General features: G+C 71.8%; 53 protein-coding genes (1 of these 53 running past the window's edge). 24 read left to right on the forward strand and 29 right to left on the reverse strand.

Annotated elements, in window-relative coordinates; translation table 11 throughout:
- Positions 1-204: 204 nt before the first annotated feature.
- Positions 205-1413, forward strand: coding sequence for an acyltransferase (locus AB0959_RS23380; protein ID WP_366828415.1), 1209 nt, complete (start codon positions 205-207; stop codon positions 1411-1413).
- 14 nt (positions 1414-1427) lie between these two features.
- Here the strand turns inward: AB0959_RS23380 and AB0959_RS23385 are convergent, their stop codons facing one another.
- Entirely contained in the window at positions 1428-2384 is a 957-nt protein-coding gene (locus AB0959_RS23385; protein WP_366828416.1) for an MvdC/MvdD family ATP grasp protein, read from the reverse strand.
- 12 nt (positions 2385-2396) lie between these two features.
- A complete protein-coding gene (gene tgmA / locus AB0959_RS23390; protein ID WP_131566970.1) occupies positions 2397-2588 on the reverse strand; it encodes a putative ATP-grasp-modified RiPP in 192 nt (63 codons plus the stop codon).
- Positions 2589-2918: 330 nt separating this feature from the next.
- Between tgmA and AB0959_RS23395 the strand changes: the two genes are divergently transcribed.
- The 4 genes from AB0959_RS23395 to AB0959_RS23410 all read left to right on the forward strand — a co-directional run bounded on the left by AB0959_RS23395 (position 2919) and on the right by AB0959_RS23410 (position 7599).
- Positions 2919-5939 (forward strand): glycosyl hydrolase, encoded by a 3021-nt coding sequence (locus AB0959_RS23395; RefSeq protein ID WP_366828417.1) that lies wholly within the window; start codon positions 2919-2921, stop codon positions 5937-5939.
- 107 nt (positions 5940-6046) lie between these two features.
- The gene (locus AB0959_RS23400) at positions 6047-6937 is read left to right on the forward strand and encodes a Gfo/Idh/MocA family oxidoreductase (RefSeq protein WP_366828418.1); all 891 of its coding nucleotides are present in this window, start codon (positions 6047-6049) and stop codon (positions 6935-6937) included.
- A gap of 134 nt (positions 6938-7071) precedes the next feature.
- Positions 7072-7437, forward strand: a complete 366-nt coding sequence (locus tag AB0959_RS23405) for a hypothetical protein (protein WP_366828419.1) — start codon at positions 7072-7074, stop codon at positions 7435-7437.
- An 18-nt stretch (positions 7438-7455) separates the two neighbouring features.
- Positions 7456-7599 (forward strand): hypothetical protein, encoded by a 144-nt coding sequence (locus tag AB0959_RS23410; protein ID WP_366828420.1) that lies wholly within the window; start codon positions 7456-7458, stop codon positions 7597-7599.
- A 138-nt stretch (positions 7600-7737) separates the two neighbouring features.
- Here AB0959_RS23410 and AB0959_RS23415 read toward each other — a convergent pair whose 3' ends face one another.
- From AB0959_RS23415 to AB0959_RS23425, 3 genes are all read right to left on the reverse strand, one after another.
- Positions 7738-8295, reverse strand: coding sequence for an HAD domain-containing protein (locus tag AB0959_RS23415; protein ID WP_366828421.1), 558 nt, complete (start codon positions 8293-8295; stop codon positions 7738-7740).
- Between the two features lie 174 nt (positions 8296-8469).
- Positions 8470-8706, reverse strand: a complete 237-nt coding sequence (locus tag AB0959_RS23420; protein ID WP_366828422.1) for a hypothetical protein — start codon at positions 8704-8706, stop codon at positions 8470-8472.
- A 107-nt stretch (positions 8707-8813) separates the two neighbouring features.
- Positions 8814-10043, reverse strand: coding sequence for a cytochrome P450 (locus tag AB0959_RS23425; protein WP_366828423.1), 1230 nt, complete (start codon positions 10041-10043; stop codon positions 8814-8816).
- A 207-nt stretch (positions 10044-10250) separates the two neighbouring features.
- Between AB0959_RS23425 and AB0959_RS23430 the strand changes: the two genes are divergently transcribed.
- A complete protein-coding gene (locus AB0959_RS23430; protein WP_366828424.1) occupies positions 10251-10982 on the forward strand; it encodes a helix-turn-helix domain-containing protein in 732 nt (243 codons plus the stop codon).
- Between the two features lie 64 nt (positions 10983-11046).
- Here the strand turns inward: AB0959_RS23430 and AB0959_RS23435 are convergent, their stop codons facing one another.
- Positions 11047-12222, reverse strand: a complete 1176-nt coding sequence (locus tag AB0959_RS23435; protein WP_366828425.1) for an MFS transporter — start codon at positions 12220-12222, stop codon at positions 11047-11049.
- A 98-nt stretch (positions 12223-12320) separates the two neighbouring features.
- On the opposite strand from AB0959_RS23435, the gene AB0959_RS23440 reads away from it, so the two are divergent.
- Together AB0959_RS23440 and AB0959_RS23445 are read left to right on the forward strand one after the other, a co-directional pair.
- On the forward strand, positions 12321-12713 hold the full coding sequence (locus AB0959_RS23440; protein WP_366828426.1) for a MerR family transcriptional regulator: 393 nt from the start codon (positions 12321-12323) through the stop codon (positions 12711-12713).
- A gap of 99 nt (positions 12714-12812) precedes the next feature.
- Positions 12813-13940 carry a PP2C family protein-serine/threonine phosphatase gene (locus AB0959_RS23445; RefSeq protein ID WP_366828427.1) on the forward strand — a complete coding sequence of 376 codons (1128 nt, stop codon included), beginning with the start codon at positions 12813-12815 and terminating at the stop codon, positions 13938-13940.
- Positions 13941-13969: 29 nt separating this feature from the next.
- Here AB0959_RS23445 and AB0959_RS23450 read toward each other — a convergent pair whose 3' ends face one another.
- Positions 13970-16219, reverse strand: coding sequence for an MMPL family transporter (locus AB0959_RS23450; RefSeq protein ID WP_366828428.1), 2250 nt, complete (start codon positions 16217-16219; stop codon positions 13970-13972).
- Between the two features lie 259 nt (positions 16220-16478).
- Between AB0959_RS23450 and AB0959_RS23455 the strand changes: the two genes are divergently transcribed.
- Complete coding sequence (locus tag AB0959_RS23455; RefSeq protein ID WP_366828562.1) at positions 16479-17633, forward strand: glycoside hydrolase family 64 protein; 1155 nt, start codon at positions 16479-16481, stop codon at positions 17631-17633.
- Positions 17634-17699: 66 nt separating this feature from the next.
- Positions 17700-18155: an RpiB/LacA/LacB family sugar-phosphate isomerase gene (locus AB0959_RS23460; protein ID WP_366828429.1), complete on the forward strand. Its 456-nt coding sequence runs from the start codon at positions 17700-17702 to the stop codon at positions 18153-18155.
- A 33-nt stretch (positions 18156-18188) separates the two neighbouring features.
- Here the strand turns inward: AB0959_RS23460 and AB0959_RS23465 are convergent, their stop codons facing one another.
- The 5 genes from AB0959_RS23465 to AB0959_RS23485 form a co-directional block, all read right to left on the reverse strand.
- Positions 18189-18875, reverse strand: a complete 687-nt coding sequence (locus AB0959_RS23465; RefSeq protein ID WP_366828430.1) for a Clp protease N-terminal domain-containing protein — start codon at positions 18873-18875, stop codon at positions 18189-18191.
- Between the two features lie 73 nt (positions 18876-18948).
- Entirely contained in the window at positions 18949-19758 is an 810-nt protein-coding gene (locus tag AB0959_RS23470; RefSeq protein WP_366828431.1) for an SAM-dependent methyltransferase, read from the reverse strand.
- 26 nt (positions 19759-19784) lie between these two features.
- Positions 19785-20336: a hypothetical protein gene (locus tag AB0959_RS23475; protein WP_366828432.1), complete on the reverse strand. Its 552-nt coding sequence runs from the start codon at positions 20334-20336 to the stop codon at positions 19785-19787.
- A 310-nt stretch (positions 20337-20646) separates the two neighbouring features.
- A complete protein-coding gene (locus tag AB0959_RS23480; protein WP_366828433.1) occupies positions 20647-20892 on the reverse strand; it encodes a DUF397 domain-containing protein in 246 nt (81 codons plus the stop codon).
- 1 nt (position 20893) lies between these two features.
- A complete protein-coding gene (locus tag AB0959_RS23485) occupies positions 20894-21715 on the reverse strand; it encodes a helix-turn-helix transcriptional regulator (RefSeq protein ID WP_366828564.1) in 822 nt (273 codons plus the stop codon).
- A gap of 304 nt (positions 21716-22019) precedes the next feature.
- On the opposite strand from AB0959_RS23485, the gene AB0959_RS23490 reads away from it, so the two are divergent.
- Complete coding sequence (locus tag AB0959_RS23490; RefSeq protein WP_366828434.1) at positions 22020-23447, forward strand: hypothetical protein; 1428 nt, start codon at positions 22020-22022, stop codon at positions 23445-23447.
- A 20-nt stretch (positions 23448-23467) separates the two neighbouring features.
- On the opposite strand, the gene AB0959_RS23495 is transcribed toward AB0959_RS23490, so the two are convergent.
- Positions 23468-24301, reverse strand: a complete 834-nt coding sequence (locus tag AB0959_RS23495; protein WP_366828435.1) for an SDR family oxidoreductase — start codon at positions 24299-24301, stop codon at positions 23468-23470.
- 291 nt (positions 24302-24592) lie between these two features.
- Here AB0959_RS23495 and AB0959_RS23500 point away from each other — a divergent pair, with 291 nt between their 5' ends.
- The 3 genes from AB0959_RS23500 to AB0959_RS23510 all read left to right on the forward strand — a co-directional run bounded on the left by AB0959_RS23500 (position 24593) and on the right by AB0959_RS23510 (position 26348).
- The gene (locus tag AB0959_RS23500) at positions 24593-25015 is read left to right on the forward strand and encodes an ATP-binding protein (protein WP_366828436.1); all 423 of its coding nucleotides are present in this window, start codon (positions 24593-24595) and stop codon (positions 25013-25015) included.
- A 14-nt stretch (positions 25016-25029) separates the two neighbouring features.
- Positions 25030-25566: a DUF6624 domain-containing protein gene (locus AB0959_RS23505; protein ID WP_366828437.1), complete on the forward strand. Its 537-nt coding sequence runs from the start codon at positions 25030-25032 to the stop codon at positions 25564-25566.
- Positions 25567-25634: 68 nt separating this feature from the next.
- Positions 25635-26348 carry a hypothetical protein gene (locus AB0959_RS23510; protein WP_366828438.1) on the forward strand — a complete coding sequence of 238 codons (714 nt, stop codon included), beginning with the start codon at positions 25635-25637 and terminating at the stop codon, positions 26346-26348.
- 45 nt (positions 26349-26393) lie between these two features.
- Here AB0959_RS23510 and AB0959_RS23515 read toward each other — a convergent pair whose 3' ends face one another.
- The 3 genes from AB0959_RS23515 to AB0959_RS23525 all read right to left on the reverse strand — a co-directional run bounded on the left by AB0959_RS23515 (position 26394) and on the right by AB0959_RS23525 (position 29559).
- Entirely contained in the window at positions 26394-27356 is a 963-nt protein-coding gene (locus AB0959_RS23515) for an aldo/keto reductase (RefSeq protein ID WP_366828565.1), read from the reverse strand.
- 126 nt (positions 27357-27482) lie between these two features.
- The gene (locus AB0959_RS23520) at positions 27483-28805 is read right to left on the reverse strand and encodes an MFS transporter (RefSeq protein WP_366828439.1); all 1323 of its coding nucleotides are present in this window, start codon (positions 28803-28805) and stop codon (positions 27483-27485) included.
- 148 nt (positions 28806-28953) lie between these two features.
- Complete coding sequence (locus tag AB0959_RS23525; RefSeq protein WP_366828440.1) at positions 28954-29559, reverse strand: helix-turn-helix domain-containing protein; 606 nt, start codon at positions 29557-29559, stop codon at positions 28954-28956.
- Positions 29560-29628: 69 nt separating this feature from the next.
- Between AB0959_RS23525 and AB0959_RS23530 the strand changes: the two genes are divergently transcribed.
- On the forward strand, positions 29629-30651 hold the full coding sequence (locus AB0959_RS23530) for a DMT family transporter (RefSeq protein ID WP_366828442.1): 1023 nt from the start codon (positions 29629-29631) through the stop codon (positions 30649-30651).
- Here AB0959_RS23530 and AB0959_RS23535 read toward each other — a convergent pair.
- A complete protein-coding gene (locus AB0959_RS23535) occupies positions 30551-31162 on the reverse strand; it encodes a LysE/ArgO family amino acid transporter (RefSeq protein WP_366828443.1) in 612 nt (203 codons plus the stop codon). The genes AB0959_RS23530 and AB0959_RS23535 overlap by 101 nt on opposite strands.
- A gap of 67 nt (positions 31163-31229) precedes the next feature.
- Here AB0959_RS23535 and AB0959_RS23540 point away from each other — a divergent pair, with 67 nt between their 5' ends.
- Positions 31230-32138: a LysR family transcriptional regulator ArgP gene (locus AB0959_RS23540; RefSeq protein WP_366828444.1), complete on the forward strand. Its 909-nt coding sequence runs from the start codon at positions 31230-31232 to the stop codon at positions 32136-32138.
- A 41-nt stretch (positions 32139-32179) separates the two neighbouring features.
- Here the strand turns inward: AB0959_RS23540 and AB0959_RS23545 are convergent, their stop codons facing one another.
- Both AB0959_RS23545 and AB0959_RS23550 read right to left on the reverse strand, forming a co-directional pair.
- Positions 32180-32848: an NUDIX domain-containing protein gene (locus AB0959_RS23545; RefSeq protein ID WP_366828567.1), complete on the reverse strand. Its 669-nt coding sequence runs from the start codon at positions 32846-32848 to the stop codon at positions 32180-32182.
- Between the two features lie 133 nt (positions 32849-32981).
- Positions 32982-34460: an FGGY-family carbohydrate kinase gene (locus tag AB0959_RS23550; protein WP_366828445.1), complete on the reverse strand. Its 1479-nt coding sequence runs from the start codon at positions 34458-34460 to the stop codon at positions 32982-32984.
- 149 nt (positions 34461-34609) lie between these two features.
- Here AB0959_RS23550 and AB0959_RS23555 point away from each other — a divergent pair, with 149 nt between their 5' ends.
- Together AB0959_RS23555 and AB0959_RS23560 are read left to right on the forward strand one after the other, a co-directional pair.
- Complete coding sequence (locus tag AB0959_RS23555) at positions 34610-35287, forward strand: AIM24 family protein (protein ID WP_366828446.1); 678 nt, start codon at positions 34610-34612, stop codon at positions 35285-35287.
- A gap of 94 nt (positions 35288-35381) precedes the next feature.
- Entirely contained in the window at positions 35382-36023 is a 642-nt protein-coding gene (locus AB0959_RS23560) for an alpha-ketoglutarate-dependent dioxygenase AlkB (protein ID WP_366828447.1), read from the forward strand.
- Positions 36024-36069: 46 nt separating this feature from the next.
- On the opposite strand, the gene AB0959_RS23565 is transcribed toward AB0959_RS23560, so the two are convergent.
- From AB0959_RS23565 to AB0959_RS23575, 3 genes are all read right to left on the reverse strand, one after another.
- Positions 36070-37281, reverse strand: coding sequence for an FAD-dependent monooxygenase (locus AB0959_RS23565; protein ID WP_366828448.1), 1212 nt, complete (start codon positions 37279-37281; stop codon positions 36070-36072).
- A 141-nt stretch (positions 37282-37422) separates the two neighbouring features.
- Positions 37423-38136 (reverse strand): ribonuclease H, encoded by a 714-nt coding sequence (locus AB0959_RS23570; protein ID WP_366828449.1) that lies wholly within the window; start codon positions 38134-38136, stop codon positions 37423-37425.
- 63 nt (positions 38137-38199) lie between these two features.
- Complete coding sequence (locus tag AB0959_RS23575; protein ID WP_366828450.1) at positions 38200-38997, reverse strand: VOC family protein; 798 nt, start codon at positions 38995-38997, stop codon at positions 38200-38202.
- Positions 38998-39151: 154 nt separating this feature from the next.
- On the opposite strand from AB0959_RS23575, the gene AB0959_RS23580 reads away from it, so the two are divergent.
- From AB0959_RS23580 to AB0959_RS23590, 3 genes are all read left to right on the forward strand, one after another.
- Complete coding sequence (locus tag AB0959_RS23580) at positions 39152-40168, forward strand: zinc-binding alcohol dehydrogenase family protein (protein ID WP_366828568.1); 1017 nt, start codon at positions 39152-39154, stop codon at positions 40166-40168.
- Positions 40169-40400: 232 nt separating this feature from the next.
- Positions 40401-41078 (forward strand): response regulator transcription factor, encoded by a 678-nt coding sequence (locus AB0959_RS23585; RefSeq protein WP_366828451.1) that lies wholly within the window; start codon positions 40401-40403, stop codon positions 41076-41078.
- A 17-nt stretch (positions 41079-41095) separates the two neighbouring features.
- Positions 41096-42769 carry an ATP-binding protein gene (locus AB0959_RS23590; RefSeq protein WP_366828452.1) on the forward strand — a complete coding sequence of 558 codons (1674 nt, stop codon included), beginning with the start codon at positions 41096-41098 and terminating at the stop codon, positions 42767-42769.
- A 40-nt stretch (positions 42770-42809) separates the two neighbouring features.
- On the opposite strand, the gene AB0959_RS23595 is transcribed toward AB0959_RS23590, so the two are convergent.
- Positions 42810-45731 (reverse strand): SpoIIE family protein phosphatase, encoded by a 2922-nt coding sequence (locus tag AB0959_RS23595; RefSeq protein WP_366828453.1) that lies wholly within the window; start codon positions 45729-45731, stop codon positions 42810-42812.
- 280 nt (positions 45732-46011) lie between these two features.
- Here AB0959_RS23595 and AB0959_RS23600 point away from each other — a divergent pair, with 280 nt between their 5' ends.
- From AB0959_RS23600 to AB0959_RS23610, 3 genes are all read left to right on the forward strand, one after another.
- Positions 46012-46449, forward strand: a complete 438-nt coding sequence (locus tag AB0959_RS23600; RefSeq protein WP_366828455.1) for a hypothetical protein — start codon at positions 46012-46014, stop codon at positions 46447-46449.
- 91 nt (positions 46450-46540) lie between these two features.
- Positions 46541-47176 carry a DUF3105 domain-containing protein gene (locus AB0959_RS23605; protein WP_366828456.1) on the forward strand — a complete coding sequence of 212 codons (636 nt, stop codon included), beginning with the start codon at positions 46541-46543 and terminating at the stop codon, positions 47174-47176.
- 119 nt (positions 47177-47295) lie between these two features.
- On the forward strand, positions 47296-48201 hold the full coding sequence (locus AB0959_RS23610) for an SGNH/GDSL hydrolase family protein (protein WP_366828457.1): 906 nt from the start codon (positions 47296-47298) through the stop codon (positions 48199-48201).
- Between the two features lie 12 nt (positions 48202-48213).
- Here AB0959_RS23610 and AB0959_RS23615 read toward each other — a convergent pair whose 3' ends face one another.
- The 6 genes in view from AB0959_RS23615 to AB0959_RS23640 are tightly spaced (at most 2 nt apart) and all read right to left on the reverse strand, a layout consistent with a single transcriptional unit that may run on beyond the window.
- The gene (locus AB0959_RS23615; RefSeq protein ID WP_366828458.1) at positions 48214-48888 is read right to left on the reverse strand and encodes a TetR/AcrR family transcriptional regulator; all 675 of its coding nucleotides are present in this window, start codon (positions 48886-48888) and stop codon (positions 48214-48216) included.
- Positions 48885-50915: a CocE/NonD family hydrolase gene (locus AB0959_RS23620; RefSeq protein ID WP_366828459.1), complete on the reverse strand. Its 2031-nt coding sequence runs from the start codon at positions 50913-50915 to the stop codon at positions 48885-48887. Before AB0959_RS23620 ends, AB0959_RS23615 begins: the two co-directional genes overlap by 4 nt.
- A complete protein-coding gene (locus tag AB0959_RS23625; protein WP_366828461.1) occupies positions 50912-52660 on the reverse strand; it encodes an ABC transporter ATP-binding protein in 1749 nt (582 codons plus the stop codon). The genes AB0959_RS23620 and AB0959_RS23625 overlap by 4 nt, the downstream gene beginning before the upstream one ends.
- Positions 52660-53556: an ABC transporter permease gene (locus AB0959_RS23630; protein ID WP_366828462.1), complete on the reverse strand. Its 897-nt coding sequence runs from the start codon at positions 53554-53556 to the stop codon at positions 52660-52662. Before AB0959_RS23630 ends, AB0959_RS23625 begins: the two co-directional genes overlap by 1 nt.
- Complete coding sequence (locus AB0959_RS23635) at positions 53556-54509, reverse strand: ABC transporter permease (RefSeq protein WP_366828463.1); 954 nt, start codon at positions 54507-54509, stop codon at positions 53556-53558. The genes AB0959_RS23630 and AB0959_RS23635 overlap by 1 nt, the downstream gene beginning before the upstream one ends.
- Before the next feature lie 2 nt (positions 54510-54511).
- On the reverse strand, positions 54512-55580 hold the 3' portion of the coding sequence (locus AB0959_RS23640; protein ID WP_366828464.1) for an ABC transporter substrate-binding protein. 515 nt of this gene lie beyond the right edge of the window; only the last 1069 of its 1584 coding nucleotides appear in the window; the start codon falls outside the window, past its right edge; the stop codon is at positions 54512-54514.

Consider the following 55580-nt stretch of genomic DNA (forward strand, 5'->3'; position numbering starts at 1 on the left):
GACCGCAAACCACCAGCCCCGTCACCGCCCAAGCCGCGATCCGAAACAGAACACGACTCAAGTGGTGGCGGGAGAACTCAAAACCGGCTCACTAGCACCCCTGGGGCAGCACTGTTTTGGGCCCGGTTCGCGGGCCCTCGCGGGAACCCTGTCCTCCGCGCCGCACCTCCCCCACACTGTTCCTGGATCCGGGGGGGGAGCCGTATGACCATCGAGCCCGCACAGCGGCAGGCGCCCGCTCCCCGGCGGCGTGAACTGGACGTGCTGCGGACCCTCGTGGTGCTCGGCCTGGTCTTCTTCCATGCCGCCCTGGTGTTCGCACCCGATGACGACTTCTACGTCAAGAACGCGGACACGGCCGACGTCGTCACCGTGATCGCGGGCCTGGCGGTGGTGTGGGCGATGCCCATGTTGTTCCTCGTCGCGGGTCTGGGCGCCCGGCACTCCGTCCGCCGCCGTGGTGCGGGGAGCTTCGCCCGTGAACGGCTGCTGCGTCTGGGCGTCCCGCTGGTGTTCGTCACGGTCGTCCTCAATCCCCTCCCCCAGTGGCTGCGGGCGCGGGCGGCCGACCCCGGCTATCACGAGTCGTACTGGAGCTTCTGGCCCCGCTTCCTCACCGTCCACCTGGACCTCGGCGACTTCCCGTTCGTGCTCGACGGGGAGCACTTCGAGACGGGTCACCTGTGGTTCGTCGTCCTGCTGCTCACGTTCTGTCTCCTTCTCGCTCCGCTCGCCGCCTTCCTCCCGTCCGGCGCCGACGGCACGGCGGGAGCGGTGGCGCGCCACCCGTGGCTGCTCCTGCTGCCCGCGCTGCCCCTCGCCGCCGTCAACTCCCTGCTCGGGATGGAAGAGGGGTTCGCGGGCTGGAACCGCTGGGCCTACCTGGTCTTCTTCCTCTGCGGCTACGCCCTGGCCGACGACGACCGGGTCCGTGCCGTCGTGCGCCGTCTCGCACTGCCGGTGGGCGTACTCGGGCTCGTCCTGTTCGCCGCGACCGCACCGGGCTTCCTCTCGGGCGACGACCCGTTCACCGCGCGGACCGGGACGGCGATGGCCACACGGGCCCTGTTCGGCGCGGCCGGCTGGTGCTGGGTGACCGCCATCCTCGGGTTCCTCGACCGGCCCCGCGAACCGGGATCGTCCGCCCTCGACCGGCCCGGACTCCGACGGGACCTGCTCGCGTACTTCGCCGTGGCCGCGCTGCCGCTGTACGTGCTGCACCAGCCCGTCGTGGTCGTCTTCGCGTACGGGGTGGTGGGGTGGCCTGCACCGATCATCGTCAAGTACGCGGCCATCGTGGCCGGTTCCCTGGTCGTGCTCCTCCCCGTCTACGAGTTCGCGGTGCGCAGGACCCGGGTGACACGCTTCCTGTTCGGCATGCGCCCCGAGCCCGCGCGGCCCCGGACCACCTGACCCACCCACGCCCCTCACCAGCGAGGGCTCGGCACCCGCGTGTCCGGGCGGCGCCACGACAGCCACAGGGCCACCGCTTCCGCGATGGGCTGCTCGGTCTCCAGTTCGATGAACCCGAACTGGCCGCCCTGGTTGCACTCCAGGAACCACCACACCCCCTCCTCGTCCTCGGCGAAGTCGAAGGCCGCGTACGCGAGGCCGGCGACGGAGAGGTACTCCAGTGCCGACTTGGCGACGCGGTCGGGCACGGGGACGGCCTCCCAGCCGTACCCGGTCTCGCCGTAGCGGCCGTCGATCTGCCCGGGGGCGGCCCGTTTGCGGGCGGCGAACAGGCGGTCGCCGACGCAGGTCATGCGGATGTCGGCCCGCTTGGGTACGTACCGCTGCAGCAGCGCCGGGCCGGCGGCCACGGCGGAGAAGTCGGCGTCGGACCCGATCAGCGTCGTCGGCAGGGCGACGGCGGGGTCGTCGGGCGGCGGACCCGAGGCCGACTTCACGACCACGTCCCGGTGCAGCTCGACGAACTGCTGGGCCACCTTCGGTGCCGTGGTGAAGACGGTCGGCGGTACGGCGAAGCCGCTGAAGTGGGCGACCCTCAGCTGCCAGGGTTTGTGCCGCGCCTGGTCGGCGTTGCTCGGGTGGTTCATCCAGGCGGTCGAGGCCGAGTAGAGCATGCCGTAGAGCGCCTGCCGCGTCTCGGCGGTCAGCCACGCGGACGGCTGCGGCGCGTGGGCGGCGGGGTCGCCCGGCCTGCGCACCCAGACGGAGCGCAGGCCACCCATGCTCAGCACGTGCCCGTTGACCGACAGATGCCCGTCGAAGTCGCCGTGTGCGTAGTCGGCCGACAGCACCGCCTTTCCGGGGATGTCGGCCGGATCGAGGCGCATCACCGGCGCGCCGAGCCTGCCCAGCTCCGCCACCACCATGTCGGCGGTGACGTCCTGCTCCGAGGTCAGAATCAGTACGGTCACGTGCGGCTGCTGTCAGTCGTCGAAGTGCGTCTGTGAACCCGCCGTGGACGTCGTGGTGCCGACCGCGAGCAGGAGGTCCCGGTCGGCCACGGCGGGACGGCCGTCACCGAGCACGTTCAGCTGCAACGAGGCGTCGAAGCTGTAGGGCTCCACCACGATCGGCAGTGCTCTGGGCCGGACGTAGTTCAGGGTGAACGGTCGCAAGGCGAACCTCCCAGGTCGAACGCTGTCTATACGCGTTCCTGTACGTCCGTCTCGCGTAAGGAATTCATCACTTTCCGCCACATCAGGGTGAAGGTCATCACATCAACCTCGGGCCTCGTTTTTACGTCCGCCCCCTGCCGGCACGGCTCCTGAGGAGTCGTCACGGCTGCCGTAAAGGGTTGCCGTTCACGCCCTCCACGCTTCCCTGCCTCATCAAGGTGACGTGAGTCACATGAAGACCGCGCCCCTCGACCCCGATCACCTCCGCGCCTTAATGTTCCGGCGTTTCGGAGTGGTTGAATCGATTCAAAACGATGGGAGCCGAGATCGATGCCCGATTCCCTGCCTCGACGTGGCGGCACAAGCGGTACAACACGTCGCACCGTCCTTGCGGCCGGTCTGACGGCCGCTACCGTCGCCTCGCTCGGCCCGGCTCTCCCGGCGGTCGCCGCCCCGGGTTCGGCGGCCAACGGCCGGGGGCTCGACGGCGAATGGTTCGCCTCACCCCCGCGCTCCGTGCGTCCCAGGTTCCGGTGGTGGTGGCCAGACGGGCTGGTCGCCCCGGACGAAGTCGCCCGCGAGGTCGACCAGATGGCCGACGCGGGATTCGGCGGGGCCGAGATCGCCGCCGTCCACCACAGCATCCGTGACAAGTCGGTCCTGGACACCGCGCGCCATGGGTGGGGCAGCAGACCGTGGCGCGACGGCGTGGAAGCGGCACTCCGGCGGGCCGCGAGACGCGGGCTCACGATCGACCTCACCCTCGGCCCGAGCTGGCCCGCCGCCGTCCCCGGAGTCGCACCGGACGACGAGGCGGCGGTCAAGGAACTCGTCCACGGCCGGGTCCCGCTGGCCGGTGGAGCCACCTTCAGCGGCCCCGTGCCACCTCCCGTGCACGAGCCCGGGTCCGGTGTGACCGGGCAGCGGCTCCTCGCCGTACAGGCGGCCCGGATCGACGCGGCCCACTCCACGCGCAAGGAGACCGGGCTGGACCTCGCCACCGTCCAGGACCTCACGGACCGCGTCTTCGACGGCCTGCTCACGTGGGCGGCGCCGCCCGGCGGGGAGTGGGTGCTGATCTCGTACTGGCAGCGCGGCTCGGGGCAGCAGCCCGAGTCGGGACCCCACTCCTCTCCCGCCGCCGGCGTCGTCGACCACTTCAGCGCGGCCGGCACCGCCGCGATCACGGAGTACTGGGAGTCGCGGGTGCTCACTGACTCCCTGCGACGGCTGTTGCGCGTGGCGGGCGGGGCGTTCTTCGAGGACTCCATCGAGCTGGAGACCGACGGCCTGCAGTGGACGCCTCTGCTGCCGGAGGCCTTCGCGAAGCACACCGGCCGGCCGCTCCTTCCGTACCTGCCCGCACTCGTGCTCGACAACGGCAACCAGGTCTTCACCTTCGAGGCCCAACTGACCCGGCAGATCCGGCACGACTTCTGGGAAACCGTCTCCGGGCTGTTCAACCGCCACCACGTGCGGGCCCTCCGTGACTGGGCGCACTCGCTGGGCATGGCGCTGAGGGCCCAGCCGTACGGGCTCCCGACCGACGCCATCGCCTCGGCCGCCGTCCTCGACATCGCCGAGGGCGAGTCGCTCGGCTTCAAGAACCTGGACGACTACCGCTGTCTGGCCGGCGGACGGGACGTGGCCGGGCACACCGTGCTGTCCTGTGAGGCAGGTGCCTACAACGGTTCCGCGTACGGCACGACCTGGGACCGGTTCCTGCGGACCATGGGTGGAGCGTACGCGGCGGGCGTCAACCAGACGGTCCTGCACGGCTTCTCCTATGCCACGGCACCGGGCGCGGGCTGGCCCGGGTTCGCCGCGTTCAGCCCGTACGGCGGGGCGCCCGGCTACGGGGAGTCCTGGGGCCCGCGCCAGCCCACCTGGCGGCACGTCGACGACATCGCCGGTTACCTCGGCCGCGTGCACCGCGTCCTCCAGGCCGGGACCGCCCGGGCCGACGTCGCCGTGTTCCGTCAGACCGGCTACACCGCCACCGGGATCGGTGCCTCCTGGTTCACGTCGACCGCTGTTCCGCTCGGCTGGACCCACCAGTTCCTCAGCGGCCCGCTGCTCGGTCTGCCGGGAGCGACCGTCTCCGGCGGGCGGCTGGCGCCCGAGGGACCGGCGTACAAGGCGCTGTTCGTGGAGGGGGACTTCTTTTACGGTTCCGCGCCGACGCTCGCCGAGACCGACGCCCGCAGGCTGCTGGAGTTCGCCAGGGCCGGACTGCCGATCGTCCTGCTCGGCGCGTTCGACCAGGCGCTGACGCCGGGGGTGCCCGCGGACGGCGAGACCGAGCGGCTGCGGGAGGTGCTCGCGCGTCTGCTCGCCCTGCCCACCGTGCGCCGCGTGACGGACAAGGCGGCCGTCGGCGACGCCCTCGCCGACCTCGGGGTGACTCCCGACGCGCGATACACCACCTCCTCCACCCTCCTCAACGCCCACCGGTCCACCGAGGACGCCGACTTCTACTACCTGTGCAACGGCAAGCACGCCGAGAACGTCAAGCCACCGGTCGCCGCCATCGACCACGAGGTGACGCTGCGGCACACGCGGCGCGGGTCGGCGGTGCCGTACGTGCTGGACCCGTGGACCGGCAGGGCCCTGCGCGTCGCCCGGTACACCGAGGACGGCGACGGCTTCACCCTGCGCGTGGCCCTTCAGCCGGGGCAGGCCACGATCGTCGCGCTGGGTCGGCCCGGCCTGTTCGGGGACCGCCTCGGCAGACGGCCGCACGTCGTGGCCACCGACGCCGACGAGGTGCTGTTCACGCGGAAGGGGACGGTCGTGCGCGCGAGCAGGGCGGGCACGTACGCGACCCGGTTCTCCCCGGGCCGTACGGTCACCACGACGATCTCCGAGATACCCGTACCCGTCGTACCGGATCGCTGGCGGCTGGACGTCGAGGACTGGCGGCCCGGCGCCGGGGCGACGGACACCGAGGTCGTCCGGCACACGCTGACGCTCGACGCGCTGCTTCCCTGGTCACAGATTCCCGAGCTCGCCGACGTCTCCGGCATCGGCCGCTACCGGACCACACTCACCCTGCCGTCGGACTGGGGCGCGGACCACGGAGCGCTGCTGGAACTCGGAGAGGTCGGCGACACCTGCCGGGTCACCCTCAACGGCACCCGGCTCGGACCCGTCGACCGGCTCCGCCCCGTCCTGGATGTCGGCCCGTGGCTCCGGCGCGGGCACAACACCCTGGAGGTGGAGGTGGCCACACCCCTCATCAACCGTCTCCGGGTGGCCCGCCCGGACGTCTTCGGCACGGTGACACGGCAGGCGTACGGACTGACGGGCCCCGTCCGGCTGGTGCCGTACCGGCAGGCGAGCCTGACCTAGGCGCGACAGATGGTGGTGCAGGTCAGGGGCCGCGTGAAAGGCTCGCCCCACACGGTCACCGGCACGGGCCGGTGGGGTGACGGGATCAGCACGGGAGAGGCGGCGGCATGCGCATCGGACTGCTCGGGACAGGACCGTGGGCCGACATGGCCCACGCCCCGGCGTTGAGCGGGCACCCCGGACTGGACTTCGTGGGTGTGTGGGGCAGGCGCCCGGAGGCGGCCGAGGAGATCGCCGACCGGCACGGCACACGGGCGTACGAGAACGTCGACGCGCTGCTCACCGACGTGGACGCGGTCGCCGTCGCGCTGCCGCCCTCCGTACAGGCCCCGCTCGCCGTACGCGCCGCGCGGGCGGGGTGCCATCTGCTGCTCGACAAGCCCGTCGCGACGAGTGTCGAGGACGGGCGGAGCGTCGTCGAGGCGGCCCGCGAGGCGGGGGTGTCCTCAGTCGTCTTCTTCACCTCGCGTTTCCAGACCACGACAGAGGCCTGGATCAGCGAACAAGCCGCCCTGGACGGCTGGTTCACGGCGCGGGCGGAGTGGCTCGGCTCGGTGTTCACCGGCGACAGCCCGTTCGCGACGCCGTGGCGCCGTGACAAGGGGGGCCTGTGGGACGTCGGCCCGCACGCCCTGTCACTGCTGCTGCCGGTGCTCGGCGACGTCAGGCGGGTGGCGGCCTCCGCGCGCGGCCCCGAGGACACCGTCCACCTCGTCCTCGAACACGTCGGCGGGGCGTCGAGCACGCTGACGCTCAGCCTCACGGCCCCTCCGGCGGCCGCCGGAACCACGGTCGAGTTGCGTGGCAAGGCGGGTGTCACTGTGCTGCCCGCGTCCTCCGAGGGAGCGGTGGAGCCTCTCACGCGGGCCGCCGACGCCCTCCTCGCCGCCGTCGAGACCGGACGTCCGCACGCCTGCGACGTCGCGTTCGGGCTGCGGGTGACGGAGATCCTCGCCGAGGCCGAGGAGCGGTTGGGCGGTGGGGACGGGCAGAGCTGACCGCACGGAGGTCGCGCACCGGCCCTCCTCCCCTCCCTCGCTCCCCGACTTGGCTGCTATGAGGGCTGGTCGACACGTGCTGTGATGACGGATGCAGTGCGCCTTTGCACCGGTTCATGGGGGAATCCGGTCCGATGAGCGACGCCGAGGACACCGCGCGGAAAGTGGACAGGGGACGGGCCCGGCCGGGTTGTCCCGTCGGCAGGGCGGCCGACGGGACGTGGCAGGTCCACGGTTTCTCGGCAGCGCGGTCCGTGCTGCGTGGTTCCGGGACCGTACAGGCCGGGCTGCGCCGACGGGCCACGGCCGAACTGCGGGTGCCCACGGCCGGCGGGCCCGTCGTGGTGTGCCCCGGGGAATTGGTCGAGATCTTCGTCGACGACGCCAACACCGACGCGAGTGGGGTGGGTTGCCTGCCCTTGCGGATCCGGCCGGGCCGCGACCTGGAGGAGGGGCCCGGCCCGGCCGGTCTGGCCTTCGGCGACGGCGCGCACCGGTGACCCGGTGCGGTCGTCGCGATGCAGGAGGCCGACATCTTCCTCAGCCGTCTCTTGGCGCTCGACGGCATCCGGATGACCGCGCCGCCCCGTGTCTCGTTCAAGGGCGACATCGGGGGCTACGAGATCCGGGGCCTGACGGTGGCCGTGCGCGGCGGGGCCTGACCGCGTCAGCGCACCTTGGCGAAGAACGCGCGTACGTCGCCGACCAGGAGGTCCGGTGCCTCCATGGCGCGTAACCCTGTGTGTCCAGGGCGCGCGCTGTCTCGACGCGATACTGGCCGAGTAGCCGTTTCGGCCCGGTCAGGCGGGGCGGCCTTCGGTGCCCAGGGTTCGCACGAAGGCCGCGACGGCCGCGAAGTCGGTGTCGCGCAGGCCGTGTCGTGCGTCGACGTGACGCAGCAGGGCCGCTGCCGGGTGGTGTGTCCGTACGAAGGTGCGGTCCCTTTCGCCGAGTTCGTCGTCGACCCAGGCGAAGGGCCGGCCGGAGGCGTGTGCGACGAGGTGGCGGGTCTTCCAGAACGTCCCGTCCGGTGCCATGTCGTGCATCGTCGGCCACTCCACGACGGGGAGGGCCGGCAGTCCGAGGACCGGCGAGATGAAGTCGTTGGCGTCCCGGCCCCAAGTGGTCGCCCACACCAGGTCGTACCGGTCGCTCAGGTCCAGGAGCCGGCGCCCGTGATCGGGGTTGAGCCAGACCCTCAGCGGCTTCACGTACGCCCTCGGCACACCCGGGTGCTGGGCGATCCAGCCGGGGGGCTTCATCCGGTGGGTTCCGTAGCCGTGCGGGCGGCGCTCCGGCTTCGCCGCGTACGGGTTGAGCGGGCCGTCGACGTCGAGATAGAGGAGAGGACGGCTCACCGCCACGGTGTTCCCCCCTCAGTGCCGGACCGCTCGTCGCCGTCGTCGCACGACGAGCGTAGCTCCGTTCCGGGCCGCGCTCCGCGTGGTTTTCGGAGCCTTCCGTACAGGAGCGGAACGGGTACGAGCCGATGCGGCCCGTACCCGCTGTGCCCGCCGCGGTGACGGGCTCCGTCAGCTCTCCTGCAGGCGCCTGCGCAGGAGTTGCTTGCCCAGGTCGGCTCCCTTGCGGCTGTCGGCCTGCGCCTTGCGGAACAACTCCACGACCTCGGTGTCCTTGTCCCGTTCCGCGTCCTGGATGTAGTTCTCGAGACGCAGCGCGTTGTCCAGGCACGCCTCGACGTACCAGATGAGGTTGTAGTCCTTGTCCGGCGTACCGGTGATGGCGCCGGTCTCCGCAGTGCTGGTCACGCTGGACCCTCCTCCATGTGGTGAGCTGCGATTACTCGGTTCCGGAACGCCGTCCGGGTGCCCGGGGTGTCGCCGCGTACACGGCGTGGGCGCACTCTTCCGCTTCGTCAGCCGAATCGGACGGGCAGCGAGGTCAGGCCGCGGAGCAGCGTGCTGGTTCGCCAGGTGAGTGCGGTCGGGTCGGCGGCGAGCGTGAGCGTGGGGCGGTGGGCGAGGAGCAGGCGCAGGGCCACGGTGGCTTCGACGCGGGCCAGGGGTGCGCCGAGGCAGTGGTGCAGGCCGTGCCCGAATCCGAGGTGCGCGGGCCCCTCGCGCCGTATGTCGAAGCGGTCGGGCTCGGGGTAGTGGAGGGGGTCGCGGGAGGCCGCGGCGAGCGAGATCAGCACCGGGTCACCGGCGGGTACGCGGGTGCCCGCGAGGTCCAGTGCCTCGGCCGCGAAGCGGAACGCGGTCGCGTGGACGGGCGAGTTGTAGCGCAGCGACTCCTCGATCGTGGCTGCCGTGAGGCCCGGGTCGGCGCGGAGCAGGGCGAACTGGTCGGGGTGGGTGAGCAGGGCGTGGACGGTCGCGGAGATCAGGTTGACCGTCGTCTCGTGTCCGGCGACGAGGATGAGGAAGGCCATGCTGAGCAGTTCGTCGGCGGTCAGGTGAGCGTGAGCGCTGCCGCTCGCGGTGTCCTCCCCGGCCGCCGCGACGAGTCCGGCGAGCAGGTCGGTGTCCGGTGCGTCGGGGGCAAGGACGAGTGCGCGGCGTTTGGTCTCGATGAGGTCGGTCAGGTAGGCCGTCAGGGCCGCCGCGGCCGAGGTCGCCGCCTCGGGCGAGGTGGGCATGACCAGTTCGTTCGACCAGGTGTGGAAGAGGGCGCGATCGGGGGCGGGGACCCCCAGCAGGTCGCAGATCACGGTGACCGGTAACGGCAGGGCGTACCGGCTGACCAGGTCCACCGGCCCGGCCACCGGGAGCGCGTCGAGCAGGTCACGGGCGACGGATTCGATCCTCGGGCGCAGTGCGGCGATCCGTCCGGCGGTGAAGTGTGCCGTGACGAGGCGCCGCAGCCGGGTGTGCTGCGGTGGGTCGGTCTGAAGCATGTTGCGCCCGATGGCATGGCCGCCGTCGCCGCTCCAGGAGGCGGAGTTCCGGATGTCGTTGCGCAGTCGCGGGTCGGTCAGTGCGGCGCGGGCCGCGTCCCGTGTGAGGACCAGCCAGCACTCACCGCTTCCGGGCACGAGGACGCGGTGTACGGGGCCTCTGGCCCGGAGGGCGGCGTAGACGGGATACGGGTCCGCGGCCGGATCGTGGCCGTCGGGGGCCAGGTCCTGGAGGGTGGGCGCCGTCATGCTGCTTTCCTTCGCTTTTCCGGTTCGCCGGGCTCCCCGCTCAGAGCGGGGACTCACTGGGGGACTCACCGTGGGAGCTCGCGGGGGGACTCACAGTGCGACATGAACCGGGGAGCAGTCCCCACTTCATGTCCTGACGATAGCATCCCCACCGGGGAGCACTCCCCGGTGACGGGAAGAGCTTCCCGGCAGGACGGAGGGGCCAGGATGACGGTCGGCACCGGCGGGGCCGGCACCGCGAGGACGCCCGGGCGGCGGCGCGACGCGCTGCGCAACCGGGAGCTGCTGATCGAGGCGGCGCACGAGGTGTTCACCGAGCAGGGGCTCGAAGCGCCGCTGGACGTGATCGCCCGCCGGGCCGGCATCGGCAACGCCACGCTGTACCGGCACTTCCCCAGTCGCGCGGCCCTCGTCGACGCGGTGTTCCGCGACGTGCTGAAGGACACCATGACCGTCGGCGAGGAGGCGCGTACGGCCGACGACGCCTGGGCGGCCCTGACCGGGTACCTGGAGGCCGTCTTCGCGGTCCTGGCCGCCGACCGCGGCACGAACGACCTGATGACCACACACCTGGAGGGCGTCGACGCACTGCAGTCCGTGCACGCCCACAACCGGGAGACGGTCGAGCTGCTGCTGAGCCGTGGCCGCGACCAGGGGACCGTCCGCGCGGACGTCACCACGGAGGACGTCCTGTTCTCCCTGGCCGCCCTCGGCCGGGCCGTCCCGGCCCTGGCCTCGGCCGCCGCCCCGGACGCCTGGCGCCGCCCCCTCGCCCTGCTCCTCGACGGGCTGCGCGCCTCGCCGACCCCGTCCCCGCTCCCCTCCCCCGCGCTCACCGCGCTCCAACTCGGCGATGTCCTGCGGGGGTTGGGACCGCACCGCGCACCCCGCGGGCCCGAAACCCCGGCCCGGCCCGCGTCACTTCGAAGGGAGCGGTGAGCACGCGCCACAGCGGCAGCCCCTTCCCCCGGCAGGTGGCGCCGATCGTGTCGTAGGGGCGGACTCAGGCCCCGCCCACCCGCCGTGCGGGGAAGCCGTGCGCTCGGGCGGCCACCACGACGGCCAGGACCGGCGCCAGCAGCACGAGGACACTCCACGGGAAGGACGTGGGGCCGACGGCGCCGAGGAGGACACCGCCGACGGCCCCGCCCGCGGCCATGAACCCGTTCCACACGGTCACCAGCAGGGCCTGCGCCGAGTCGCCTCCCGCGTCGGTCACGGCGGTCTGGAGGAGGGTGGCGACACCTCCCCAGCCGAGCCCCCACAGCGTCACCGCGACGTAGACCACGGCCGCGCTGTCGGCCGTCAGGGCCAGAAGGACGGCCGCGGCGGCGAACAGGAGGGCGCCCGCGATCGTCAGGGCCCGCAGTCGGCGGTCGACATGGGCGCCGACGATCCAGATGCTCACCAGGGAGGCGATGCCGAAGACCAGCAGCACGACGTCGACGGAGTCCGCCATCCCGTACTCGCCGAGGAACCGCGCGATGTACGTGTAGAGGATGTTGTGGGCCAGCACGTAGGCGGCGACCACGAACAGGACCGCCGCCACGCCGGGGCGGGTCAGCGCACGCAGGACCGGCTCCCGGTTCTCCGGCCGCTGCCCCGGGTGGTCGGGGACCGACGCGAGGATCCATCCCATGAGGACGACGGCGAGCGCGGTCATGAGGCCGAACGTCAGCCGCCAGCCGAACAGCCCGCCGAGGAACGTGCCCGCGGGGATGCCCAGCGACAGCGCGAGCGGGATGCCGCTCATGGTGATCGCGATCGCCCTGCCCTGCAGCCGGGCCGGTGCCAGCCGGCGCGCGTACCCGACCAGCAGCGCCCACACCAGGCCCGCGGCCACCCCGGCGACGAACCGGGACACCATGGTCAGGAGGTAGTCGGACGAGAGGGCCGTGACCGTGTTGGCGACGGCGAAGCCCGCCACAGCGGTCAACAGCAGTGGCCTGCGCCGCCAGGTGGCCGTGGCCGCGGACAGGGGGATCGCCGTGACCGACGAGGCGATGGCGTACACCGTCAGCACCTGCCCCATGGCGGGCTGACCGACCGAGAGATCGGCACCCATGTCCGGGAGCACTCCCGCGGGGAGCGCCTCGGTCAGCACTCCCATGAAGGCGGCCGTCGCGAGTGCCAGCAGCGCCGCCAGAGGAAGCTTTCGATCGTCGGCGGCTTTGGGCATGGTGGGCGTTAGGTCAGTGCGCGAAGTTGTCATGCCCCGTATGCTCAAACCATCACATCAATGTGAAGGTCAACCGGCGACGACATGAGGTGGATCACATGCGCATCGGGCAGCTGTCGGAGCGCACGGGCACGTCCCGTCGACTGCTGCGCTACTACGAGGAGCAGGGGCTGATCGTCTCGAGCCGCGCCCCGAACGGGTACCGCGAGTACGACGAGGCCAGCGTGGACAGGGTCGTCCAGGTCCGGGGTCTGCTGGATGTCGGACTGCCCACGCGGGTCATCAAGCAGATCCTCCCGTGCCTCGACAAGCCCCGGGTCATCCAGATCTCCGACGCCACACCGGAGACGATCGCGACGCTGGAGCACGAGCGCGACCGTATGACCGCGCGGATCCGCTGCCTGGTCCGCAACAGGGACTCCATCGCCGGCTATCTCGACGCCGTACGCGAGGCACAGCGCCCGGTCGTCCCCGAGTCGGGCCGGGCCTGAGGAGATACCCCACGCCCGCACCTCCGGTGTGCGCGACCCCGGCGCGCGGAGAAGCGTGGCGGTGTGGGGCGGGTGCGTGCCGTGTGGCAGCGTGGTGGTGTGCGATGGGTGCCTGCCGTGTGGCTGCGCCGGGACCAGGGCCGGCGCAGCTGGTTGCGTGGCGCGCCGCCGCCGGTGTGGGTGCGGGTGCTGCCGGTCGCCCTGCTGGTGGTGGTGTGCGCTGCCACGCTGGCGACCAGGGATCCGCTCGACCTCGGTTTCCTGCTGGGTGCCATTCCGCCGCTCGCCGTGCTGTCGTACGGGCCCGTGGCCACGGCGGTCCTCGGTGGTCTGGTGATCGCCCTGTTCCACGTTCCGGCCCTGCAGCTCAACCGCCCTGGCAACACCGACCTGCTGACCATCGTCTTCGTCGCCGTGCTGAGCGTGTTCGTGTCGTTCGTCCGCAGTCACCGCGACGCCCAGCTGGTCACCGAGAGGGCGGTCGCCGAGGCCGCCCAGCGGGCCGTCGTGCCGCCGCTGCCGGAGCGGGTGGGGCCGGTGCGCTGCACGGGCCTGTACCGGGCGGCACAGCGCGGGACGCTGGTCGGCGGTGACTTCTTCGACGTGCGCGAGGGTCCGTACGGCGTCCGGGCGGTGATGGGTGACGTCCAGGGGCACGGTCTGTCGGCCGTCGCCACGGTCGCGTCACTGCTGGGGGCGTTCCGGGAGGCGGTGCTCGACGAGCGGGACCTGGAGTCGGTCGCGGCCCGCCTCGACCGCAGGCTGGTGGTGGACTCCGCGGCCGTACGGCACGCCGAGCTGTTCGCGACCGGCATGCTGCTCGAGTTCTCGGCCGACGCCCGCGCGGTGCGGATCGTGGCCTGCGGTCACCCGCCCCCGCTGCTGATGCGCGCCGGTGAGGCCACCGAGCTCGAGGTCAGGCCGGGGATGCCGTTCGGGCTCGGTCTGGGCGACGCCACCCCGCCGAAGGAGCTCCTGGTGGAACTGCGGCCCGGTGACCGGCTGTTCCTGGCCTCCGACGGCGTCTCCGAGGGCCGGGACGCGAGCGGTGCCTTCTACCCTCTGGCCGACCGCGTCGCCGCCCTGGCCGACGCCGATCCGGTGGCCCTGACCGAGCGCGTCTGGACCGATCTGGTCCGCCACTGCGGCGTCGTCCAGGACGACGCGACGATGCTCGTGCTCACGCCGGACCTCGCGGTCCCCCCTGTGGCCGACGACCTCCGCTGACCATGGCCACTGACCACGACACACCCTCTTCAGCGACGCTCCCCCTCCCCCTCGGCGTCGATGTGCGGCAGGACCTTGTCCAGCCAGTGCGGCGTCCACCAGGCGTGCGGCCCCATGAGGGTCATCACCGCGGGGACGAGGAGGAGGCGGACGACGGTGGCGTCGATCAGCACGCTCACCGCCAGTCCCAGACCCAGCATCTTGACCACGATGTTGTCGCTGACGATGAACGCCGCGAAGACGCTCACCATGATCAGTGCCGCGCAGGTGATGACCCGTGCCGTGATCTCCAGCGCGTGCGCGACCGCGTCCTGGGCGTTGCCGGTGCGCAGCCACGCCTCGCGGACGCGCGACAGGAGGAAGATCTCGTAGTCCATGCTGAGCCCGAAGATGATCGCGAACATCATCATCGGGACGTAGCTCTCGATCGGCACCTTCCCGTGGACGCCGAGCGCGGGCCCGCCCCAGCCCCACTGGAAGACAGCGACGACCACGCCGTACGAGGCGGCGATCGACAGCACGTTGAGGACGGCGGCCTTGACCGCGACCAGCAGTCCGCGGAAGACGATGAGGATGATCAGGAAGGCCAGCGCGACCACGACGGCGATGATGAGGGGCAGCCGGCTCGCGACGATGTTCCGGAAGTCGACCTGGGCCGCCGTGGCGCCCGTGACGTACCCCTTGGCACCGGTGCCGGAGACCGCGTCGGGCAGGGTCGTGTCCACCAGGCGGTTGACGAGGTCCGTGGTGTCGGCGTTCTGCGGGGACTTGGTCGAGTACACCGTGGCGATGAGGACGTCCCCGTCCTGGGTGGGGGTCAGCGGGGTGACGGCCTCGGCCCCGTCGACGGCACCGATCGTCTTCTGCGCCTGGCTCTGCAGGGACGAGCGCTGCGACGCCGGCACGGAGGTCTGGTCGATGACGACCGTGAGGGGGCCGTTGGAGCCGGGCCCGAAGGCGTCGGTCATCAGGTCGTAGGCACGCCGGTCCGTGAACGACGTGGGGTCGGCGCCGTCTCCGATGTGGCCGAGCTGGATCGAGAACACGGGGATCGCGAGGACGACGATCGTCGTGACGCCGCCCGCGAGGAACCACCACGGGCGGTGCTCCACGCGCTGCGCGTAGCGGTGCCAGGTGCCCTGCGGCCGGCCGCCGTCTCCCCCTCCGGTCTCGGCTACGGGGCGGCGGACGTGGTAGCGGTCGATGTGCCGGCCGATCAGCCCGAGCAGGGCCGGTACGAGTGTCAGGGCTCCGAGGACCGCAGAGACCACCGTGACGGCGGCGGCGATCCCGAGCTTGCCGATGAAGGACACGCCGGACACCCACAGGCCCAGCAGGGCGACGATCACCGTGCAGCCGGAGACGAGCACGGCACGGCCGCTGGTGGCCGCGGCGTGGCCGGCCGCCCGCTCCGGGTCCATGCCGTCCATGAGGTTCTGCCGGTGACGGGTGATCAGGAACAGGGCGTAGTCGATGCCGACGCCGAGTCCGATCATGGTGGCCAGGGTCGGCGACACGGTGGCGAAGACGAAGGCGGCGGCGAGCAGCCCGAGGCAGGCGAGACCCACGATGACGCTGATGAGGGCGGTGACGAGGGGGAGGACGGCGGCGATCACGCTGCCGAACCCGGTGAGGAGGACGACGATCGCCACGCCGAAGCCGATCAGTTCGCTCACCCGGTCGTCGGCGTTGGGACGCGCCAGTTCACCGAGCTGACCGCCGTACTCGACCTCGGCTCCCGCCGACCGCAGCGGCTGCACGGAGGTGTCCACGCCGTCGAGGTAGCCGTCGCCGAGCAAGGAGGGCTGCTCGTCGAAGCGGATGGTGATGTACGCCGTCTTCTTGTCGGTCGACAGGGGGCCGACGTTCGGCTGCTGGGAACCCCCCGACGCTTGCGAGCCGGAGGCGGTGAGCGGGTTCTGGACCGAGAGGACGTGCGGCAGTTTCTGCAGGTCGGAGACCGTCTGGGACATCTGGGAGCTCAACTCGGTGAGCTGCTTCTGCGGGTCGTGCACGACGATCTGGCTGCTGTAGCCGCCGGCCGCCGGGTCGTGCTCCTTGAGCACGTCGAGGCCCTTGGAGGACTGCACGTCCGACAGGGCGAAGTCGTCCGAGTAGTCCCCGCCGACGGCACGGTCCAGCACCTGCAGGGCCACGAGGGCCGCGAGCCAGACGACGATGACGACCACGAAATGGCGGGCGCACCACCGGCCCAGTCGGCGGAGCCTGCCCTCTGAGGCCTGCTCACCGCCCTCCGCACTGGATCGGGTTGAAGGCATGGGTGGCGCCCTCCAGCAGGAGACACGTCGGGCATCAGTCATTAAATGCCTCAACCGCCACTCCAGCATCTCGGACAACACCGCGATCCGAACGGGTGACAACGCTGAAACCGTTGACATGTACGCACCCCGGCGGGAGGCTGAGAGCGCTCTCACAAAGGTACGGACCAAACCCCCACTACGGCTCTCGTACAGGAGGCGGAGAGTGCTGACCGGACGACTCAAGCACCGAACCCTGGCCGTCACCGCGGCGCTCGGCATGGCCCTCGCACCCACGATCGTCGCGCCCGAGTGGGCGCCGCCCGCCCGCGCGGCGGTGCCCGACACCATTCCCCTGAAGATCACCAACAACTCGGGCCGGAGCGAACCGGTCTACGTCTACACCCTGGGCACCCAGCTCTCCTCGGGGAGGCAGGGCTGGGCCGACGCGAACGGCGCGTTCCACGCGTGGCCCGCCGGCGGCAACCCGCCCACCCCGGCACCGGACGCCTCCATCGCCGGTCCGGCCGCGGGACAGTCGAAGACGATCCAGATCCCCAAGTTCTCGGGGCGGATCTACTTCTCGTACGGGCGGAAACTCGACTTCAGACTGACCACCGGCGGACTCGTGCAGCCCGCCGTGCAGAACCCGAGCGACCCGAACCGCGACACCCTCTTCAACTGGTCGGAGTACACCCTCAACGACTCGGGCCTGTGGCTCAACAGCACCCAGGTCGACATGTTCTCCGCGCCGTACGCGGTCGGCGTGCAGCGTGCCGACGGCAGCACGGCGAGCACGGGCCACCTCAAGCCGGGCGGCTACAACGGCTTCCTGGGCGCCCTGCGGAGCCGGCCGGGCGGCTGGGCGAACCTGATCCAGACCCGCTCCGACGGCACCGTCCTGCGCGCGCTCTCGCCGCTCTACGGACTGGAGACCGGTGCCCTGCCGAGGACCGTGATGGACGACTACATCAACCGTGTCTGGCAGAAGTACGCCACGACGACGCTGACGGTCTCCCCCTTCGCCGACCAGCCCGGCACGAAGTACTACGGCAGGGTCTCGGGCGGCGTCATGAACTTCACCAACGCCGCAGGAGCCGTCGTCACCAGCTTCCAGAAGCCGGACGCCGACAGCGTCTTCGGCTGCCACAAACTGCTCGACGCCCCGAACGACGCGGTGCGCGGCCCGATCTCCCGCACCCTGTGCGCGGGCTTCAACCGGTCCACACTCCTCGTCAACCCCGACCAGCCCGACTCCTCCTCGGCCGACTTCTACAAGGACGGGGTGACCAACCACTACGCCGGCGCGATCCACGCGCAGATGGCCGACGGCAAGGCGTACGCCTTCGCCTTCGACGACGTCGGGAACCACGAGTCGCTCGTCCATGACGGCGGCCCGCGGCAGGCCTACCTCACGCTGGATCCGCTGAGCTGAGCCCGCCCGTCGACCGTCTCCCGCCGACCGTGCCCCGTCGCCCTGCCATTGAGTACGCTCCATGACATGCGGATCTCCGTTTCCTCCGACATGGACGAACCCGTGGCGCGCTTCCTGCTGGCAGAGCTGCGGGGCCGCGGCCACGAGGTGGTAACGCACGGGGCGCTGAGTCCGGGCGACGACCCCCAGTGGGCGGTCTGCTCCGAGGCGGCCGCCCGCGAGGTCGCCTCCGGGACATCGGACCAGGCCGTCGTGTGCTGCTGGACCGGTACGGGCGCGTCGATCGCCGCGAACAAGGTGCCGGGCGTCCGGGCGGCCCTGTGCGCGGACTCGTACACGGCGGACGGCGCGCGCCGCTGGAACGACGCCAACGTCCTGGCGCTCAGCCTGCGACTGACGTCCGAGCCGCTGCTGAAGGAGATCCTCGACGCCTGGTTCGCCGCCGAGGCCAGCGAGGACGCCGACGACCGGGCGAACGTGGACCGCGTCGGACGCCTGGACGGCGGCAGGACCGCTCCCTAGACCGCCCCCAGGCCGTACGCAGGGACGGCGGCCCTAGTCGGCGACGGCCGCCGGGTCGAAACCGGCGTCCGCGAGGACCGTGGCAGCGGCACCGCGACCGACCTGCGCGAGGCCGACGAGCAGGTCGTCGCAGTCGATGAGGTCGCCGCCGCCCTCTTCGGAGCGCGCCTCCGCGAGGGCGATGGCCTTGCGGGAGTAGGGCGTCCACGCGATCCGCTCGGCCGCCTGGGAGGCCCCCATGCTCAGCCGGGTCGCCACGGACTGGTGGACGGTCCCGGGCGCGACCCCGGCGTTCCGCAGCAGCCGAGTGGCGCTGTTGTCCTCCACGGTGAGGCCCCACAACAGGTGCTCGGTGCCTATGTAGTTGTTGCGGTTCTGCACGGCCGCCCGCTTGACGTGCGCCATCGCCGTGCGGAGACCTTCCGTCATCGTCTCGGGGCTGTAGCGCTTGTGCGGGGCGTGGAAGCGCTGCTGCACGGCCTGCCGGGTCACTCCGAGGGCCGCGCCGATGTCCGTCCAGGAGCAGCCGTGCATACGGCAGTGCTCGACGTAGTCCTCGACCAGGTCGTCCGCCAGCGCCTGGAGTTGGCCCGATATCTGTGCGGCCGCCGTCAACAGGGCGATCCAGTCGGGTTGTTCCTGTTCTCCGGGACGGTGAGCGGTGGCGCAGGTTCGGTCCACTTCGGCGATGAGGTCGTCAAGATCGGGCAGCGTCATCATGCAAGTACGCCTTGACAGTTCGACATTGTCAAGGCGTACTTGCCTGCGTCATGGACCCGCCGCGGGCGGGGGTTCACCGCTTGTACGCCACTCCCCCGTACACGTCGGTCGGCACCGGGCTCGTGCCGGGGTCCGTGCGCCACAGGGGGCAGGAGACGATGCCCGGTTCGAGGAGTTCCAGACCTTCGTAGTACGCGGCGAGTTGTGCGGGGCTGCGCAGGACGTACGGGACGGCGCCGGTGTCGTCGTATCCGTCCTGGGCGCGCTTCAGCTCCTCGTCGGTGTTCGTGCTGTCGTAGTGCACGAAGTAGCTGCCCGGGGGGAGTGCCGCCTGGAGACGGCTGACGATCGACTTGGCCTCCTCGTAGTCCTGGATGTGCCCGAGGATGCCCATGAGCATCAGCGCGACGGGCTTGTCGAAGTCCAGGATCTTGCCGGCCGATTCGAGGATGGTCTCCGGGTCGTGCAGGTCGGCGTCGACGTAGTCGGTGACGCCCTCGGCGGTGCTGGTGAGGAGGGCCTGGGCGTGGCGCAGGACGAGGGGGTCGTTGTCGACGTAGACGATGCGGGACTCGGGAGCGACCTTCTGGGCGACCTGGTGGGTGTTGTCGTACGTGGGCAGCCCGGTGCCGATGTCCAGGAACTGGCGGATGCCGCGTTCACGGGCCACGAAGGTGACCGTGCGGATCAGGTAGACCCGGGAGGCCTTCGCCATCGCCTCGATGTTCGGAGCGATCTCGCGGTAGGCGTCGCCCGCGACGCGGTCGACCTCGTAGTTGTCCTTTCCGCCCATCCAGTAGTTCCAGATACGGGCCGAGTGCGGCACCGTGGTGTCGATCTTCGACAGCGCTTCCTGGTCGGGGGTGGGGCGGCCGTCTGTCATGGGGGGTCTCCTGCCTCGCATCGTGGTCATCGCCAACCTACCGTCAACTTCCGTGTCTCTCCCCAGAGTTGGCACTCCTGCGCAGGGTGGGCACGGATGGGGTGCGCCGGCTCTCCGATGTCGAGCGTCACGACGGGCACGTGCTGGGCGAGGGTCAGGAACACGCGGGCGTACGCCGCCGTCACGTCCGCCTCCTCCACCTCCCCACCCGCCTCCGCATCCGGCTGCCGCTCGCAACCGGCCGGGAGCGACGCGGTGAGGTGGAGCATGACTCCGTCGCGCTCGGCAACGGCGTCGGCGAAGTCGAGGGCCTGGATCCAGGTCACCCGGGAGCGTCCGCGGCACAGCGGTCCGTGGACGAGTTCCCTGATGACGCTGCCGTCGACGGCGAGGCGGCCCGGGGCGGAGAGCAGTTCGCGGTAGGGCAGGGCGGGATCGAGGTGGTGCGGGGTCGCCGGCATGCGGCGGACCAGGAACCCGAGGTGGGCGAGCCCCACGACGAGGTCGTCCCTGCGGGCGCCTTCATGGCCCTCGACGATCACGGTCCGGTACCGGGTGAGCTCGGGCGGCAGGGTCATCCCCGCCCCTCGGGAGCGGCCCGGCCGGGGACGCCGGCGCGTCCACCGGGCGGCACCGCGCATCCCGGGTCGCGCGGCGGCATACGCATGCCGCTCCCTTCGAGTGATACGAGGCGGGTGACAACCCTCCCAGTGTGGGCGGCTGTTCGATGTCGCGGGAGTCCGCGTCCAGGTTGTCCGGTTGTGCGGGCGTAGTGGCGGAGCGACTGCTTCCGGCATGGCGGAGCCGCTCCGTGAACGCCCGCACCGGGCCGGGCTGCGGGGCAGGGAGCAGGGAGCAGGGAGCAGGGAGCAGGGAGCAGGGAGCAGGTCAGGCGATCAGGAAGTCCGCCTGGCCCGCCTTCGCACCCTCCAGGAACGAGATCATCTCGTCCCGCGAGTAGACCAGGGCGGGGCCCGCCGGGTCCGTGGACTGCCGGAAGGCGACGCTGCCGTCGGGCAGGCGCTTGGCCTCGACGCAGGAGCCGCCGTTGGTGCCGCTCCAGGGCTTGTGCCAGCCCTCGGTGCCGAGGTCGCGGGCGGGCATGCCGTTGTAGATGGGGCCGTCAGTTGCCATGTCACAGCTCCTTACGCAGTGCTGCCAGGATGTCCCTCGTACGGGAGACCGGTTCCGCCTGCACGGACATCCGGTCCAGTACTTCCAGGTAGGTGACGACGTCGGCGGGCTGGTCGACGTACTGGGAGCCCGCGAGGCTTTCGGTGTAGACGATGTCCGGGAGTTCGGAGAATCCGAACCGGAAGTAGTGGAAGGGACCGAAGGCCCCCGGGTGGGGTCCCGCGGCGAAGCGCATGATCTGGATCCTGACCCTCGGGCTCGCCAGTATCTCGATCATCCGGTCGATCTGGGCCCGCATCACCTCGGGGCCGCCGACGGGCCGGCGCAGCACCGTCTCGTCGAGGACGGCCCAGATGGCGGGTGCCTCCGGTTTGGCCAGCAGGTCCTGGCGCCTCAGGCGCAGCGAGACCCTGCGTGCGATGTCCTCCTCGGTCGCGTTGGGGAAGCCCACACGCATGAGCGCGGCGGCGTAGTCCTGGGTCTGCAACAGGCCGGGAACGTACTGCGGTTCGTAAAGCCGGATGACCGCGGCTTCACTCTCCAGGCTGACGTAGGCGCTGAACCACTCCGGCAGTACGTCGCGGTACTTGTACCACCAGCCGGGCTGATTCGCCTCGCGGGCGAGGGAGACGAAGTCCTCGATCTCCGTGGCGGAGACCCCGTAGGTGCGCAGCAACTCCTTCACGTAGGGGATCCGGAGGCCGACCTCGGCCTTCTCCATGCGCCGGACCGTCAGTGCGGTGACCTCGATGGCCCGTGCCGCCTCCTCGAAGGACACTCCGGCCTGTTCACGCAGCTGTCTGAGCCGCTTGCCGAGCACCATGCGCAGGACGGTCGGGGCCGCCGGGGCGCCGCCTCCTGAGCGGGTCTCACTCACGTGCTGCCTCCCGGGACGGGATTCACAGCGTGCAGTGTGCCACGCCGTCTGTTGACACCGACAGGTCCTTGCAGTTCATTCTGAAATTATCAGAACGCCGGTTGCGAGCTGAGTCTGTCGGCCACCATAGTGATCGAGTGACCTGGCGCACATTCGCGGCAGCGTCGATCGAACTCATCCGGCCCGCCCGGGAGTTGGCGCCTCAAGCGGGTACGGGTCAAGCCGCGCGCCGACATGGAGCGAGACCTGGATGGCCGCCGTGACGAACGGACAACCACGAAACCCGGGCAGGGGCGCCAAGGACTCCGGTGGCCCCAACAAGGCCTTGGCGGCTGCCCTCAAGGAAGCGGGGTGCTCGTACGCCTCGCTGGCCCTCCGGGTCAACGAACTGGGCCGCTGTCAAGGGGCGGACACCAACTACGACAAGGCGTCCGTCACGCGCTGGCTCCAGGGCCAGCAGCCCCGTGGCAACACCCCGGAGGTCATCGCGGCCGTCCTCGGCGAGCGGCTGGGGCGCCAACTGACGCCCGCGGACCTCGGTTTCCCGCTCGACGGTGGGCGGCCCGTCGTGGGGCGGGCGCTCGTGTACGGAGAGAACGTGGCGGAGACACTGCACACCCTGGTCGAACTCGGTTCCACCGACATCTCCCGGCGCACCCTGCTCGGTGCGGTCCCCTTCGTGCCGGGTGCCTTGATGGGTCCTCAGCGGGCCTGGCTGTTATGGCTGCTGGAGAGCCAGGACGGCGCCACGGACCGGCTCGCGCCCGTGGCCGACGCCGGGCCCACGGAGCAGGTCCACGCGATGATCGCCATGTTCGACGAGATGGACAACCACTACGGCGGCGGTGGGGTGCGCACGAGCATCGTGCAGTATCTGTCCGCCGAGGTCGTCCCCATGCTGCAGCAGCGCGGCACGACCGAGCGGCGGCGCCGGGAGCTGTTCGCCGCGGGGGCCCGGCTCGCGGCGATGGCGGGCTGGAGTTCGTACGACGCCGGGGAGTACGGGCTGGCCCAGCGCTACATGACGCAGGCGCTGCGGCTGTGCGCGGAGGGCCGCGACCGAGTACTGGGTGGGCAGATCCTCGCGGGTCTGTCCCACCTGGCGACCAACCTGGGCCGGCCCGACGAAGGGGTGGCGCTGGCCCGGGCCGGTGTCGCCACCGCGCGCGACGCCGGCAGTCCGCTCGGGCTGATGCGCCTGCACGCCATGTCGGCGCGCGCCCACGCGGCGCTCGGCCGGCCCCGGGAGACCTCCGAGGCCCTGCGCACCGCCGAGAAGCAGCTGGACGCGAGCCGCGGGGCTGCGCAGGAGTCTCCGTGGGTCCGCTTCCTCGACCAGCACTACCTGCAGGCCGAGTCCGCCGTGTGCTTCCGCGATCTGGGGCTCGCCGCGCAGGCCGAGCAGACCGCGAGCGAGTCCGTGCGCGTCCACGCCGACCGCCGTCGGCGCCAGGCCATCAGCCGGTCGGTACTGGCGACGGCCCAACTCCAGCAGAACCGGCTGGACGAGGCCGTCGCCACGGCCACGGAAGCACTCGACGCGCTGAGCGGCGTCCACAGCGAACGGTCGATCCAGGCGCTGCGCGACTTCAGAAGGCGCCTGGCCTCCCGCCGTGACGAGCCGCTCGTGAAGGAGTTCGAGCAGAGGTCGCGACTGGTACTGGGGGTGGCGGCTTGACCAGCACACCTGATCGACTGTCAGTAGCCGTACGGGGTGGGCGCGTTCTGCGCGCGGTCGACCGGGAGGTTGGCGCCGGAGATTCCGCTGGACCAGTCGGACAGCAGGAAGACGACCGCGCGGGCCACCTCCTGCGGCTCGACCGGCGCCCCACCCGGCAGTTCGGCGTCCGTGAAGGCCGCGTACGCCTTGGGGCTCTCGGTGCGCATACGGTCCCAGCGGCGGCCGGGGATGAGCATCGAGCCCGGCGAGACCGCGTTGACGCGGATGCCGTCGGGGCCCAGCTCCCTGGCCAGCGAGGCCGCCAGGTGGATCTGCGCGCTCTTGGCGGTGCCGTACTGGGCGTGCGGTCCCGGTTTCCAGCCGGAGATCGACGAGACGATCACGACGGAGCCGCCTCCGGCCGCGCGCAGGTGCGGAAGCGCGGCGCGGACCAGTCGTGCCGTGTGCCCGACGTTGGTCTCCCAGGTCGCCGCCCAGTCCGCCGCGTCCGCCCGCTCGAAGCCGCCGCCCTGCGAGCCGCCGACACAGGCCACCACGCCGTCGAGCCCGCCGAAGCGTGTCGCCCCGTGCCTGACGAAGCCCTCCAGCCGCCCGGGCTCGGTGACGTCGAGCGCGTCGGTGAACAGACGGTCGCGCACCGGGGCCGCCAGGGACGCGCCCAGCGTCCGGAGTCCCCGCCCCGTCCGTGCGCAGGTTCCGACGTACGCCCCCTCGGCGAGCAGCAGCCGCACGATCTGTTCGCCGAGCCCCCGGCTGCCCCCGGTGATCAGGACCCGCTTGTCCCGCACACCGGGCCATCCGGCGCCGCCGCGCCGCTCACGGGCGGCCGCGCCGTCGTTCACGTTCACCATGGCGGCGAACATACAGCGCACATCACTACATTCCCGCGACTGAACAACCCTTTCACCACCTCGACCCAGCTGTGTCCGGTGCTGTTGTCTTCGACAACAGCACCGGCGGCCGCCACCGAGGCGGGCCGTAGACGTAAGGAGGCACACGATGACGGCACCCAGCGTCGGCGTACATCGCCGCCGGACCCCCGCCGCACCAGTCCACGACTCCGGGTGGAGTCCGCGCGCCGCCCGTGCCGCCACCGGGCAGGGCGACGGCTCGGGGTTGTTAGCCGACGGGGTGACGCTCCCTTGATCTCGCTCAGCAGGCCGCCGCGTCTCCTCCAGGTCGCCGTGGCCGCGCACCCGTCGTCCGCCGCCGGAGTCCGCCGCATGGTCGCCGCCCACCTCGAACTGTGGCGGCTCACCCACCTCATCGACGACACCGTTCTGGCCACGGACGAGCTGGTCGCCAACGCGGTACGGCACGCGAGCACGAACCCCTCGGACACCGTCGGCGTGTCCCTCGAGCACTCCGGCGGTGAGGTACGCGTCACGGTCACCGACTCGTCCCCCGTGTCGCCCCGGCCACGGACGCCGGACGCCGGTGCCGAGACGGGCCGCGGACTGTCGATCGTCGAGGCACTGGCCGACGACTGGGGTGTCGACCCGCCCGGGCCCGGTGACATCGGCAAGAAGGTGTGGTTCTCGATCACCGTCCGAGGGACGGCATGAGGAGCGCGCCACTCATGGGACACGAACAGACGGCTCCCGTACGGGAGCACGCACTCGCCGCCGAACTGATCCGCAGGATCGAGGAGGAGCACCGGCTGGCCCGCGAGGCCCGGTCGGTGTCCGCCGCGCTCGGCCGGCACCGCATCACCCGCTGCCGCAAGGACAACGCCGAGGCCCTCGAAGCGTTGGTCGCCCGCCACGGCTGGCCCACCTCCGACATGGTAGGCGAACCCGCCTCGACGGCCGCGCTGATGATCCTGCTGCACGCGTCGCACCTGGGCTTCCAACTCAGGTGCCGCGACCTGATCGCGGAGGCCGTCGCGGACGGTGCCTGCCCGGCCGTGCACCACGCGTACATCGCCGACCACTGCGCCGTCGAGATGGGGCAGCCGCAGTTCTACGGCTCGCGCATCAATCCCCGTACACTGCGCCCGTATCCGATCCGCCATCCGCAGACCGTCGACGAGCGCCGCCATGATGTGGGGCTCGGCCCGCTCGGTGACCATCTGCGGGCGCTGCGGGGCGGCCTGGGGGCCACGGGAGAGCTTTGACGGGCGCGGGCCGGCGAGTTGGCCGGCCATGGTGGCGGACGGCCGGCCCGATGGGTGAGGCTGTGCCGATGGAGCAGCAGTGGATCGCGGTCGTGGGCAACAGCCCGGGGGTCGGGAAGTCGACGCTGTGCCGTGCGGTGGCCCGCTGGTTCACCGACGGCGGGGCCACGGTCGATCACTTCGAGGAAGCCGATGTCCTGACCCGTCCCGCCTTCCGCGCGGTGGCCGACGAGTTCGCCGGAGGCCACGGCAGCGTGCGGCCGCGGACGCTGGTCGACGCGAGCCGTGCCTACGCCGAGGAGACCCGGGCGGCCGGGGTGGACGTGCTGGTGACCGATGCCCTGATCCCGTTCATCCCCTCACTCGTGGCCTGGGGCCACGACGAGCGGGCGATCGCCCAGGTCGTGGCCGGCCTCGAAGCGGCGGTCGAGCCGACGCGGGTGACCGTCGTCTACCTGCGGGACGTCCCCGAGAAGGCACTCGGGCGGGCGATCGAGCGCGAAGGCCCCCAGTGGGCCGAGTGGTACGTCGGCAAGCTCGGCAACTCGCCGGGCACGCGTGCCGTCAAGGACGTGGCCTCGGCCGCGGACCATCATCGGGCCGAGACGGAGCTGACGTTGCGGCTGCTCGCCACGACCCGGTGGAACGTGCTCGTGGCCGACGTGGCCGAGCAGGACGCCGAGGAAACCGCACGGCAGGTCATCGGCCGACTCCACGATCTGCTGGGCGGCGGACGCGGGTACGCGTCGGGCGACGCGCAACCCGGTGTCGTCGATCCGTAGGGGCGGCGGCGTACGGCGAGGCCGGTCAGCCGCCGCAGGTGGGTCTCAGTGGCCGCTGATCGCCCGCGGTGTGTACGACCGTTCGAGGTCCTCGATCTCCTTGTCGCTGAGGTCGATGCCTGGGGCGGCGACGGCGTCCTCGAGGTGCCGCGGCTTGGTGGCGCCCACGATGGGGGCCGTGCTCCTGCGCAGCAGCCAGGCCAGGGCGATCTGCGCACGGGGGACGCCGCGTTCGGTGGCGATGCGGCCGACGGTCTCGACGATGTCGCGGTCGCCCTCCCGGTAGAGGGTGCTGCCGAACTGGTCCGTGCGGCTGCGTTCCGTGGTCGTGTCCCACTCGCGGGCGAGGCGCCCCCGGGCGAGCGGGCTCCAGGGCAGCACGGCGACGCCCTGGTCCTCGCACAGCGGCAGCATCTCGCGCTCCTCCTCGCGGTAGAGGAGGTTGTAGTGGTTCTGCATGGACACGAACCGCGTCCAGCCGTTCAGCCGCGCGGTGTACTGGGCCTTGGAGAACTGCCACGCGTACATCGAACTCGCCCCGATGTAGCGGGCCTTGCCCGCCTTGACCACGTCGTGCAGTGCCTCCATGGTCTCCTCGACGGGAGTGTCGGGGTCGAAGCGGTGGATCTGGTACAGGTCCACGTAGTCGGTGCCCAGGCGGCGCAGGCTCTTGTCGATCTCCGTCATGATCGCCTTGCGGGACAGGCCATGGGCGTTCGGGCCCTCGTGCATGGCGCCGTACACCTTGGTCGCGAGGACGATCTCCTCGCGCCGGGCGTACTCCGCGAGCGCCCGGCCGACGATCTCCTCACTGGTGCCGTCGGAGTAGACGTTCGCCGTGTCGAAGAAGTTGATCCCGGCTTCCAGCGCCTGACGGATCAGCGGGCGCGACGCCTCCTCGTCCAGGCTCCATTCGTGGGCCCCGCGGTCGGGCGTCCCGAAACTCATGCAGCCCACGCAGATCCGTGACACGTCCAGACCCGTCGAACCGAGCTTCACGTACTGCATCGTCGCCACTCCTGTCATCGGGGGGTGCTCCTGGGGAGCAGCCTACGAAGCGCACGGGGCGGGAGACGAGGAGTTGAGGTGTGGGCGCGGCGCGCCGGAGGAGCGAACGCGTCGGCGATGCGGCGGTCAGACCCGGTAACGGCGCAGCGCCGGCGTGGCCGTGGCGAGAAGGAGCGTCGCCACGACGACGAGGAGGCCTCCGCCCGCGACGGCCGCGCGGGGCCCGATGGCCGATCCGGCGGTGCCGTGCAGGACGTCGGCGAGGCGTGGGCCGCCCGCGACGACGACCGTGAAGACGCCCTGCATACGGCCGCGCATCTCGTCGGTGGCGGCCGAGAGGAGGATCGCGCCGCGGAACACCATGGAGACCATGTCGGCGGCCCCGGCGACGGCGAGGAAGGCGACCGCGAACCACAGGCTCGTGCTCAGCCCGAAACCCGTGATGGCCACGCCCCACGCCACGACGGCCGCGATGACCATGAGCCCGTGCCGGCGCGCACGGGAGAACGTGCCCGAGAAGAGCCCGCCGAGCACGGCGCCGATGGGTATCGCCGCGAACAGCAGGCCGAGCGCGAGACCCTCCCCGTACGAGGCGTAGGTCTCGGCGGCGAGTTGGGGGAACAGGGCGCGGGGCATGCCGAGGACCATCGCGATGATGTCGGCCAGGAAGGACAGCAGCAGCACCTTGTGCAGCGAGATGTAACGGAAGCCCGCGGCCACCTCGCGCCAGCCGGCCCGGCGTCCGGAACCGGGCGTGGTCAGGGGCGGGAGCGCGGGGAGCCGTACGACCGCCCAGAGCGTCACGCACAGGGCGACGGCGTCGATCAGGTAGAGCTCCGCGAGGCCGATGACCGGAATGAGGGCGCCGGCCAGCAGCGGGCCCGCCACGAGCCCGGTCTGCATCACGGTGGAGCCCAGAGCGTTGGCCGCGGCGAGTTCGCCGGCGGGCACCAGGCGGGCGATGGAGGCGTTGCGGGCGGGTGAGTTCAGGCCGAAGAAGGCCTGCTGGAGGGCGAGCAGCACCATCAGCACGGCGACCGAGCCGAGTCCGGTGACGGCCTGGAGCCAGAAGAGGAGCGAGGTGACCGCTATGCCGGTGTTCGTGACCAGCATGAGTGTGCGGCGGTCCATGCTGTCGGCGACCGCGCCGCCCCACAGCGCGAAGACCATCAGCGGCAGGAGTCCGGCGAGGCTCGCGTAGCCGACCCACGCGGAGGAGCCCGTGATGTCGTAGATCTGCTTGGGCACCGCGACGGCGGTCAACTGGCTGCCGACCGCCGTGACGATGGTCGAGGACCACAGGCGGCGGTAGGCGGGGCGGCGCAGCGGGCGCGTGTCCATGGCCCAGCGGCGCCATCCCCGGCGGCGGGGCGCGTCCGGCCCGCCTGCGCCGCCCGACTCGCCGTCCGGTTCCGTCTCCTTGCTCGTACTGTTCTCGCTCGTGTCCACCGGCGTCCTGGTTGCTCGCTACATCTTTCGGTCCCGGGCATCACTATCGCCCACGGGGCACCGGATTCGGCAGGCGGGTGGCGGACTTCGGCCAGCGACCACCGGTCACAGGTCACCGGCCCCACCGGGTCGCCGGAGCGGCGCGCGCTCAGTCGCCGGTCGTCCGCCCGTCGGCACCCGCGAGCAGCAGGCGGGCCCGCTCCCGTGCCTCCTCCAGCGGGCGCGGGAAGATCCGCAGCCCGTGGGCTACGAGGGCTCCCTCGTGCAGCAGCATCAGAGCCCGCCCCAGGTCCTCGGCCGCGTCGGGTGCGAGGGGGCGGACGAGGTCGGTGAACAGGGTGAGCATCCACGCCTTCTGGCCGGTGATGACCGTGGACGCCGGATGGGCCGGGTCGTCGATCTCCGCGTGGGCGTTGACCATGCTGCACCCGCGGCTGCCGTGCTCCTCCATCCAGTCGCGCGAGGCGTCGAAGACGGCAAGGACCCGGTCCCGCGGGGTGCCCGCCGCCTCCAGGCGCGGAGCGAGGAACCCGCGCCACCGTTCGTCCCGGTCCGCGAGGTACTCGACCACGATCTGCTCCTTGGAGCCGAACCGGTCGTAGAGCGTCTTCTTCGTGACCCCGGCCTCCGCGGCGATCAGATCGACACCCACCGCGTGCAGACCACGCTGGTAGAACAGCCGGCCCGCGGCTTCCAGGACGCGACGGGCTCCGGGCGTCAGGGCCACTCGGTGAGGGGGTTGCACGGTCGTCATGGAGCCAGTGTAGACCGATCTGTATACTCAGCGACGGGTATACAGATCGGTCTACTCATGGGAGGCGTCATGAACGCCCTGCTCTCGATCGCCTTCGTCGTCTCGTGGAGCTCCGGATTCATCGGTGCCAAGCTCGGGGCGGGGAGCGCGGCCGCCCTCACCCTGCTCATGTGGCGTTTCCTGCCGCTGGTTCTCGGCCTCGGCGCGTGGGCCCTGCTCGTGGACCGGGCGTCATGGCGCGGCCTCGGGGCGCGGGAGCTGGGACGGCAGGCGGTCGTCGGGGCGCTGTCGCAGAGCGGCTACCTCCTGACCGTCTACCTCGCGATCCAGCTGGGTGTCTCCAGCGGCACGACGGCCCTGATCGACGGCACGCAGCCGCTGGTCGCCGCCGCACTGGCAGGACCGTTGCTGGGCACGCCCGCGTCCCGCACCCAGTGGGCCGGGCTGGGGCTGGGCCTGGCCGGCGTGCTCGTCGTGACCGCGGCGGACGCCGGGGCCGGGACCGGCACACCCTGGTGGGCGTATCTCGTGCCGTTCCTCGGGATGCTGTCCCTGGTGGCGGCGACGTTCCTCGACCGCCGTTCGCCGAGCGACCTCGCACCGGCGGTGACGATGACGATCCACGCGGGGACGAGTGCCGTCGCGTTCACCGCGCTTGCCGCCCTGACCGGTGCGGCGGCGCCGCCGGCGAGCGGGTCCTTCTGGTCGGCCGTGGTCTGGCTCGTGGTCCTCTCCACCTTCGGCGGGTACGGGTTGTACTGGCTGATCCTCCGGCGCTCCGGGGTGACCCGGGTGAACACCCTGATGTTCCTCATGGCCCCGGTCACCGCCCTGTGGGGCGCCCTGATGTTCGGCGAACCGTTCGGGGCGCAGACGGTGGCCGGCCTCGCACTGGGCGTCCTGGCGGTGGCCGTCGTCCACTTCGGGGAGCGCCGGAACAGCGCTGGCGGGGCGGCTCGACGGGGCGCGGGCACGCGTACCGGCACATCGCTCACGCGCCGGCGATCAGAGTCGCGCCCAGGACCAGCATGGTCACGGCGACGAGACCGTCCAGTACACGCCACGCCGACGGCCGGGCGAGGAAACGGCTGAGGAGGCGGGCGCCGAAGCCGAGCGAGGCGAACCAGCACAGACTCGCGGCGACGGCACCGAGACCGAAGACCCAGCGCAGGGAGCCCCGTTCGGCCGCGACCGAGCCGAGCAGGAACACGGTGTCGAGGTAGACGTGCGGGTTGAGCCAGGTCAGCGCCAGGCAGGTCAGGACCGCCCGCCGGAGCGAACCCGCCGAGCCGGGCTGCACGCGCAGCGACGCCGGGCGCAGGACGCGCCGCGCGGCCAGGACGCCGTAGACCAGGAGGAAGGCGCCACCGACCAGTGCCACCACCGTCATGGCCGACGGCCAGGCCACGACCACGGCACCGACCCCGCCGACCCCGAGGGCGATCAGCACCGCGTCGGAGAGCGCGCAGATCGCCACGACCGGGAGCACCGCGTCCCGGTGGATGCCCTGACGGAGGACGAAGGCGTTCTGGGCGCCGATCGCGACGATGAGGGACAGTCCGGTGCCGAACCCGGCGGTCAGGGCGGTGAGAGAGGCGGTCACCCGCAGGACGCTAGGGGCAGGGCCTCGCACCAGTACAGCTAAAGATTCTTACGTACCATTAGCGCTCGTGATGGCAGACCTTCCGATCGATCTGGTCCGCACCCTGCTCGCGGTGGTGGACGAGGGGACGTTCGACGCCGCTGCCGGTGCTCTGCACGTGACGCCCTCGGCGGTCAGCCAGCGGGTCAAGGCGCTCGAACAGCGCACGGGCAGGGTGCTGCTGGTCCGCACGAAGCCGGTACGGCCCACCGAGTCGGGGGCGGTGATCGTGCGGTTCGCCCGCCAGCTGGCCCGCCTCGAACAGGACGCCCACACCGCCCTCGGCATGACCGGCTCCCCGGAGACCACGCGCGTGTCGATCGCGGTGAACTCCGACTCGCTGGCCACCTGGTTCCTGCCCGCCCTCACGCGGGTGCCCGAGGAGATGCGTGCTTGCTACGAGCTGCGTCGCGAGGACGAGGACCACACGGCACGGCTGCTGCGCGAGGGGCTCGTGATGGCCGCGGTCACCTCGTCGCCGGACGCGGTGGCCGGCTGCTCGGTGCGCGCGCTGGGACGGATGCGGTATCTCCCCGTCGCCTCCCCCGCCTTCTCGCGACGATGGCTCGGCGTGGGGTCGGACGTGCCCTTGCGGGAGGTGATCGCCGACGCGCCGGTGGTGGCCTTCGACCGGCGGGACGACTTCCAGGACGCGTTCGTGCGCCGGCTGAGGCGGGGCCGTGGGGCGAGCTCCCAGCGCCATTTCGTGCCGACGTCCGAAGGCTTCGTCGATGCCGTCGCCGCGGGCCTGGGGTGGGGCATGCTGCCGGCCTCGCAGGCCGAGCCGCTGCTCGACGCCGGCCGGCTGGTCCGCCTGGCACCCGACCGGAGCGCGGACGTGCCCCTGTTCTGGCAGCAGTGGAAGCTCGACTCGCCCGCGCTCACCGCCGTCGCGGAGGCCGTCGCGGCCGCGGCGGCCGAGGCGCTCGACAGCTGACCTGGGCGCCGGGCCGACGGGCCGCGAGACGGAGCCCGGGATCAGGCCCCGGTGCTGAACGGGCCCTCCAGCGCCGCCCATTGGAGCAGCATGATGGTTTTCGCGTCGGCGATCTCGCCCGTCCGGATCATCTCCAGGGCCCGGCGGAAGGGCAGTTCGACGATCTCGATGTCCTCGCCCTCCTCGTCCAGACCCCCGCCCTCGTGCGTACGGGTCGACGGGCCGTACGAGGCCGCGTAGAAGCTCACCCGCTCGGTGACGGAGCCGGGGCTCATGTAGACGTCGAAGACGTGCTGGACCTCGCCGATGGTGTGGCCCGTCTCCTCGACGACCTCGCGCCGCACGGCGACCTCGGGATGCTCGTCCTCCTCGTCGAGCAGACCGCCCGGCGTCTCGACCAGCATCCCGTCGGGGTGGCCGTTGACGTACACCGGGTAGCGGAACTGCCGGGTGAGCAGCACGGTCCGGCGCTCGGCGTCGTACAGCAGCATGGTGGCGCCGTTGCCCCGGTCGTGGGTCTCGCGCTCCTGGGTGCTCCAGGTGCCGTCCGCGTGCTGGAGGTCGAAGGTCGTCGTGCGCTCGACGTACCAGTGGCAGGACAGCAGCTTCACCTCCCGCACCCTGACCCGTGGGTTGCCCGTCAGGTCCCGCCCGACGCGGTCGAGTCCGGTACGGCCCCGGCGGTCCGGGGTGTCGATGCCCGCGGTCATCGCGTGTGGACCGGGTACGAACAGGGAGAACAGGGCGTGCGAGGGCAACAGGCGCAGCGGAACTTGGTCATGTGCCCGCTTCTACCACTCCGGTCCGGCCGGTGTCAGGCGTTCTCCGCACGGGCGGGTTCCTTCAGGGCGTGGAGGCGTCGCGCTGGTGCCGGGCCAGCGTGTGCGCGATGTCGCGCGTGGCCGGGTACAGACGACGGTAGAGCGCGTACAACTCGTCGTACCGGGACCGGAGTCGGGGGTCCGGCGTGACGCGTTCGCGTACGGGGTTCCAGGCGTCCATGTCCGCCGCTCCGAGCGCGCTCGCGGCCAGGTACGCGGCGCCGTAGCTCGCTCCGAGGGTGACGCTCCTGATCTCCTGGTCCAGGCCGGTCACGTCGGAGACGACACGCGTCCACAGGCCGCCCCGGGTTCCGCCGCCGACGGCCACGACCCGGTCGATGCGCGCACCGGCGGCACGCATGGCCTCCACGTTGTGCCGCACACCGAAGGCCGTGGCCTCCAGGGCGGCGCGATAGAGGTCGCCCCGGGTGTGCTCCACCGTCAGCCCGGCGACCAGCCCGCGCGCGTCGGGGTCTGCGACCGGTGTGCGCTCCCCGGCGAAGTACGGCAGCATCAGCAGGCCCCGCGCGCCCGGCCCCGACCGCTCGGCCTCGGCGAGGAGCGTGGCGGTGTCGGGCGCGCCGAACAGCTCCCGCAGCCAGTCGGTGACCATCCCGGAGGTGGCCATACCGCCCGCGAGGCTGCGTGTTCCCGGCAACGCGCCGACCGTGCTCCACAGTTCGGGCACGAGGACGCGCTCGGCCGTGGTGTTGATCAGGAACATGGTGCTGCCGTACATGAGCATCAGGTCGCCGGTGTGCTGGGCATCCACGCTCAGGGCCTCCGACCAGGCGTCGATGGTGCCGGTGACGACGGGGATACCCGACGGGAGCCCGGTGGCCGCGGCCGCTTCGGCGGTGAGGTGGCCGGCGACGTCTCCGGGCCAGCGCAGGGGCGGGAGTTCGAGGTGCGGGGCGATGTGCCGGACCCACGGGTCGTACCAGTCCCGGGACAGGGAGTCGTAGAGCGGCACGGCCTGGCTGGCGGAGTGGTGGTCGAGGACGTAGGCGCCGGTCAGCCGGTGGACGAGGTAGGAGCTGGGCATGTACAGCCGCCGGGCACGTGCGGCCGTCTCGGGCTCCTGCTCGGCCAGCCACACGATCTTCGGGCCCACGGCCTGGGTGGACAGCACGGAGCCACAGCGCTCCAGCACCGCGTCACGGCCCAACTCGTCCTCCAGGCGCGCGATCTGCTCGGTCGCCCGGGTGTCGACGCCGTAGAGGATCGCCGGACGCAGCGGGGTGCCGCACTCGTCGGTGAGCGCGACGCAGGGCCCCATGCCGCTGACGCCCACCGCCGTGACCGGCTCTCCCGACGCGGTCAACTCGAGAGCGAGGGAGGTGAATTCGTCCCACCACACCAGGGCGTCCATCTCCACGTGCCCGGGGCGCGGCCGGCTGACCGTGTGCGGCCGTACGGCGGTGGCCAGCACCGTCCCGTCCCTGTCGACGAGCACCCCTTTGCTGCTGGACGTCCCGATGTCGACTCCGAGCACGGTCATGCGGTCACGGCTCCTCTCACTGCATGGGTACGGCGGTCAGCAATCCTCCCGCTCCAAGCGGCCGCCGACAGCCGGGCGAGAACGGCGTGTTGACACGATGTGGTGCGCCGAGCTTGGCGGAGGCAGTGCCTCCGGGACAGCATGCCTGCATGAAGGGTGATCTCTTTTCCAGCGAGCACATGGTGCAACCGGCGCACGCGCCGGGGATGAGCGTGCAGAACGCGAAGACCATCAGGTACGCCGTCAACGGGGAGATGCTCGCGCGGCAGGGGGCGATGATCGCCTACCGGGGGAATCTGCAGTTCGAACGCAAGGGCCAGGGCGTGGGCGGCATGCTCAAGCGCGCGGTCACCGGCGAGGGGCTGCCGCTGATGACGGTGCGCGGACAGGGCGAGGCCTGGTTCGCGCACGAGGCGCAGAACTGCTTCGTCGTCGACATCGACCCGGGGGACGCGCTCACCGTCAACGGGCGCAACGTGCTCTGTTTCGATCCCACACTGGCGTACGAGATCAAGACGGTGAAGGGTGCGGGTGTCACCGGCGGCGGTCTGTTCAACAGCGTGTTCACGGGCCAGGGCAGGCTCGGGCTGGTCTGCGAGGGCAATCCGCTGGTCATCCCGGTGTCGCACCAGCAGCCCGTGTTCGTCGACACCGACGCCGTAGTGGGCTGGTCGGCCCAGCTGCACACCTCGCTGCACCGGTCGCAGTCCTTCGGATCGATGATCCGCGGCGGCTCCGGGGAGGCCGTCCAGCTGAAGCTGGAGGGCGAGGGCTTCGTGATCGTACGGCCGAGCGAGGCGACCCCGCAGAAGGCCCAACAGCACTGATGTGAGCGTGCCCCGCCGCGGCCGGGCGGGGCACGGGAGCTCGCGTGGACTTTTGATCGAACATTCATCCGAATATCGAGGTAGGCTGGCGTGCATGGCCACGCACCACCCTGGCTCCCCTCTCCAGGGCTCCCTCTTCGACCAGTCCGACACCGTCCAGCTCTCACCGCTGGAGGGGATACGCCGGGTCGCGCTCGGCGCCGGGGCCTGGATCGACCTGCTGCCCGGATGGCTGAGCGGGGCCGACGCGCTCTTCACCCAGCTCGCCGAGGAAGTGCCCTGGCGGGCCGAGCGGAGGCAGATGTACGAGCAGGTCGTCGACGTACCCCGGCTGCTGGCGTACTACGCGGACGGCGATCCGCTGCCGCATCCCGTCCTCGACGAGGCGCGCGACGCGCTCACCGCGCGCTACGCCGGCGAACTGGGCGAACCGTTCGTGACGGCCGGCCTGTGCTACTACCGCGACGGCCGGGACAGCGTGGCCTGGCACGGGGACCGGATCGGCCGGGGCGCCCGCCAGGACACGATGGTGGCCATCCTGTCGGTGGGGACGGCACGCGACCTGGCCCTGCGCCCGCACGGGGGCGGCGACACCCAGCGGTTTCCCCTGGGCCACGGCGATCTGATCGTGATGGGCGGTTCCTGCCAGCGCACCTGGGACCACGCCGTGCCCAAGTCGCACCGCGCGACGGGACCGCGCATCAGCATCCAGTTCAGACCGCGGGGCGTGAACTGACCGGTGCGGCGCACCGGCGCGGGGCCGCCCCCTCCGGCGCGGGATGCTACTTCCGCGCGGCCAGTGCCCGGGTCTGCGAGGTGCGGGCGAGGCGCGGGCCCAGCCAGCGCTTGAAGCGGCGCAGCATTTCCAGTTGTCCGGCGGCGCGGTCGAGCCGGTAGTACAGCTGCGGCGGTACGTACGGCAGCAGCGGGGAGTGGCGCTGGCCGAGGAGGGCGAACATCTGCCGTGGGGGCAGGTGGATGTAGCGCGGGAGGTTCTCGTACCACTGGGCGCTGAGGCGCGCCGCGCTCTGCAGGCGGAGGAGTTCGGCCTTGCGCTCCTGTTCGTACCGGGCGAGCGCGGGTCCGAGTCCGTCGCGGTCGCGCAGGGCTCCGGCGAGGGAGATGGCGTCCTCCAGGGCGAGGGTGGTGCCCGCGCCGATGGAGTAGTGCGTGGTGTGGGCGGCGTCGCCGATGAGGACGAGGTTGCCACGGGACCAGGTGCGGTTGGTCAGGGTGCGGAAGTTCAGCCACTGCGCGGCGCCGTCGGCCCGGTCGCGGCCGATCAGCGGGTGGCCGTCGAGGATGCCGGCGAACAGCTTCTCCAGCAGGGCCAGCCCGTCGGCCTCCGCGGCGCGGTCGAGCCCGAGCCCGGTCCAGGTCTCGGGGGAGCACTCCACGACACAGGTGCTCCGCTCCCCGCTGAACCCGTAGGCGTAGGCCCAGATCCAGCCGTGGTCGGTCTCCTGGAAGGAGAAGGTGAACCTGTCGAAGACCTGGGTGGTGCCGAGCCAGATGTAGCGGTTGCGGCCGAGCCGGACATCGGTGCCGAAGTGGCCGGCGTGGCGCTCGCGCAGGGTGCTGTTGACACCGTCGCCCGCCACGACCAGGTCGGCGTCCGGGATGTCGTCCGCCGTGACCTCGTGCTCGAACTCCAGCCGCACTCCGAGGGATTCGGCGCGCGCCGCGAGCAGACCGAGCATGCGGCGCCGGCCGATGCCGAAGCCCTCGTCGCCGCGGTGGACCGTACGGACGTCGCGGACATGGGCGACTCCGTCGGTCCAGCGGACCGAGTTCTCGTCGACGGCCGCCGCCGACTCGGGGTCGTGCTCGCGGAGCCTGTCGAGCAGCCCGCCCCAGTAGGTCACGCCCCAGCCGTACGTCGAGCCGGCCCGGTTGCGCTCGTGGACGGTGATGTCGCAGGACGGGTCCTGGCGCTTCATCAGGATCGAGAAGTACAGGCTTGCGGGGCCGCCGCCGACGCACGCGATCTTCATGCACACTCCCCTGCATGACACAGAGCGACACAATGAGCACGTAACGTAACAGCAGTGGGTGGCCCCGACGCCGGTTGGCGCGAGCGCGTCACCCGTGTGTCCGCCGCGCCTCGGCGAGGCGAGGGCCGAAGACCGCCCCCGTTACGCGCCCGCGGCCGCCGCCGTACGGCACTCGGGGTGGCCCCATCCCTGGTCGTTCTTCGCGATGGGCTCGCCCGCCGCGTAGGGACGGCCGCACAGGCAGCGGCCGGGGAACTTCGCCTTGATCGTGCGGGAGCTCGCGCCGGCGCCCGTACGGGACGAGGCGCCCTTGCGCGTGGACTTCTTCGGCTTCGAGGAAGTGAGGGTGCCTGCGGGGGCAGAGGGCGGCTCAGGAGAGCCCAGGTCGCTTCCGGCGGGTTCCTGGACGATGGCCGCCTGGCTCGCGGCGCGGTCGGCGAAGTCGTTGAGCCGGTCGCCGTCGACCTGGTGGGCGGGGACGTAGCGGAAGTCGACCGTGCGCCCGCCGAGGAGCTCGTCGATGCGCACGACGAGCTCCTGGTTGGCGACGGGCTTGCCCGCGGCCGTCCTCCAGCCGTTGCGCTTCCAGCCGGGCAGCCACGTGGTGACCGCCTTCATCGCGTACTGCGAGTCCATGCGGACCTCGAGCGGTACGTCCGGGTCGGTCGCCGTGAGCAGCCGCTCCAGGGCGGTGAGTTCGGCGACGTTGTTGGTGGCCTTGCCCAGGGGACCGGCCTCCCAGCGACTGGGGGTCTCCTCGGCGTCGGCGACCACCCACGCCCATCCAGCCGGTCCGGGGTTCCCCTTCGACGCCCCGTCACAGGCGGCCACTACGCGTTCCATGGGTCCGATCATGCCACGACCCGGGACCCGGACCGCCCACGGGTCCGTCGTCCGGCCCGGGCGCCCCGAGCCGGATCAGGTCACATCGCTCGTCCTCGGCACCTCCCCCTCGGTGGTCGTGAGGTCGATGACGGAGAACGACGCGCCCTGCGGGTCGCTGAGGGCCGCGAAGCGGCCGAACGGGGTGTTCATCGGGCCGAAACGGAGAACGCCACCCAGCTCGGTCGCGGTCTTGATCGCCACGTCGCAGTCGTCGACGGTGAAATAGACGTTGATGTACGGCGGCACCTCGGGCGGGAAGTCCTCCGTCATCTTCATGCGGCCCAGGACCGTGTCCTCGCCGACGTCGAACATGCGGAAGTCGACCTGGGGGTCCTCCATCTGCTTCGCGCTGTAGCCGAAGACGGCGGGGAAGAACGCGTCCGACTTCTCGGGCTCGCGGGTGAAGACCTCGGCCCAGGCGTACGCGCCGGGCACGCCCTTCGCCTCGAAGCCCTCGTGGGTACCGCCCTGCCAGGCGCCGAAGACGACGCCGCTCGGGTCACGGGCCAGCAGCATCGAGCCGAAGTCGCCGACCTGCATCGGCTCCATCAGCACCTCGCCGCCGTTCTGCCGGACCTTGGCCGCGGTGGCCTCGACGTCCGCGGAGGCGAGGTACAGGCACCAGGCGGACTGTCCCCCCTGGTCGGACATGGGCGGGACGACGGCGGCGACCGCCTTGCCGTCGACGTACGCCTGGGTGTAGTTGCCGTATTGCGACTGCGCCTCGCCGAACGTCCAGCCGAGTACGTCGCCGTAGAAGCTCTTCGCCCCCTCCAGGTCGGTGAACATCGCGTCGGCCCAACAGGGCGTTCCTTCTGGTTGTACGGCCATGACTGTGGCTCTCTTCGGTTCGACGGACGATTTCTGGTCCCTCGTCTCACGCTAGTCAGCCTCCGCCCGCGCCGCGCGCCGAAAGGGGCGGACCACAGCAAACTGGTAGAAACACGGTGGTCGAGGGGAAGTCGAGGGGATGGGGCAGGCGATGATGCACGCGTGGGAGGTGGGCCGGCCGGGGCCGATCGAGGACGGGCCGCTGCGGTTCACCGAGAAGCCCGTACCGGTGCCCCGGCCCGACGAGCTGCTCGTGCACGTCCGCGCGAGCGGTGTGTGCCGCACGGACCTGCATGTCAGCGAGGGCGACCTGCCCGTGCACCGTCCCGGGGTGACACCGGGACACGAGGTCGTGGGCGTGGTCGCGGCGGTCGGCGAGGACGTCCGCGATTACGCGCCGGCCGACCGCGTCGGTGTGGCCTGGCTGCGGCATACCGACGGCACGTGCGCGTACTGCGTGCGCGGCTCCGAGAACCTGTGCCCCCGGTCGCGGTACACGGGGTGGGACGCCGACGGCGGTTACGCGGAGTACACGACCGTTCCGGCCGCGTTCGCGTACCGGCTGCTCATGGATGCCGACGATGTGACGGTGGCGCCGCTGCTGTGCGCGGGCATCATCGGCTACCGGGCGCTGCGGCGGGCCGCGCTGCCCTCGGGCGGGCGGCTCGGGCTGTACGGGTTCGGCGGGAGCGCGCACCTGTGTGCGCAGCTGGCGGTGGCGCAGGGCGCGACCGTACACGTCATGACCCGGGGTGCGGCCGCCCGGCGACTCGCGCTGGAGCTGGGGTGCGCGTCGGCGGGCGAGCCGTACGACGTACCACCGGAGCCGCTGGACAGCGCGATCCTGTTCGCCCCGGTCGGCGACCTGGTGCCGGTGGCGCTGCGCGCCCTGGACCGGGGCGGGGTGCTGGCGGTCGCCGGGATCCATCTCAGCGACACGCCTCCGCTGCGCTACGAGAGCGAGTTGTTCTACGAGAAGGAGCTGCGCAGCGTCACGTCCAATACCCGTGAGGACGGTAAGGAGTTCCTGGCGCTCGCGGCGCGGTACGGACTGCGGGCGACGACCCATCGGTACCCCCTGTCAGAGGCTGGGCAGGCGCTGCGGGATCTCAAGGCGGGCCGCTTCGACGGGGCGGCGGTGCTGGTCAACGACCTTCCGGCGCGGCACTGAGCGGGGGTACGGCCACCGGTGAACCGCTGTTGCGCCGGTGTGGACTCGTGCGGCGGCATGCCGTCCCCGTTCCGCACGAGTCCACACCGGAACTCCCCCCGTTAACTCCCCCCGGTCGGCTCCCCCTTGTTCCGCGGGCAGTTCCGTTCTACCGTCCCCACATGGTCGGGGCCTCAACGGCCGCTCACCAGGGCCACAACATGTGGGCGGCGGCCGAACCCGGTGAGGTGGGATGATGCGCCCCCGTCTCGCCCTGATCGAGGACGACCTCGACTTCGCACTCATGTGCCGCACCTATCTGGAACGTGAGGGTTTCGTCGTCACCTGGGCGATGGACGCCCGCGCCGGCAAGTCCGTCCTGCACGACGAGTCCATCGATCTCGCCGTCCTCGACCTGGGCCTGCCGGACGGCAGTGGCCTGGAGCTGCTGCGGGCCCTGCGGTCCGCCAGCCGCCTCCCGGTGATCGTCGTCAGCGGGCACGGTGAGGAGGCGGACCGGGTGGCGGGGCTGGAGATCGGCGCCGACGACTACCTCGTGAAGCCGTTCTCGCAGCGGGAGCTGGTGGCCAGGATCCGGGCCGTACTGCGCCGCTCCCAGCCGCCGGAGGAGCCGGACGTGCTCCAGGTCGGGGTGCTGCGGGTGGACACGGGCGCGCGGCAGGCGAGCGCGGCGGGCGTCCTGCTGACGCTGCGCCCCAAGGAGTACGCGCTGCTGGAGGCCTTCGCCCGCTCCCCCGGCCGGGTCCTGTCCGCCGAGCTGCTGCTGGAGCGGATCTGGGGGGCGTCCTGGCAGCAGCCCGCGACGGTGATCGAGCACGTGTACCGGCTGCGCGGCAAGCTCGCCCGGCTGCCCGCGCCCGCACCCCGGATCACCACCGTGCGCGGCTACGGCTACCGCCTCGATCCATGACCGGGGTGAGACCGGACATGTCCGCTGCCCGCTCCCTTCCCGCCTCGGACTTTCGCCGTCTGTTCGACGCGGTGCTCTCCCCGTTGCTCGTTCTGGCGCCCAACTTCACGATCGTGGAGGTCAACCGGGCGTATCTCACGGCCACCCACACCACCCGTGACATCGTCGGGCGGCCCGTCTTCGAGGTGTTCCCCGACAACCCGGACGACCCGTCGGCCGACGGCGTCAGAAACCTGCGCCGCTCGCTGGAGGCGGTGGTGGCGAGCGGATGCACGGACACGATGGCGCTGCAGCGGTACGACATCCCCACCGGTGACGACGGCGCCTTCGCGGAACGGTACTGGAGTCCCGTCAACACACCGGTCCTGGACGCCGGGAACAACGTCACGCACATCATCCACCGCGTCGAGGACGTCACCGAGTTCGTGCATCTGCGCCGGGTGGGACGCGAGCAGGAACGGGCCGCCGCCGAGGCGCAGACGCGGGCCGAGGGCATGGAGATCGACCTGTTCGTACGGGCCAGGGAGATCCGCGAGGTGAACGAGCAATTGCGCCACGCCAACCTGGAACTCGACGCGGCGGGACGGCAGTCGCGGGAGGAGCAGCGGGCCAAGGACCGGTTCATCGCCACGCTCTCGCACGAGCTGCGCAATCCGCTCGCCGCCGCCACGGCGGCCACCGAACTGCTGTCCCTGGACCTGCCGGACGGCCACCCCGCCCTTTCGGTGCTGGAGCGCCAGCTGGCCGCGCTCGCCCGGATGAGCAACGATCTGCTGGACGGCACCCGGGCGGTGACCGGACGGCTGGAGCTGGTCCGCGAGCGAACGGACCTGCGGACGGTCGTGGACAGCACGTGCGCCGACATCCGGGGTCTGTTCGCGCACGAGAACCGCACGCTGGACGTGCGGGTGCCCGCGGAGCCGGTACTGGTCGACGGAGACCGGCTGCGACTGGCGCAGGTCCTGACGAACCTGGTCTCGAACGCGCTCAAGTACACGCTTCCGGGCGGCCACACGACGGTCCGGCTCACCATGCGACGCCAAGAGGCCGTCCTCTCGGTCGAGGACGACGGAATCGGCTTCGCCCCCGGGCAGGCCGAGGAGCTCTTCGGCGTCTTCATGCGCGCGGCACCCACCGGTCCCCGCACCCCCGAGGGCCTGGGCCTCGGGCTCTCCGTCGCCCGCACCATCACCGAACTCCACGACGGCACGATCACCGCCCACAGCGACGGTCCGGGAAGGGGCGCCGCGTTCACCGTACGGCTCCCCCTGCCCTCGTCCACCACCCCCGAGCCGCCTCTCCCCAAGCCCCAGGCGCCCAAGCGGCGTGAGCTCGCCATCCTGATCGCCGAGGACAACGCGGACCTCGCCGCGACGTACCGCACCCTGCTGGAACGCCACGGTCATTACGTCACCACCGTGCACACGGGCTCCGACGCCCTCACGGCCACCGAGTCCCGGCTCTTCGACGTCGTGCTGTGCGACCTGGGCCTTCCCGACATCGACGGCTACACGGTGGCCCACCGCATCCGCTCCCGTCCCCACGGCGCGAAACTCCGCCTGATCGCCGTCTCCGGTTTCAGCCGCCACTCCGACCACGCCCGGTCCCGGAGCGCCGGCTTCGACGTCCACCTCTCCAAGCCGCTGCCGCTGGCGGACCTGCTGGAGCTGCTGGACCCGGTGGAGGACTGACGCGTTGGAGGACTGAGGGGGCGGGGGCGCGCTCCGCGGATCACGGCAGTTGCTGTTCCGCCCAGATGATCTTGCCGTCGGGGGTGTAGCGGGTGCCCCAGCGGTCGGTGAGCCGGGCGACGAGGAAGAGGCCGCGGCCGCCCTCGTCCTCGGTTCGGGCGCGTTGCAGGCGCGGGGAGGTGCTGCTGCCGTCGGAGACCTCGCAGATGAGGGTGCGGTCGCGCAGGAGGCGGAGCTGGAGGGGGCCGGTGGCGTGGCGGATGGCGTTGGTGACGAGCTCACTGGCGACGAGTTCGGTGGTGAAGGCCAGGTCGTCGAGGCCCCAGGCGGACAGCTGCTCGGTGACCGCGACCCGCGCGCGGGAGACCACCGCCGGGTCGGTGGGGAGGTCCCACTGGGCCACGTGGTCCGCGCCCAGGGCGTGGGTGCGGGCGACAAGGAGGGCCACGTCGTCGTTCGGGCGGGCCGGAAGCAGGGCGTCGAGGACCGCTTCGCAGGTTTCCTCGGGTTCCCGGTCGGGGCAGGCCAGGACGGTGCGCAGCCGGTCCAGGCCGTTGTCGATGTCCCGGTGCCGGTCCTCGATCAGGCCGTCGGTGTAGAGGACGAGCTGACTGTTCTCGGCGAGTTCCATCTCGACGGTCTCGAAGGGCATGCCGCCGAGGCCCAGGGGCGGGCCGGACGGCAGGTCGACGAAGTCCACGGTTCCGTCGGGGCCGACGATCGCGGGGAGAGGGTGCCCGGCGCGGGTGAGGGTGCAGTGCCGGGACACCGGGTCGTAGACCGCGTACAGGCAGGTGGCGCCGACGATGCCGGAGTCGGCGTGGGCGTTCTCCACCGCCCAGCCCTCCCCCCGGTCGAGGCGTCCCACCAGGTCGTCGAGGTGGGTGAGGAGGTCGTCGGGCGGCAGGTCCAGGGAGCAGAAGTTGTGTACGGCGGTGCGCAGCCGGCCCATGGTGGCGGCGGCGTGCAGGCCGTGGCCGACGACGTCTCCCACCACCAGCGCCACCCGTGCGCCGGACAGCGGGATGACGTCGAACCAGTCGCCGCCCACCCCGGCCTGCGCGGGCAGATACCGGTAGGCGACCTCGACGGCGCTCGGTTCGGGGCGGCCGCGGGGCAGCAGGCTGCGTTGCAGGGCGAGCGCGGTGTTGTGCTCGCGGGTGTAGCGGCGGGCGTTGTCGATGCTGATCGCGGCCCGGCCGACCACTTCCTGGGCCAGGGACAGGTCGTCGTCCTCGAAGGGCGCGGGCTTCTCGCAGCGGTAGAAGCTCACCATGCCGAGGGTCGTACCGCGCGCCCGCAGCGGCACGGTGATCAGCGAGTGGACGCCTGCCGCCAGCACCCGTTCGAGCCGTTCCGGGTCCTGGGCGATCCAGCCCCTGGCCGCTGACAGGACGGGTTCGAGCACCGACTGTCCGGTCTCCCAGCTGCGGGCCTGCGGTGTGGAGCCGACGAACGGGAACAGGTCGCCGACCTCGTACAGGTGGGAGTCCTGGTGGATGGAGTCCAGCGCGACCCTGCGGAGCATGGATCCGGGCCCCAGCGGCCCGGGCTCGTCGCCGTGCAGCACGGAGTCGGGCAGGTCGACGGCGGTGAAGTCGGCGAAGCGGGGGACGGTCACCTCCGTCAGTTCCTCGGCGGTGCGGGTCACGTCCAGGGTGGTGCCGATGCGGACGCTGGCGTCGTGCAGCAGCTCCAGGCGCCTGCGGGCCAGCACGGCGAGCCGGCCGACTCCGGGCTCCCCCACGAGCAGCAGCCATCCCTCGGCACCGGATTCGTCACGGGTGTCGTCCGGCCGGCCCGCTGGGGGCGCGAGCGTCGCGGGAACGGCTGGGGGCGTGAGCGTCGCCGGTGCCGGCGGCGCGGTACCGGACAGCGGCTTTACGGCCCGCGTCCTTCCGGGCGGCGCTGTCGTGGCGCCCCCGGTCACCGTACCCGGGGCGGCCGTCGCCGCTTCCGGCGCATCGGTCCCCCTGACCTGTACGGTCGGCCCGGCCGGGGTGGTGAGCTCGATGTGACGCAGGCGCGGGCCGCCCAGGACGCGGGCCTCGACGACCACGCCCGTCTCGCCCGCGGCGCCCATGATCGGGCGCCGCATCAGGGTCGCCACCCTGCCGCCGGAGAGGGCCACTTCGTCGAGGGTGCGGTGCGGTGAGGCGATGAGTTCCTCGGCCTTCTCGCGCAGTACGGCCAGGTCGATCCTGCCGAGACCGTCGCCCTCGCGGCCGTCGCCCGGTGCCCAGGGCGGGTGCTCGGGCTGCCGCGGCCAGTCACCGGTGCCGCCGTTCCCTCGCGAGGCCATGCGGTACGCGGCGAGCAGCGCCCGCTCGCGCTCCGTGGACTGCTCCAGCAGCCGCGCCTCGATGCCGTGCGCGGCCTCTCGCACCAGCCGCACCATGGCGGGGTCGCCGTCGTCGCGGAGGCAGGTGAGGTCGAGGATCGCCTCGATCCGCCCGCTGAGCGGGTTCCGCACCGGTGCGCCGGCGCAGGCGAACGACGACAGGCAGTCGGCGAAGTGCTCGCGTCCGACGACATACGTGGGCCCCCGCTCGGCCAGTGCGGTACCGACGCCGTTGGTGCCGACGGCGTCCTCGGACGCGCAGAAACCGGGCGCGAAGTTCACGTCGTCCAGGCGGGCGCGCAGCTGACGGTCACCGCCGTGCCGCTGCACCATGCGGGCCTGCCCGTCGCAGAGCACGACCGTCATGCTCACGTTCGCGAGCGAGGCGGTCAGGTGCTCCAGTACCGGGTCGGCCGCACGGAGGAACGGGTCCTCCATCACCAGGTCCGGCGAGTAGGGGACCACCAGCTGGTGCGGCTCGAGTCCCGCGGAACGACATCGCTTCCAGGAGTCGAGCACCGAGTCCCGGACATCCGAGTCGACCCGCGCCCCGGCCAGAAAACGCTCATGGGCATCGACGAGACCGCCGATGTCGTCCCAGGCGACGGACAACGGGATCACTTCCCTCGCCCGGAGGCGGCCCCGCAGCGCACCGCCGCTCGGCTTGCCTGGCGGGGAAATCCTCCGAGCCACTTCACCCTAGTCCTCGTTTGATGCAAGTCACAAATGTTGAAACGTGGCCCGGGACCTCGTCCTGCACACGTCAGTCCGTCGCCCGGTCTGATAATTTCGGCGGCGCTCGCTCTTCTCAGCGGGCGCTCCCTTCCCTCGAGTTGTCAGGCGTCACATGTCCCCTCCGCGGTCGCGTCGTGCGGCGCCACCGCGTGCCCGGGACGGGTGGGTGCGTCTGTGCCTCACGCTCCTCGTGGTGTCGGCGACCTTCGGGCTGTTCTGCGTGAGTGCGCCGACGGCAGGCGCCGCCGAGCACGGTGTGCCGTCGACGGTGCCGTCCCGGGTGTCCGCTCCGTCGGACGGGCTGTCGGACGTGCCGTCGTCCTCACCCCTGACGGCGCACTCCTCGGCCCCGGACGAGCGTCCGGAGGCCCTGGCGCCCCGCCAGGCGGAACGGGAGCCCTGTGAGGAGGGCCCTGGCGACCACCACTGCGACAGCGCCGATCACCACGGCGTGCTCGCCCATACGCCGCTCGTGGGCGCGGACCGGGCCGCGTCGCCCGGACAGCCCGCGACCGCTGCGGGGGTCGGGGCGCTCGACCCGTCCCGCGAGCCGGGCGCCGCCCGCCCTCCGGATCTCCACGAACTGCAGCTGCTTCGGGTCTAGGCCGATCCGCGTACCAGCCGGCCATCCCACTCGAACACCGCTCGCAGCACCGCCCTGCCCTCGACGGCACGGCGGGGAGAAGGACATTCCCATGGGTACATCGAACGCCAAGGCCAGGAGCGCGGAGCGTCGCGCCCGCGTCGAGGAGATGCGCAGGGCCGAGCAGGCCAGTGAGCGGCGTGCCCGCCTGCTCACCCTCGGTGCCGCCACCGTGATCCTCGCCGGGCTCGTCGGCGGCGGGTGGTTCCTGTTCGCCGCCGCCGAGGACAAGGAGGAGGCGAAGGCCGCCCCGGTCAAGGGTGTGAAGAGCTGGTCCAAGCTGACTCAGAACCACGTGACCGCCAAGGTCGACTACCCGATGAGCCCGCCGGTCGGCGGCGACCACAACCAGGTGTGGGTCAACTGTGACAAGCAGGTCTACACGAAGGCCGTGCCGAACGAGAACGCCGTGCACGGGCTGGAGCACGGCGCCGTCTGGATCACGTACAACGACAAGGCGTCCGAGGCGGACGTCTCCCGGCTGACCGACACGGTCGAAAAGACGACGTACACGTTCATGAGCCCGTACGAGGACCAGACGTCGCCCGTCGTCCTCAACGCGTGGGGCAAGCAGTTGAAAGTGGACTCGGCGTCCGACGCCCGGGTCCAGAGGTTTCTCGACAAGTACGTGCAGGGCGAGCAGACGCCGGAACCGGGTGCCGCGTGCACGGGCGGGATGACTCCCTGAGACGTTGCGGGGCGTCCGGGACAACCGGGCGCCCCGTGGCCGATGCGTGTCTTCCCCCTGCGGCCCTCCTGTGCTTGCCTGGGGAGCCGTTTTCCGGTCGCCGGGGCGGGAGTTGCCGTATGCGGAAGCCGTGGATCGTGGGGGTGCTGCTCGCCGGAGTGCTGCTGGGCGCCTGCGGGGACCCGACGTCCGGACCCGAGACGGCACCGGCATCGGCGACCGCGCCCAGCGCACCGAAGACACGCGCCCCGAAGAAAGGCGCCCCCAAGACCAGGGCCCCGAAGAAGGCACCCGTCGTGCTCTACCTCGGCGACTCCCTCGCCATGGAGAACCAGAAGGTGCTCGGGCAGCAGCTCCGCGACGACCTCGGCGCCCGCTACACCAGCGCCCCCTACTCGGGCACGACACTGTGCGACTACCTGGAGGGCACCGGCGACAGGTCACTGGTGCCCCCGCGGGACAAGGCGGCTGCCCTGGTGCGCGAACTGCGCCCGGACTTCGTGGTGTTGCAGTTCTGGGGCAACGCCTGGGGCTACACGCCCTGCATGGACGGCATCACCTACGGCAAGGCCGAAGGCAGGTACTTCTCCCGGTACGCCGATGACGCCGAGCGGCTGACGGAGCAGATCGCGGACGCGGGCGGAGCGCGCCGGCCGGCGATCGTGTGGGTGCTGCAGGGGCCCGACCCGATCACTCCTGACCGGGTGCGCCGCGTCAACGCCCTCTACAAGAAGCAGGCGGACGCCTCGGACGACCTCGTCGCCGACGCGGGCAGGGCGGTGAGCCCGGCCTCGGCCCGCTACGCCTGGGCTCAGTACCTGCCGTGCACGACGTACGAGCGGGAGAACTCCGCGTACTGCACACAGTCGGACCGGGGCCGCGCCGCCCTGCACCGTGACGACGACTACCTGCACTTCTGTCTGGCGCCCACGACGTCGAAGCCGAAGCCGTGCCCCGTCCGCTCCCCCGGCATCCTGCGCATGGCGCGGGAGATCTCGCGGACGGTCGGGGAACACGCCGGGTGAGCCGGAGTTCCGTCAGACGCGCCGGAGTTCCGTCTCGATGAGACGGTTGAGGTGCCGACGGGCCTCTTCCGTGCTGACGGGTGGCTCCTGACGCAGGCGCTGAAGGGCCAGGCCGTCGGCGAGCGCGGCGAACCGGACGGTGAATCCGTCGAGGTCGTCACAGGTGAACTCGCCGTCGTCCACGCCCCGTTCGGTCAGCGACCGGATCCGGTGATGCCAGGCCTGGTACCGCTGGGCCTGGCCCCGGGCGAAGCCTTGGTCCGGGGCCTGGTCGGCGGCGTTCCAGTAGTCGAACCACATGCGCCAGTGCCGGTCGGTGTCCTCGGTGAACAGCGCGTCGACCAGCAGCCGCAGCGCCTCGGCCGAGTTCGTGGCCCGCTCGGCGGCCTCGCTGAGTGCCGCGTAGTACCGCTCGATGTTCAGCACCATCGCCTCGGTGAGGACCTCCTGGACGCTGCCGAAGTGGTAGGTGACCGTGCCCACGGACACGCCGGCCGCGGCGGCGACGTCACGGACGCCCACCGAGGCGTAGCCGCGCTCGGCGATCAGCGGAACGGCCGCCTCGACGATGAGACGGCGGCGCACCTCGGTGGGCTGGCGGGTCCGGTCGGCGGCGGCGACGGCACGGCGGGAGGACCGGGCGGCGGGTGCGGACCGCTGCGCCCGCGGCGGCTCGTCGGCCGTCATCCGGACGTCCTCGGGGTGGTGCGGTGCCACTGGCGCTTGGCCACTGTCTCTCCGTTCGACCGTGCTTCGATGCGGCTGTCCATGATGAAGTCCGCGCGCGTCGCCCGCAGCTCGGTCCGGGTAACGATCTCGGCGTCCCAGCCGTCCCCGTGCTCGTCCCCGTCCCCGTCTCCGCGCCTCAGCCGGATGGTCCATGTGGAGACCGCCGAGGCGGACAGCGGGTCGTCGGAGCGGATCGTGTACGTCTCCAGCGCGCTCTCCTCGTAGCGCAGACCGTCCGGGTACGTGCGCGACCCGCCGTAGTTGGGGTCGACTTCCAGCCGCCACTCCCCCGCGGCGACGTCGTGCGTCACGAGCCGCTCGGGGCGCGGGTGGGCGGGCCGGTCGTACGTCACGGGCAGCGGTGCCGCCTGCTCGGGCTCCTCGAAGCGGACCGGCCGCTCGTCGGCCGTCTCCCGCACGGGCAGGAGTACGGCGCTGTCGGCGGGGACCACCCTGAGCTCACCGCGTTCGCCGTGCGGCCACACCCACGGCCAGTAGGCGTCGGAGAGGGCGATCCGGATGCGGTGGCCCGGCGGGAAGGCGTAGCCGCTGCCGTTCAGCTCGAACTCGACCGTCTCGTACGTGCCCGGCCTCCACTCCGCGGTCCGGTCGCGGCCGTGCCTGCTGAGCAGGTTGAGGACGCCACGGGTGACGAGGGTGGAGGAGCCGTCGGGTGCGACGTCGCAGAGGCGGGCGATGACGTGGGCGCGCGGTGTGGTGCTGTCGAGGCGGAGCCTCAGGCGCGGGCGGCCGAGGATCTCCACCCGGTCCGTGAGGGGCGTCGTGTCGAAGCAGACCGACCGGCCGTCCTCCTCGCGCTGGTCGGGCGGCAGGTCGCTCGCGTTTCCGAAGGGGAAGAAGCGGCCGGCGTCGACGCCGGTGTGCTGGGGGGAGCGCACGGGCACGGGGGCGCTGTCCGGGCCGAGGGCTCGTTCGTCCCAGGTGACCGTCGGCGAGGGCCAGTGGCGCTCGGCCACCCAGCGTCCGGGCAGGATGTCGTACGACGTGGCGGGCGGGACCGGCTCGGTGAGCCAGGCGCGCAGCAGGGGCTCGTCCATGATCCCGGTGTCCTGGTCCTTCAGGTGCTGGTCCCACCAGCGCAGGGTCTCCTGGAGGAAGCCGATGGCGGGGCCGGGCGGGAGGCCGCGGTCCGGGTACTGGTGCGACCACGGGCCGATGAGCCCGCGGACGCGGTCGCCCGGAAGGTTTTCCACCAGTCGGAGCACGGTGTCCCGGTAGGGGTCGTTCCAGCCGCCCACGGCGAGGACGGCCGCGTCCACGGCTCCGTAGTCCTCGCAGACGCTGCCGTGCCGCCAATAAGCGTCGCGCTGCTGGTGGTCCAGCCAGGTGTGGAGGAACGGTTCGAGTGCGCCGAGGCGTTCGCGCCACATGGGCAGCCAGCGGTCCGCGCCGACGTTCGCCGGGTCCGGCGGGCGGGACGCGAAGGCGAGCATGGTGCCCGCCCAGGCGAGCATGTCGACGCCGAGGACGGCGCCGCCCGTGTAGTGGACGTCGTTGTCGTAGCGGTCGTCGGTGGAGCAGACCGTGACGACCGCCTTCAGGGGTTCGGGGGCGAGGGCGGCGATCTGGAGGGAGTTGAAGCCGCCCCAGGAGATGCCGAACATGCCGACCTTGCCGGTGCACCAGGGTTGTACGGCGAGCCAGTTGACGACGTCGACGCCGTCGGCGAGTTCCTGTGCGTCGTACTCGTCGCCGGGGGTTCCCTCGCTGTCGCCGTGCCCACGGATGTCGACGCGCACGGAGGCGTAGCCGTGTCCGGCGTACCAGGGGTGGCGCTGGGCGTCGCGGGGCGCGGTCCAGTCGGTCTTGCGGTACGGCAGGTATTCGAGGAGGGCGGGCACGGGGTCGATCTCGGCGTCGGCGGGCCGCCAGACGCGGGCGTGCAGCCGGGTCCTGCCGCCCTGGGTGGGGATCCAGACGTCCTCGCGGACGACCTGGCGGTCGAACCGTTCGCGGTACTTCACGCGTTTCCTTCCGTTACGGAGGGGCTCCAGCGGCGAACGCGGTGGCCGTCACCGTGGTCCGTCCACATGTCGTCCGCTTCGGCGGCGTCGGCCCAGTCGGTGACGTCGTCGTGGAACGGCCGGGCGTCGGGGTCGGGTTCGAGGGCGGCCGCCATCAACTGGCGGGTGTAGGGGTGTCCGGGCGAGGCGAACACCGCCTCCGTCGGGCCCTCCTCGACGACCACACCGTGCCGCAGGACGGCCACGCGGTCCGCGATGCCCCGGACGACGGCCAGATCGTGGCTGATGAACAGGCAGGCCAGGCGGCGTTCGCGCCGCAGGTCGTCAAGGAGTCGGAGCACCTCGGCCTGGACGGAGACGTCGAGGGCGGTGGTGATCTCGTCGGCGATCAGCACGTCCGGTTCGCCCGCCAGCGCCCGGGCGATCCCGATGCGCTGGCGCTGGCCGCCGGAGAGCTGGGCGGGCAGCCGGTCGGCGAGCGCCGGGTCGAGGTGTACGTCGGAGATGAGTTCGCGGGCCCGTACCGAGGCCTCGGACGCACTGCTCGCCGCGCCGAAGAACCGCAGCGGGCGGCGGACCGTGTCGCCCACGGAACGGCGCGGGTTGAGGGAGGTGTCGGCGTTCTGGAAGACGAGCTGCACCCTGCGCCGCAGGGAGAGGGGCCGATTCCCGGCGGACCGTGCCAGGTCGCCCGACTCATGGGTCAGGGTGCCGCCGGAGGGGGTGCGCAGGCCCGCGAGCGTCCAGGCGAGGGTGGACTTGCCGCTGCCCGACTCGCCGACGAGGGCGAGGACTTCGCCCCGGCGGACGTCGAAGGAGACGCCGTGCACGGCGCGCGCGGAGCCGTAGTCGACGGTCACGTCCCGGGCGGACACGGCCACCGGTGCCTCGGCCGCTACCTCCGCCTTGGCCCGCACTTCCCGCTCCCCCGTCTCGCTCACGAGCGCGAGCCCGGTGTCGTCGAGGCGGGGGACGCTGGCCAACAGGCGCCTGGTGTACGGGTCCTGGGGCTTGGCGAAGAGCGCGCGCGTGGGCGCCGACTCCACGACCCGGCCGGAGCGCAGCACGGTGACCTCGTCGGCGAGGTGGGCGACGACGCCGAGGTCGTGACTCACCAGCACCGCGGCGAGGCCGAGTTCGTCGCGCAGGCCGGCGATCAGGTCGAGGACACCGCGTTGGGTGACGACGTCGAGGCCCGTCGTCGGCTCGTCGAGGACGAGGACGTCGGGGCGGGCCGCGATGGCCATGGCGATGGCGACGCGCTGCTGCTGGCCGCCGGAGAGCTCGTGCGGGTAGCGGCGGGCGAGTTCGGCCGGGCGCGGAAGCCGTACCTGCTCCAGCAGGTCGACGACGGGGATGTCTCCGCCCGCCTCAGCGATCTGCCGTCCGACGCGCATGGACGGGGTGAGCGCGTGCCCGGCGTTCTGGGCGACCATGGCGACGGTTGCGCCGCGCAGCCGCCGCAACTCGCGTGCGGGCAGGCCGAAGACGTCTCTGCCCTGGACGTGGACCGAGCCGCCGGTGATCCGGGATCCGTGCCGCAGGTGCCCCAGCAGCGTGGCCGCCACGGTCGACTTGCCGCTGCCGGACTCGCCCACGAGGGCGAGCGTCTGTCCGGCGGTGACCCGCAGGGACACCTCGCGCACGACCGGCACGTCGCGGCCGCCCGAACGGTACGCCACGGACAGGGAGTTCACGGAGACGACCGGGGTGGCGCCGCTGGGCGCCCCATGACTCGCACCCATCACGATCCCTCCCTGATCCGGTCCACGCCCCAGGCCTTGGACAGCCCGTCGGCGGCGAGGTTGAGCCCGATGACGAGCGTGGCCAGGGCGATGATCGGCGCGAGGCTCGCCATGGGCACGACGGTGATGGCGGTGCGGTTCTCGGCGACCATCAGTCCCCAGTCGGGGGTGGGCGGGTCGGCGCCGAAGCCGAGGAAGGACAGCGAGGAGATCAGCAGGACGACCCAGGAGGCCCGCATCGCGAACTCGACACACACGATGTCGGTGATGTTCGGCAGGATCTCGCGGCGCGCGATCGCCCACGTGCCCTCGCCGCGCGCCCGTGCCGCGGTCACGTAGTCCTGCGGTACGACGGCCAGGGCGGCACCCCGGACGACCCGGACGACCTGGGGGACGAACACCACGGCGATCGCGAGGACGATGACCGAGGGCCCCGTGCCCAGCGCGGTCACGACGACGAGCAGGGACAGGACCGCCGGCACGGACAGCACCGCGTCCAGGACCCGGCCGAGCACGTCGTCGAACCAGCCCCCACGCAGGGCGGCCGCACAGCCGATCACGGTACCGAGGGCGACGGTCAGCAGGGTCGCGGTGACGGAGACACCGAGCGCGTAGCGGCCGCCGTACAGCACGCGGGCGAGGACGTCGCGGCCGTACTGGTCCGTGCCCGCCCAGTGGGCACCGCTCGGCCCGAGCAATGCCTCGTCCGAGCTGTTGGCGATGGGGTCGTACGAGGTGAGCAGCGGTGCGAGGAGCGCGATCAGCACGTGGGCGGCGACGACGGACAGGCCGACGACGGCGGCGCGCGAGGAGCGGAGGGTGCGCCAGACGCGCGTGACGGTCCGGGCTGGAACCGGGGCCGGCGCGGCGACCGGGGCGGTGCCGAGGGTGGTCATCAAGTCCTCCCACGCGTACGGAGCTTGGGGTTGAGGGCCATGGCGCCGAGATCGGCGGCGAGGTTGCAGGCGACGTACACGACGGAACTGACGAGGGCGATGGCCTGGATGACGGGCAGGTCGCGGTTCTGCACCGAGGAGAGCATCAGCTTGCCGATGCCGGGGTAGTTGAAGACGTTCTCGACGACGGCGACGCCCCCCGCGAGCCAGGCCACGTTGAGCGCGATGACCTGCAGGGTGGGAAGGAGGGCGCCCGGCAGGGCGTGCCGGGTGACGACCCGCCAGGTCGACAGGCCCTTGAGGCGGGCCGTGGTGACGTACTCGCTCGCCATCACGTCGATGACGGAGGTGCGGGCCATACGGACGATGTACGCGGCCATGACCGTGGCCAGCGCCAGGGCGGGCAGCCAGACGGCGGGCAGGAGCTGACCGGCGCTCGCCTCCGGACCGTACAGGACGACGGCCGGGAACCACGGCAGCGCGATGGAGAAGCAGAGCACCAGCACGGTGGCGACGACGAACTCGGGGACGCTCATGCCGACGAGACTGACCGTGGAGATCACGTGGTCCGGCCAGCGGTCGCGGTACAGGCCGGCGAGGACGCCGAGGACGATCGAGCCGGTGACGGCGAACAGGATGGTGATGAGGGCGATCAGCGCGGAGTTGCCGAGGTACATGGACACCTCTCCGCCGACCGCCTTGCCGGAGACCAGCGAGGTGCCGAAGTCGCCGTGGAGGGCGCCGCCCACCCAGTCGGCGTACCGCTCCCAGGCGGGCCGGTCGAGCCCGAGTTGCCCGCGCAGGGCGGTGACCGCGTCCGGGGTGGCGTCCTTGCCGAGGACCTGGGTGGCGACGTCGCCGGGCAGGGCCTGGACGGCGAGGAAGACCAGGACGGAGGCGAGCAGGAGGGTGCCCAGCGCGGCGGCGATCCGGCGGGCGAGGAAGGACAGCATGCTCAGGCTCCCTTCAGGCCGATGCCGAGGTAGTCGAACTCGAAGCCGTGCTCGGCGTATCCGCGCACCTTCCGGGAGATCCCGACGAGCCGGTCGGCGAACATCGGGGTGATCGCCCCGCCCTTGTCGATGACGAAGGTCTGCGCCTCGCCGTACAGTTCGCGCCGCCGTTTGTCGTCGGTCTCGCGCCGGGCCCGGTCGAGGAGGGCGTCGAAGTCCTTGTCGGACCAGGCGGTCTCGTTGTACGAGGAGCCGCCGCGGAAGACCTGGGTGAAGAGCTGGTCGACGGGTCTGCCGGTGTACCAGTAGGTGGCCATCAGCGGTTTCTTCATCCAGATCTGCGTGTAGTAGGAGTCCGCGGCCGCCGTTTTGACCCGGACACGGATGCCGGCGCGCCGGGCCGAGTCCTGGTAGGCGAGCGCCATCGGCGTGAACACCGGGTCGTAGGAGGACGTGTAGAGGTCGACGGCGAGCCCTTCGTGGCCGGCCTGCTTGAGCAGGTAGCGCGCCTTCTCCGGGTCGTGCTCGGGGTGGGCGGAGATGTGGGCGGGGTCGCTGGGCGGCACCGGGTTGTCCCAGCCGGCGGTGCCCGCGCCCTGCAGGGCGACCTTCACGACGTGCTCGGGGTCGTAGGCGAGCTTCATCGCCTGCCGTACGCGGACGTCGGTGAACGGCTTCTCGGTCGTCAGCATCGGCAGCACGTACCACTGGGCGTTCTCGACGCGGGCGATGGTGGCGCGGTCGGAGGCGGCGATGACGCGGGCCGTGGCGAAGTCCAGGTTGGTCTGCGACAACAGGTCGACCTGCCCGGCCAGCAGGGCGTTCGAGCGGGCCGACATGTCGGCGACCGTGTAGAAGGTGACGGCGTCGAGGACGGGGCGCCCCTGCCAGTGGTCCGCGTAGGCAGTGACGCGGCCGGGCCCGGCGGGCGCGAAGGACTCCAGCCTGAACGGCCCTGTGCCGATGCCCGTCCGCCCGATCGAGCGGGCGCTGCCGTCGGGGACGACATAGCAGTTGTAGTGCGTGAGGAGGCTCGGGAACTCGGCGTGGGGGGACTTGAGGGGGACGACG

This window comes from Streptomyces sp. NPDC046862 (genome assembly GCF_040704615.1).
In the GTDB taxonomy this organism is placed as follows: domain Bacteria; phylum Actinomycetota; class Actinomycetes; order Streptomycetales; family Streptomycetaceae; genus Streptomyces.

Bases quoted from the DNA above. Each gene is read 5' to 3' on its own strand.
- AB0959_RS23380 (WP_366828415.1), top strand. From the start codon at position 205: ATGACCATCGAGCCCGCACAGCGGCAGGCGCCCGCTCCCCGGCGGCGT.
- AB0959_RS23395 (WP_366828417.1), top strand. From the start codon at position 2,919: ATGCCCGATTCCCTGCCTCGACGTGGCGGCACAAGCGGTACAACACGT.
- AB0959_RS23400 (WP_366828418.1), top strand. From the start codon at position 6,047: ATGCGCATCGGACTGCTCGGGACAGGACCGTGGGCCGACATGGCCCAC.
- AB0959_RS23405 (WP_366828419.1), top strand. From the start codon at position 7,072: ATGAGCGACGCCGAGGACACCGCGCGGAAAGTGGACAGGGGACGGGCC.
- AB0959_RS23410 (WP_366828420.1), top strand. From the start codon at position 7,456: ATGCAGGAGGCCGACATCTTCCTCAGCCGTCTCTTGGCGCTCGACGGC.
- AB0959_RS23425 (WP_366828423.1), bottom strand. From the start codon at position 10,043: ATGACGGCGCCCACCCTCCAGGACCTGGCCCCCGACGGCCACGATCCG.
- AB0959_RS23430 (WP_366828424.1), top strand. From the start codon at position 10,251: ATGACGGTCGGCACCGGCGGGGCCGGCACCGCGAGGACGCCCGGGCGG.
- AB0959_RS23435 (WP_366828425.1), bottom strand. From the start codon at position 12,222: ATGCCCAAAGCCGCCGACGATCGAAAGCTTCCTCTGGCGGCGCTGCTG.
- AB0959_RS23440 (WP_366828426.1), top strand. From the start codon at position 12,321: ATGCGCATCGGGCAGCTGTCGGAGCGCACGGGCACGTCCCGTCGACTG.
- AB0959_RS23450 (WP_366828428.1), bottom strand. From the start codon at position 16,219: ATGCCTTCAACCCGATCCAGTGCGGAGGGCGGTGAGCAGGCCTCAGAG.
- AB0959_RS23455 (WP_366828562.1), top strand. From the start codon at position 16,479: ATGGCCCTCGCACCCACGATCGTCGCGCCCGAGTGGGCGCCGCCCGCC.
- AB0959_RS23460 (WP_366828429.1), top strand. From the start codon at position 17,700: ATGCGGATCTCCGTTTCCTCCGACATGGACGAACCCGTGGCGCGCTTC.
- AB0959_RS23465 (WP_366828430.1), bottom strand. From the start codon at position 18,875: ATGATGACGCTGCCCGATCTTGACGACCTCATCGCCGAAGTGGACCGA.
- AB0959_RS23470 (WP_366828431.1), bottom strand. From the start codon at position 19,758: ATGACAGACGGCCGCCCCACCCCCGACCAGGAAGCGCTGTCGAAGATC.
- AB0959_RS23475 (WP_366828432.1), bottom strand. From the start codon at position 20,336: ATGACCCTGCCGCCCGAGCTCACCCGGTACCGGACCGTGATCGTCGAG.
- AB0959_RS23480 (WP_366828433.1), bottom strand. From the start codon at position 20,892: ATGGCAACTGACGGCCCCATCTACAACGGCATGCCCGCCCGCGACCTC.
- AB0959_RS23485 (WP_366828564.1), bottom strand. From the start codon at position 21,715: ATGGTGCTCGGCAAGCGGCTCAGACAGCTGCGTGAACAGGCCGGAGTG.
- AB0959_RS23490 (WP_366828434.1), top strand. From the start codon at position 22,020: ATGGCCGCCGTGACGAACGGACAACCACGAAACCCGGGCAGGGGCGCC.
- AB0959_RS23495 (WP_366828435.1), bottom strand. From the start codon at position 24,301: ATGGTGAACGTGAACGACGGCGCGGCCGCCCGTGAGCGGCGCGGCGGC.
- AB0959_RS23505 (WP_366828437.1), top strand. From the start codon at position 25,030: ATGGGACACGAACAGACGGCTCCCGTACGGGAGCACGCACTCGCCGCC.
- AB0959_RS23510 (WP_366828438.1), top strand. From the start codon at position 25,635: ATGGAGCAGCAGTGGATCGCGGTCGTGGGCAACAGCCCGGGGGTCGGG.
- AB0959_RS23515 (WP_366828565.1), bottom strand. From the start codon at position 27,356: ATGCAGTACGTGAAGCTCGGTTCGACGGGTCTGGACGTGTCACGGATC.
- AB0959_RS23525 (WP_366828440.1), bottom strand. From the start codon at position 29,559: ATGACGACCGTGCAACCCCCTCACCGAGTGGCCCTGACGCCCGGAGCC.
- AB0959_RS23530 (WP_366828442.1), top strand. From the start codon at position 29,629: ATGAACGCCCTGCTCTCGATCGCCTTCGTCGTCTCGTGGAGCTCCGGA.
- AB0959_RS23545 (WP_366828567.1), bottom strand. From the start codon at position 32,848: ATGACCGCGGGCATCGACACCCCGGACCGCCGGGGCCGTACCGGACTC.
- AB0959_RS23550 (WP_366828445.1), bottom strand. From the start codon at position 34,460: ATGACCGTGCTCGGAGTCGACATCGGGACGTCCAGCAGCAAAGGGGTG.
- AB0959_RS23555 (WP_366828446.1), top strand. From the start codon at position 34,610: ATGAAGGGTGATCTCTTTTCCAGCGAGCACATGGTGCAACCGGCGCAC.
- AB0959_RS23560 (WP_366828447.1), top strand. From the start codon at position 35,382: ATGGCCACGCACCACCCTGGCTCCCCTCTCCAGGGCTCCCTCTTCGAC.
- AB0959_RS23565 (WP_366828448.1), bottom strand. From the start codon at position 37,281: ATGAAGATCGCGTGCGTCGGCGGCGGCCCCGCAAGCCTGTACTTCTCG.
- AB0959_RS23570 (WP_366828449.1), bottom strand. From the start codon at position 38,136: ATGATCGGACCCATGGAACGCGTAGTGGCCGCCTGTGACGGGGCGTCG.
- AB0959_RS23575 (WP_366828450.1), bottom strand. From the start codon at position 38,997: ATGGCCGTACAACCAGAAGGAACGCCCTGTTGGGCCGACGCGATGTTC.
- AB0959_RS23580 (WP_366828568.1), top strand. From the start codon at position 39,152: ATGCACGCGTGGGAGGTGGGCCGGCCGGGGCCGATCGAGGACGGGCCG.
- AB0959_RS23585 (WP_366828451.1), top strand. From the start codon at position 40,401: ATGATGCGCCCCCGTCTCGCCCTGATCGAGGACGACCTCGACTTCGCA.
- AB0959_RS23590 (WP_366828452.1), top strand. From the start codon at position 41,096: ATGTCCGCTGCCCGCTCCCTTCCCGCCTCGGACTTTCGCCGTCTGTTC.
- AB0959_RS23605 (WP_366828456.1), top strand. From the start codon at position 46,541: ATGGGTACATCGAACGCCAAGGCCAGGAGCGCGGAGCGTCGCGCCCGC.
- AB0959_RS23610 (WP_366828457.1), top strand. From the start codon at position 47,296: ATGCGGAAGCCGTGGATCGTGGGGGTGCTGCTCGCCGGAGTGCTGCTG.
- AB0959_RS23615 (WP_366828458.1), bottom strand. From the start codon at position 48,888: ATGACGGCCGACGAGCCGCCGCGGGCGCAGCGGTCCGCACCCGCCGCC.
- AB0959_RS23625 (WP_366828461.1), bottom strand. From the start codon at position 52,660: ATGGGTGCGAGTCATGGGGCGCCCAGCGGCGCCACCCCGGTCGTCTCC.
- AB0959_RS23630 (WP_366828462.1), bottom strand. From the start codon at position 53,556: ATGACCACCCTCGGCACCGCCCCGGTCGCCGCGCCGGCCCCGGTTCCA.
- AB0959_RS23635 (WP_366828463.1), bottom strand. From the start codon at position 54,509: ATGCTGTCCTTCCTCGCCCGCCGGATCGCCGCCGCGCTGGGCACCCTC.